Origin of the sequence: Vibrio paracholerae (genome assembly GCF_037672085.1) — a bacterium.
GTDB classification, from domain to species: domain Bacteria; phylum Pseudomonadota; class Gammaproteobacteria; order Enterobacterales; family Vibrionaceae; genus Vibrio; species Vibrio cholerae.
On record NZ_JBBHLM010000001.1, the window covers coordinates 682,037 to 739,707 of the forward strand.

The 57,671-nt window shown below is 46.9% G+C and carries 32 protein-coding genes (2 of these 32 running past the window's edge); 17 read left to right on the plus strand and 15 right to left on the minus strand.

Going from position 1 to position 57,671, the window contains the following annotated elements; translation table 11 throughout:
- On the plus strand, positions 1-978 hold the 3' portion of the coding sequence (locus tag R4537_RS03510; RefSeq protein WP_071178776.1) for a hydroxymethylglutaryl-CoA reductase. It extends 276 nt beyond the left edge of the window; the window shows 978 of its 1,254 coding nt (coding positions 277-1,254); its start codon lies beyond the left edge, outside the window; the stop codon is at positions 976-978.
- A 164-nt stretch (positions 979-1,142) separates the two neighbouring features.
- Here R4537_RS03510 and modC read toward each other — a convergent pair whose 3' ends face one another.
- The 6 genes from modC to R4537_RS03540 all read right to left on the minus strand — a co-directional run bounded on the left by modC (position 1,143) and on the right by R4537_RS03540 (position 10,554).
- Complete coding sequence (gene modC, locus R4537_RS03515) at positions 1,143-2,243, minus strand: molybdenum ABC transporter ATP-binding protein ModC (RefSeq protein ID WP_071178777.1); 1,101 nt, start codon at positions 2,241-2,243, stop codon at positions 1,143-1,145.
- A gap of 13 nt (positions 2,244-2,256) precedes the next feature.
- Positions 2,257-2,952 (minus strand): molybdate ABC transporter permease subunit, encoded by a 696-nt coding sequence (modB, locus tag R4537_RS03520; RefSeq protein WP_057644583.1) that lies wholly within the window; start codon positions 2,950-2,952, stop codon positions 2,257-2,259.
- 3 nt (positions 2,953-2,955) lie between these two features.
- On the minus strand, positions 2,956-3,714 hold the full coding sequence (gene modA / locus R4537_RS03525; RefSeq protein WP_071178778.1) for a molybdate ABC transporter substrate-binding protein: 759 nt from the start codon (positions 3,712-3,714) through the stop codon (positions 2,956-2,958).
- Positions 3,715-3,725: 11 nt separating this feature from the next.
- Positions 3,726-5,180, minus strand: coding sequence for a cobyric acid synthase (locus tag R4537_RS03530; protein ID WP_000759054.1), 1,455 nt, complete (start codon positions 5,178-5,180; stop codon positions 3,726-3,728).
- Positions 5,181-6,225: 1,045 nt separating this feature from the next.
- Positions 6,226-9,825 (minus strand): anti-phage defense-associated sirtuin Dsr2, encoded by a 3,600-nt coding sequence (gene dsr2, locus R4537_RS03535; RefSeq protein ID WP_217631773.1) that lies wholly within the window; start codon positions 9,823-9,825, stop codon positions 6,226-6,228.
- Between the two features lie 471 nt (positions 9,826-10,296).
- Positions 10,297-10,554 carry a hypothetical protein gene (locus R4537_RS03540; protein WP_175463850.1) on the minus strand — a complete coding sequence of 86 codons (258 nt, stop codon included), beginning with the start codon at positions 10,552-10,554 and terminating at the stop codon, positions 10,297-10,299.
- A gap of 256 nt (positions 10,555-10,810) precedes the next feature.
- On the opposite strand from R4537_RS03540, the gene R4537_RS03545 reads away from it, so the two are divergent.
- The 12 genes from R4537_RS03545 to R4537_RS03600 all read left to right on the plus strand — a co-directional run bounded on the left by R4537_RS03545 (position 10,811) and on the right by R4537_RS03600 (position 41,094).
- Positions 10,811-11,209, plus strand: coding sequence for a YgiW/YdeI family stress tolerance OB fold protein (locus R4537_RS03545; RefSeq protein WP_000831416.1), 399 nt, complete (start codon positions 10,811-10,813; stop codon positions 11,207-11,209).
- Between the two features lie 250 nt (positions 11,210-11,459).
- Positions 11,460-11,978: a hypothetical protein gene (locus tag R4537_RS03550; RefSeq protein ID WP_000914963.1), complete on the plus strand. Its 519-nt coding sequence runs from the start codon at positions 11,460-11,462 to the stop codon at positions 11,976-11,978.
- Between the two features lie 370 nt (positions 11,979-12,348).
- Positions 12,349-13,323, plus strand: coding sequence for a helix-turn-helix transcriptional regulator (locus R4537_RS03555; protein ID WP_001089506.1), 975 nt, complete (start codon positions 12,349-12,351; stop codon positions 13,321-13,323).
- Positions 13,324-13,479: 156 nt separating this feature from the next.
- Positions 13,480-14,451, plus strand: a complete 972-nt coding sequence (locus tag R4537_RS03560) for a helix-turn-helix transcriptional regulator (protein WP_001147209.1) — start codon at positions 13,480-13,482, stop codon at positions 14,449-14,451.
- Between the two features lie 141 nt (positions 14,452-14,592).
- Entirely contained in the window at positions 14,593-16,536 is a 1,944-nt protein-coding gene (locus R4537_RS03565; protein WP_033932125.1) for a TonB-dependent receptor, read from the plus strand.
- A gap of 4 nt (positions 16,537-16,540) precedes the next feature.
- Positions 16,541-17,806 (plus strand): MFS transporter, encoded by a 1,266-nt coding sequence (locus tag R4537_RS03570; RefSeq protein ID WP_000009951.1) that lies wholly within the window; start codon positions 16,541-16,543, stop codon positions 17,804-17,806.
- 120 nt (positions 17,807-17,926) lie between these two features.
- Entirely contained in the window at positions 17,927-24,115 is a 6,189-nt protein-coding gene (locus R4537_RS03575) for a non-ribosomal peptide synthetase (protein WP_071178781.1), read from the plus strand.
- A gap of 74 nt (positions 24,116-24,189) precedes the next feature.
- Positions 24,190-36,099: a hybrid non-ribosomal peptide synthetase/type I polyketide synthase gene (locus tag R4537_RS03580; protein WP_071178782.1), complete on the plus strand. Its 11,910-nt coding sequence runs from the start codon at positions 24,190-24,192 to the stop codon at positions 36,097-36,099.
- Entirely contained in the window at positions 36,086-37,186 is a 1,101-nt protein-coding gene (locus R4537_RS03585; RefSeq protein WP_033932011.1) for a Gfo/Idh/MocA family oxidoreductase, read from the plus strand. The genes R4537_RS03580 and R4537_RS03585 overlap by 14 nt, the downstream gene beginning before the upstream one ends.
- Complete coding sequence (locus R4537_RS03590; RefSeq protein ID WP_071178783.1) at positions 37,183-38,055, plus strand: thioesterase II family protein; 873 nt, start codon at positions 37,183-37,185, stop codon at positions 38,053-38,055. The genes R4537_RS03585 and R4537_RS03590 overlap by 4 nt, the downstream gene beginning before the upstream one ends.
- On the plus strand, positions 38,048-39,442 hold the full coding sequence (locus tag R4537_RS03595) for a salicylate synthase (protein ID WP_001273874.1): 1,395 nt from the start codon (positions 38,048-38,050) through the stop codon (positions 39,440-39,442). Before R4537_RS03590 ends, R4537_RS03595 begins: the two co-directional genes overlap by 8 nt.
- Positions 39,439-41,094 (plus strand): (2,3-dihydroxybenzoyl)adenylate synthase, encoded by a 1,656-nt coding sequence (locus R4537_RS03600; protein WP_071178784.1) that lies wholly within the window; start codon positions 39,439-39,441, stop codon positions 41,092-41,094. Before R4537_RS03595 ends, R4537_RS03600 begins: the two co-directional genes overlap by 4 nt.
- 84 nt (positions 41,095-41,178) lie before the next feature.
- On the opposite strand, the gene R4537_RS03605 is transcribed toward R4537_RS03600, so the two are convergent.
- Positions 41,179-42,843: a BCCT family transporter gene (locus tag R4537_RS03605; protein ID WP_231799497.1), complete on the minus strand. Its 1,665-nt coding sequence runs from the start codon at positions 42,841-42,843 to the stop codon at positions 41,179-41,181.
- Positions 42,844-43,103: 260 nt separating this feature from the next.
- On the opposite strand from R4537_RS03605, the gene betI reads away from it, so the two are divergent.
- From betI to betA, 3 genes are read left to right on the plus strand one after another with little or no spacing between them, the layout of a single operon-like run.
- Positions 43,104-43,715 (plus strand): transcriptional regulator BetI, encoded by a 612-nt coding sequence (gene betI / locus R4537_RS03610; RefSeq protein ID WP_001127140.1) that lies wholly within the window; start codon positions 43,104-43,106, stop codon positions 43,713-43,715.
- Between the two features lie 18 nt (positions 43,716-43,733).
- Positions 43,734-45,206, plus strand: coding sequence for a betaine-aldehyde dehydrogenase (betB, locus tag R4537_RS03615; protein WP_001173284.1), 1,473 nt, complete (start codon positions 43,734-43,736; stop codon positions 45,204-45,206).
- Positions 45,207-45,239: 33 nt separating this feature from the next.
- Positions 45,240-46,955 (plus strand): choline dehydrogenase, encoded by a 1,716-nt coding sequence (gene betA, locus R4537_RS03620; RefSeq protein WP_071178785.1) that lies wholly within the window; start codon positions 45,240-45,242, stop codon positions 46,953-46,955.
- 142 nt (positions 46,956-47,097) lie between these two features.
- Here the strand turns inward: betA and R4537_RS03625 are convergent, their stop codons facing one another.
- Entirely contained in the window at positions 47,098-48,786 is a 1,689-nt protein-coding gene (locus R4537_RS03625) for an ABC transporter ATP-binding protein (protein ID WP_071178786.1), read from the minus strand.
- Positions 48,779-50,431, minus strand: a complete 1,653-nt coding sequence (locus R4537_RS03630) for an ABC transporter ATP-binding protein (protein ID WP_071178787.1) — start codon at positions 50,429-50,431, stop codon at positions 48,779-48,781. Before R4537_RS03630 ends, R4537_RS03625 begins: the two co-directional genes overlap by 8 nt.
- Positions 50,432-50,700: 269 nt before the next feature.
- On the opposite strand from R4537_RS03630, the gene R4537_RS03635 reads away from it, so the two are divergent.
- A complete protein-coding gene (locus R4537_RS03635; RefSeq protein ID WP_000268197.1) occupies positions 50,701-51,366 on the plus strand; it encodes a PilZ domain-containing protein in 666 nt (221 codons plus the stop codon).
- Here the strand turns inward: R4537_RS03635 and luxQ are convergent.
- The 6 genes from luxQ to R4537_RS03665 all read right to left on the minus strand — a co-directional run.
- Complete coding sequence (luxQ, locus tag R4537_RS03640; protein WP_071178788.1) at positions 51,358-53,931, minus strand: quorum-sensing autoinducer 2 sensor kinase/phosphatase LuxQ; 2,574 nt, start codon at positions 53,929-53,931, stop codon at positions 51,358-51,360. The genes R4537_RS03635 and luxQ overlap by 9 nt on opposite strands.
- Positions 53,932-53,948: 17 nt before the next feature.
- Positions 53,949-55,043 (minus strand): autoinducer 2-binding periplasmic protein LuxP, encoded by a 1,095-nt coding sequence (locus R4537_RS03645; RefSeq protein ID WP_071178789.1) that lies wholly within the window; start codon positions 55,041-55,043, stop codon positions 53,949-53,951.
- 211 nt (positions 55,044-55,254) lie between these two features.
- Positions 55,255-56,415 (minus strand): conjugal transfer protein TraF, encoded by a 1,161-nt coding sequence (locus tag R4537_RS03650; RefSeq protein WP_071178790.1) that lies wholly within the window; start codon positions 56,413-56,415, stop codon positions 55,255-55,257.
- A 101-nt stretch (positions 56,416-56,516) separates the two neighbouring features.
- Positions 56,517-56,822: a GIY-YIG nuclease family protein gene (locus tag R4537_RS03655; RefSeq protein ID WP_000429063.1), complete on the minus strand. Its 306-nt coding sequence runs from the start codon at positions 56,820-56,822 to the stop codon at positions 56,517-56,519.
- Positions 56,823-56,838: 16 nt separating this feature from the next.
- The gene (locus R4537_RS03660) at positions 56,839-57,489 is read right to left on the minus strand and encodes a YceH family protein (RefSeq protein WP_071178791.1); all 651 of its coding nucleotides are present in this window, start codon (positions 57,487-57,489) and stop codon (positions 56,839-56,841) included.
- 41 nt (positions 57,490-57,530) lie between these two features.
- On the minus strand, positions 57,531-57,671 hold the 3' portion of the coding sequence (locus R4537_RS03665) for a hypothetical protein (RefSeq protein ID WP_001246073.1). The gene runs 57 nt beyond the window's last position; only the last 141 of its 198 coding nucleotides appear in the window; the start codon falls outside the window, past its right edge; it ends in the stop codon at positions 57,531-57,533.

Sequence of the window (57,671 nt, forward strand, 5' to 3'; positions counted from 1 at the left end):
ATTGCTGGGCCACTGCGTATTAACGGCTCCCATGCACAAGGGGACTATTTGGTTCCGCTGGCCACCACAGAAGCGGCGTTAGTGGCGTCATACCATCGTGGTAGCCAACTCATCACTGCAGCAGGCGGCGCAAGTGCGCTACTGCTCAATGAAGGGGTGACTCGCACACCCGTGTTTGCCTTTCTTTCGCTGGCGCAAGCCGGGCAATTTGTCGGTTGGGTGACCAGCCAATTTGAGCAGATGAAAGAAATAGCGCAGTCCACCACCGCGCACGGCAAACTGAAAGATATTCAGGTCAATATCGAAGGGAATCACGTCTATCTGGTGTTTGAATACACCACAGGCGATGCCAGCGGTCAAAATATGGTGACGATCGCCACTCACGCTGTTTTTGAGTTCATCATGCGCCACTCACCGGTTGCGCCAGTGCAAGCCTTTCTTGATGGCAATCTCTCCGGTGACAAAAAAGCCAATAGTTATACACTGCGCAGCGTGCGCGGCAAAAAAGTCAGCGCAGAGGTGCATCTCTCTGCCGAGTTAGTCAAAAAGTATCTCCACACCACGCCAGAGCAGATGGTGCAATTTGGGCAAATGACGACAGTGGGCGGCGCACTGAGCGGCGCGATTGGTGTGAATGCTCATTACGCCAATGCCCTTGCCGCGCTTTATATTGCGTGTGGGCAAGATGCCGCGTGTGTAGCCGAATCCGCAATAGGGATGACGCGCATGGAGATCCACCCTCACGGCGGTTTATACGCCTGTGTCACCCTGCCTAATTTGATGGTCGGAACCGTTGGCGGCGGCACCCATCTCCCTAGCCAACACGCCTGTTTATCGCTGATGGGATTGGCCGGGCAAGGCCACGCACGAGCCTTAGCCGAAGTGGCCGCAGCACTCTGTTTAGCCGGTGAATTATCGATCGTCGGGGCATTTTGCGCGGGACATTTTTCCCGTGCGCACCATAAGCTCGCACGCTGAGCATTGAGCACATTGAGCACATTGAGCACATTGAGCACATTGAGCACATTGAGCACATTGAGCACATTGAGCGTATACCGTTACCTCAATTTGTACTGCGACTGTCCCCTTTCTGCTTGGTGTTGTAAGTAGAAAGGGGCTCAAAGAAAGGGGATAACCATCAGTTAGTTCGTTAAAATCACATCACGCTGCGCCACACTCACCCCTTTAATTTGGGCAAAGACTGGCATACCGACCTCTAGCGCGAGTTCGGCGTGAGCCCACTCCGTCACCACTGCCCACAAGTAGCAGTGTGGCGCGAGCTCCAACTTGAGCGAGACACTTTTTTTACTCGGCTGTTGGTGCTCAATCGCGACAATACGAGCCGGCAAAATATTGCGAATCGAGCTTGCGGTCGGTTTATCCAGCGTTATCGACACATCATTGGCGCGCACCTGCATACGCACGCTGCTGCCTACGTCCGCCTCCACTTGCTGCACCCAAAGCCACACCTCCTCCGCCAAGCGAACTTGCGTCAAACCATAGACTTGGTGATGTTTGGCTACGGTGGCAGAAAACAGTGTGCTTTGTTCACTGAATGATTGCCAAGGCCGCATCGCTTTGGATGACCAAACTTGCTCAATCGGCCCTGCGCTCAGTACCTTGCCCTGCTCCAACACCACCAGATGATCCGCAAGGCGTAAAATTTCCTGCATGCTGTGCGAGACATAGAGGATCGGCAGCCGAAAATGCTGCGCGAGGTTTTCTAAAAACGGCATCACCTCTTTTTTGCGCGGCATATCGAGCGAGGCCAGCGGCTCATCCATCAGCAGTAAATCGGGTTTTGACAGTAGCGCTCGCCCAATCGCCACGCGCTGCTTTTCGCCGCCGGAAAGATCGCGAGGATAACGCGCAAGGAGCGGCTCTAACGCCAATAGGCGGGTCACACTGGCAAAGTATTCAGGATCAGCGTGAGTCACCCCGTAATTCAGATTGCCGCGCACCGTATAGTGCGGAAACAGTCGCGCATCTTGAAACACATAGCCAATTTTGCGCTGCTCAACCGGCAATTGAATACCTTGTGATGAACTAAAGAGCGTGCGCCCGGCGAGGTGAATTTCGCCCACATCGGGCGTGGTTAACCCACTGATAAGGTTAATCAGGGAGGTTTTACCCGCCCCAGAGCGCCCAAAGATCGCGCAAATCCCGACGGCGGGTAAACGCAAATCCACGTCAAGTTGGGTTTCACCCAACCGCTTTTGCAGTTGCAGAATCACTTCACTCATGATGTTAACCCACTCATGACGTTAAACCTAAGCGGCGCTGCATACGCCGACTTAACCATTCGGAGATAAATAACGAGCCGAGCGCGATGGCAATCGAGATCGCACACAAGCGTGCCACTTCCATTTCTGAACCCGGCGTTTCTAAAAAGGTGAACATGGCAAGCGGGATGGTTTGGGTTTCACCGGGAATGTTGGAGACAAAACTGATGGTGGCACCGAACTCGCCAAGGCTACGCGCAAACGCGAGCATGACGCCCGTGAGTATTCCCGGCAAGGTTAATGGCAGCGTGATGGTAAAAAAGACCCGCATTGGCGAAGCGCCTAAAGTACGCGCCGCTTGCTCAAGTTTTTGATCGACACTTTCAAGGCTGAGACGAATCGAGCGCACCATCAAGGGCAGCGCAATCACCATGCACGCGAGCACCGCACCGCGCCAACTGAAGCTAAAACTGAGCCCAAACACCTGATAAAGCCACTGACCAATAAACCCCTGCCGCCCCATGCTGATCAGCAGTAAATAACCGATCACCACCGGCGGTAGCACCAAGGGCAAATGCACCAAGCTATCAATCAGTCCTTTGCCGATAAAAGAGGTGCGCGCCAGCACCCACGCCAGCACAATGCCTATCGGCAACAACCACAAGGTCGCATAGCCTGCCACTTTTAAACTCAGCGCCAGCGCCGCCCATTCGTAATCGGTAAGCCCCATCAATTACTCACTCACCGACTCAAAACCAAAACGTTGCAAGATTTGCTGCGCGGCGTCTGAGCGCAAATACGCCACCCATTCGGCGCTCGCCGCTTTATCATTCAATTGCGCCAATGGATAGCGGATCGGCAGGTGAGACTGCGCTGAAAATGCCGTCACGATCGTTACTTTATCGCTGAGCATCGCATCGGTTTTGTACACGATGCCAAGCGGCGATTCACCACGCTCGACCAACGCCAGCGCCAAACGCACGTTATTGGTTTGCGCAAGGCGTGATTCCAGCTCAGGCCACACCCCCGCATGTTGCAGCGCTTGCTTGGCATACATGCCCGCAGGCACCGCATCCACTTGCGCTACCGCGAAGCGAGAATCGGCCAAGGCCGCTTGCCAAGCCGCGGCATCTTGCAGCTCAAAACTTGCCACCGGCTGCGCAGTCGGGCGAATCAGCACCAAACTATTCGCCGCCAACGTCACCACCTTGTTCGGTTTCACTAAGCCTTTCTCGACTAAGTAATCCGCCCACTCTTCATTGGCGGAAATAAACAGATCCGCAGGTGCGCCCGCTTCAATTTGACGCGCCAGCGAAGAAGAGCCGCCGTATACCGTCACCAGCTTCACATCATGCTGCTGCGAGTAGTCGGCCACTAACGCATTGACGGCATTGGTCATCGATGAGGCCGCGTAAATGTGCAGTGTCTCTTTCGCGCTCGCCAGCGGCGCGTTAAGCGCCAGACACAGCAGGAGCAGAATTCGTGTCAACATGGGCATGTTCCTTATAAGTCAGGCCACAAAAGCGTGAGGTTGAGGTGCTGTTCAATCGCATCCGCAATACGGTCAATCGCCCGCTCCTGCGCCGCTCGGTGATCATACGCTTCAATCTCTTTTGCGCCAGCCCATTGGCAAATGCGCAACGCCGTTTCAGGGCGGTCAAAAATACCATGTAAATAGGTGCCAAAGCCTTGATTACAGTCACTGACTAACCCATCCAAGCTGCCATCACTGAGTATAATCGGGCTTTTTTGATCGGCTGCCCAACTTGAGCGCCCCGCATGAATCTCATAACCTTGCGCGGCCACGGTTTGGCCATCTAAGGTCAAATGACCTTGCACGTTAGTGAGGCGCTTTTCGGCGGTCAGTTCGGTTTGCATCGCAAACAACCCCAGACCTTCGCTGCTGCCAGCCTCACCTTCAATACCAAGCGGATCATGTACCCATTCTCCAAGCATTTGAAAACCGCCACAAATGCCCATCACTTTGCCGCCCAAGCGCAAGTGACGGAGGATCTCTTTATCCCAACCTTGTGAGCGTAAATAAGCCAGATCAGCACGGGTGGATTTACTTCCGGGGAGGATGATTAAATCTGCGCCCGACAGTGACTCGCCCTGCCCAACATAACGAAAATCGATATTGGGATTGAGCCGCAGCGGATCAAAATCGGTGTGATTGCTGATGCGCGTAAACACGGGAACCGCCACACGCAATTGGCGATCCGCCGACAGGTTTTGCTGCGCGGCAATCGCATCCTCGGCTTCCAGATCAAAACCATGCAGATAAGGCAACACACCAATCACAGGTTTACCGGTTTTCTGCTCCAACCAATCAAGCCCCGATTGCAGCAAGCCAATGTCGCCGCGAAAGCGGTTAATCACAAAGCCTTTTACCCGCGCTTGCTCAGACTCAGAAAGCAGCGCCAAGGTGCCGTATAAATGGGCAAACACGCCGCCGCGATCTATATCCGCTACGATGATCACCGGTACATCGGCTTTTTCGGCAAAGCCCATATTGGCGATGTCATTCTCACGTAAGTTGATTTCCGCAGGGCTGCCCGCCCCCTCAATCATGATGGCTTCATACTCTTGTTGCAGGCGCTGGAAGGAATCCATCACTGTATCCATCGCGACTTTTTTGTAGTCGTGATAAGCGTTGGCTTCCATGTTGGATAAGGCGCGGCCTTGCAAAATCACTTGCGCGCCCGTATCTGAATTGGGTTTCAACAGCACCGGATTCATGTGTACGCTCGGCGCAATACCACAGGCTTGCGCTTGTACCGCTTGCGCGCGGCCTATCTCGCCCCCGTCAGGCGTTACCGCGCTGTTGAGCGCCATGTTCTGAGGTTTGAAAGGGCAAACTTGAATGCCGCGGCGCGCCAATACTCGGCACAAACCGGCAACCAATACGCTTTTTCCCGCATCTGAGGTGGTGCCTTGCACCATTAACCATTTTTTCATGCAATCACTTAATGATGGATTGGAGTGCGCCAGTGTCGCACACTCCGCAACCACGTTAACCAGAGGGGCAACCTCGCCCCTCGAAAACCAAGAGGCGTTAGCATACCTCAATACGGTCAGCGTCTGGTACTTTGCTGTTTTTAATGGGAAAGCGTTTTATACAGGTTTCGTTGCCCCTCCCCCTTCTAGGGGGAGGATGGGTGGGGGTATTTCGCACCAAATGAGTTAAATAGTGAAAAATAAATACTTCCGCGAAACTCAAATATTACTCGCCCCTCCCCCTTCTATGGGGAGGTTGGGTGGGGGTATTTCGCGCCAGATGAGTTAAATAGTTGAAAATAAACACTTCAACAAAACTCAAATATCGCTCGCCCCTCCCACTTATAGGGGGAAGTGGGGAGGGGGTATTTCACGCCAGATGAGTTAAACGTGGAAAATAAATACTTCAACAAAACTCAAATATCACTCGCCCCTCCCCCTTATAGGGGGAGGTTGGGTGGGGGTATTTCGCACCAGATGAGTTAAACGTGGAAAATAAATACTTCAACAAAACTCAAATATCACTCGCCCCTCCCCCTTATAGGGGGAGGTTGGGTGGGGGTATTTCGCACCAGATGAGTTAAACGTGGAAAATAAATACTTCAACAAAACTCAAATGTTTCACGCTCCTCCCCCTTCTAGGGGGAGGTTGGGAGGGGGTATTTCGAGCCAGAGGAGTTAAACGTGGAAAATACAAACTTCAGCGAAAACTAAAATACCCAACCCTAACCCTCCCCTAAAAGGGGAGGGAACTGGATTACTGGTCGCTTGGAGTTTATTGCTGATTTTGGGATAACACCTTTATGGACAAAAGCGTGTCAGTGATTTTGCTAAATTAGCTATTCACGAATTAGCACAAGCATGGTTAATCTAACATTCTCGAGTACAGAATGTTATTTAAAATACCCCTATAACAACGGCTATGACACACCAACATTACGACCATTAACTATTGTACTCGTTAATTTATCGGGACATTATAGAGACGCTACATTCGTAAAATGATCTAATAATCCTTCCATCGATTTCTAATTTCAGCAAATTCTTTTTGTGAATGACAATTCTCTTCCCACAAGCGAAGAACAGGTGGAACATCTTTTCCATTTGAAACATAATAAAGATTGAGGTCACTTGCTAGCTTTGCAGACCAACTCCTTAATGCCAAACGCTCTTCAAAATCTAGTAGGTCAAATCCAGATAAAACCTTGCCAAGAGCGCTCAAAACAGTATTTTCAAACTGAGAATAAAGATAAGTGCGTTTTTCATAAATAATGTTAATTACAACCTGAAATGCATTCGATAAATACTGTCCCCTTGAGTACTTTATAAATGTAGAAAGAACATCTATGCATTTAGAATCGAGCTTGTCATCTTTACATAACAATTGGTTTAAAGCACTCAATGCATCAATAACTTGTTGTTCTTCAAAACTTGATAGTGACTCTTCTACTTCATTTATAAATTGCACCCTATCAAATGGAAGATAATTCATCGCAACAGCCTTTAAACGTAAATAATCTAGTCCTTTCACCTTAAATTCACTAATCATTTGTTGAAGCGAGTGCTGATATTCAACAAGTTCATTTTGAATGATCACTACGTCTAAAGATTCAACAAACAATGAGAATCTTTTTCTCATTTCTATAATGATTTCGCTATCAGTAGAATATTTTTCAAAAATAGCTTTATCAGCTTTCCACCACTCTATTAACTTTTGAGCATACTGATGGAGTTCCTCATTGCTAAATTTTATGTTCTTGCTGCATATGATCAGCTCTTTTGTGAATAGATCAGCTCTTCCAGAAATACTAAATGAATTGGGATTATCAGTATTCGCTTGAACTAAAGGTGACAAATCAAGCAAGTACTTTCGGATATTTTTTTCTATTTCAATGTTACCTAAATAAATCCTGAGGTACGCAGATTTGTAGTAGTTCGTATTTTGAGGTAGCCCATATTGATCTTTATCTGAAAGCAGTTTCGATAAAAAGCTCCTAATCTGGTTTTTATTCAAAAGCCCTAAGTCATTCAAAGTAAACAATGTTCTACTAGCACCTCGTCTAGCTTCATTATTTCCAGAGTCAAGCGCTGACAATAAAGCTTTTACCATGTCATTAGAGACTGTCACGTCATGATTTTTTGATATTATATTTAAGGAGGACAATCCAAGAAAAAAGTCAAATGGATTAGGGTAATCAAAAGAGGACAACTCGCTTACATCGTCTGAAATAGCATGATATGCAATTTTAGTTATTTTACCTATTCGATTAAAAATCTCGTTATCACTGAACGATACAATTAGCCTCTGTACTAGCTTGTCTACGCTTTGTAGCTTATTACGAGGCTTCTTAATGCGATAGATTTGCAATAATAAATCTACTATCTCATCCTTAACAGCTAGTGTTGCTCTACAACAAAGTCGTGAAAGAACTTCAGGTAATATAAGCCCATATTCATATAGGCTATTTTCATCATTCAAGTATGCACTCAACAATTCAATATATCTTTTTGCAAGACTATCGATAAAACCAGATTCAAATTGAGATAAACTTTCTCGGGTAAATATTAACTCTGAGCTCTCTTTGTTACGAGTTCGAAGCATTGTTGTCATCGACCAATATGGAGCAATTCTAGATATTCTCTCTATCGCATTATTTGCTCCATTAACACCGATATTTATGTAGGGAAGGCTGAAAGGTAAAGATGTATCCTCAAAGAACCTCAACAGCCGAAATGCATTTAAAGCCTCTTTATTCTCATTAGAATAAAATCGTGTCGTTTTTCGGCTACCAATATCAAAGCCATGTGTAATAGCAACAGGTTTAAAAGGTGTAGGGTTGTGTTTTATTTCTAATTCTAAGAGTTGTATCTCTTGAAGAGGATTACATTGAAACTGTCTCAACTCTTCCAATCTTTCTAAATACTCAGGTTTCGGTTTTGGAGTCCAATTTCTCGCCCTAATGGATATTGCATGATTTACATTATTTAATAATACCAATATATACGATTCTAGAGATACATTTGCATAGTCAACTATAATTGTGCCTGCATTTATCTTACGTCTGGTTTTTATAAGGGCTTGCTCTAATGTATCTTGCGCATCAGTAAGCTTATTTATTTCAGCCAAAATGCTTGCTTTACGATACATCCATATTGCTGATGAATTTCCGGCTCCCCAAGTGGACAGCAGATCCGTCAGTTCAACACTTTTGTTATCTACCAGCAAAAATAAAGCTCTCTCATAAGTTAGGTAGTCTCTATCGCGTTGACCTGAATAATGAGCTTCAAGTTGGTTGAATAGTGAATGCCACTCATCACTTTTGCCTTCCTCTCTGTAGTACCTTAAAAGGGCCAGTGCAATGTAGAGAGCATCCCCATCAAAAGTACTATCGCCTGAAAACTCCGAACTTATAGCTTGCCAAATCGATTCCACTTCATTATCAAAAATTGGTAACAGCGATTTTTCTTTACGCCATAAAAACTCGTAGATAAAACTTTTGAGCAGAGGAATAGATATGGGTGGATTCTGAACAAGAACAGAAGACCAATCTCTAGTGTAGATCCATAATTTGCGTCTCAGTTCATTTGGTGCAACTAGCCAATTAGGATAAGAAAGCCTTTCATTTTCCCACAACGATAAGAGTTGCGAGATTTCTTCCTCAGCTTCATTTTCTTGAGGTGGATTGGTAGAGCTAAAACGAGAGTGGGTCAACTCGTTGCTAAGTTTCCAACCCTTCTGTGTTTCAGCTTCCTTCCTTTGTTCGCAGTAGTCAATGAACGCAGCAATTCCCGCTTGATGATCCTTTTCTCCAACACTTTCACAGACTGACATATCAACACACGTAATGTTGTACTGTGCTAGTGCTTTCTCCTGAGATGTTGATAAATTTAATACACCTATCAAATAGATTTTTGGAGCATTCTGAGTACCTAAATTATCTCGAATCCAACCGATCCATTTTAAGAAATTTGGGTCATCACCGGAGAAACCTATCAAACATAGAGTATTTTCTAGTAATGTTTGCTGTACAGTATTAACAAATGGAGCATATTTTTGAGGATAAGTCCTATAATCTTCTTCGCTAATGATTAGAGGCGTTGATGCAGAAAAACAGCCATGAAGCTTTACAATTCTTGGTGGTGTTGAATGAACCAAATTATCCTTATGGACTACTACTTTATAGTTGCGTTCATTTACGGATTCAGCAGCTCGCTCTAATAGGGTGTCATAATTCGTAGTAAACACATCCGTCCAAGGTAGGCTCAATAATGACTGGTGCAATTCTGACGGCTTATAATCACTGTCTGGTATATTGTTTCGCAAGATGTTGTCTAAAACTGGGCGGCCAAAATTTGATTCGACTTCATATGCTAACTTGAGTGGGTCAAAGAAATTATATTTTGAATGAGCTATCTTTTCCCCTCGTACTTTCTCGTAAAAAACATTCCCTAAATCTTGCCAACTTGGAAAGTGTTTTGCATTTTCAAACATCGCTTTCGCGTTCATGCTAAAGCCAGCACCTATCATTATCGATGCATTTTTGCTCCAAAGACATTGAGCTATCTCATCTAAATATGGCTGAATCGAGGTAGGGATATTTTTCATAAGCTCCATTTTGTTACCACTCAAACTGAGTTATTGCAGCATTCATTTAGCTACAGCATAGAAATCAGGGGGGATTAACCACTGAATCAGTAGATACATGCGTGCTACATTGATAGTCAACCAAACACATATAGATGCATTAGAGAAATTTGGTCAAATACAGATGAGGAGGTTCTGATTGCGTAATAAATCTGAATGGAAACGGGGCATTTCCGTTTTGCATACCCCTGCCACACCTTTCAAACCCCAACCCATCACCCTCAACAATGCCTCACCTGCAACTAATACATACCACAATTACATATGAATACAGTTGCTATTCACGTTTTATACACGACAGGGTTGAGCGCCGCAAGTATTCAGTCTAAGGTTTGTGCTGAACGACAGGTTCAACTTAACACCTTTGCTTGCACACTTTCAGCCGCCCTTCGGGGCGGCTTTTTCGTTTTGGCTTTGTTGGGCTGGTTGTGACTATTTTTTGAGGAGAGCAATGCACTCTTCATAGTGCGGAGTGGTGTGAATATCCCATAACTGTTTGGCGGCGTAGTGAGCAAAATCGTTATTGGCGGGTAAGATTTTTTGGCGGGCGTGTTTGGTTTTTAGATATATCGCTTGCAGTTCTTTCTGCTGCTCACCAGTGATATGGCGAGAATTGGCGCACATATCGGCCAATCCTTCGTAAGCGTAGGCATTCACTTCCGCCATGTTAATTTTGGCGAAGGCGATCATAGGAAAAAACAAGATAACACCTATCAGCACCTTATATTGAGTTCGCATCTCTTCCCCCCACGCACAATGACATTTCTATCTCTAGTATAGATGGCGACTGAGATTGAGAGCGAAGTGTTGGATAAATCCTGCCCTAAAAAATGAACCGAATATTAATCGTTGCCTCAGTATTGGTTCAAATCCGATAGCGTTTAATAGGCACATCAAGACAACAAACAGTCTCCTTCGAGATACATTGATGAAAAAAGGAAAAACCATGAAACGTACTATTATCGCTCTGACTTCTGCTCTGATTCTGGCACCCACTTTGGTTATCGCGGCGGATAACGCGCAACACATTAAATTTATTGGCGACAACCAAACTCAAGCAGGCGTTCAGTTCCAAGGCCCTGTAGAAGTGGTGAAGGTGCAATCGCTGCTGGATTCATCCAACCCATTTATGGAGAAGAAAGTCGTGGTGGAAGGCAATTTGGTTCGCCAACTGCGCAAAGACACCTTTATGTTCTCTGATGGCAGCAACGAAATTCAGGTGGAGCTGGATGATGATATTCACCTGAACGCAACGCTCACGCCAGAAACCAAAGTGCGCCTGTTTGGGGAATTTGAAAACGGCCGCACGCCTGAGATTGAAGTGGATCATATCGAGCTGCTGTAATCGCTGCGCAAGAGGCTGTAAATAATTCTGTAACACAGCGATGTTTTCGGACATCGCTGTACTTTTTTCTCCAAGGTTGACTTACCCGATTTCGCTCCGCTTTTTATATTTTGGCTGGTGCGCCTTTCTCTCCTTCAATTTTTTGACGAAAAAGCCTTCAAAAAGCAAGGTATTGAAATAAATGGCCTGTAATTTGCTTCTTGTTACGGTATCTTTGCCACCTATTTGATTGCTTGCGGACAACGTCATTATGCTGAAAAAAACGCACCTGAGCCTGCTGCTGGGTCTTACTCTTGCCACTCCTGCCCTTGCCAATAACTTTAACTACAATTTTCTTGAGTTCAGAACCGCAATGAACCCTGAATCTGGCGGTGTGGAATTGAGCACCTACTTTACCGATAACTCGCACTTTATTGCTCGTATTGACTCTCAATTGGATAGTGATTGGGATATCGCAGGCGGCATCGGTTTTAATGGCCCGATTAATCAATTTGCCGATGTGTATGGGCAGATGTTGGTACACAACATTCGTATGCCTAAAGAATTGGGCGGCGAGAAGGATACTCAACTGGAATTCAACCTTGGCGCTCGTGCGTGGCTCACCAATCAGGTGGAAGGACATTTAAGACTTGGCCGTTTAGATGACCATTCGGTATTTATCGCTGGAGTGCGTTTTCACTCAACCGATCAACTTTCGCTAAGCGCTGAAGCGCGTAATGCGGGTGTGTGGGGACCACAAGTCGGTATGGGCGTTCGCTTCCAGTTTTAAGCTTTCTGTTTGAGCTCCCAGCTTAACGTTCCCGTTTAAGCAAGGCTATACCAACCTTTAGAGGTGCCGCCTGCACCTCTTTATCCTATCTCTCTGGTGTTTTCGAAGTTTGCAGCCCTTTCGACTTCAATTTGCCGCCTAACTGCCTTTGGAGATACTCAATTCCGACCAAGAGTGATAAAAAATCACTTCCGAATTGAGCAGACGCCACTCACTAAAAATCACAGAATAAATTTCAGTTTTATAAAATCAATAATAACAATGCACACACCGAATAAAACTTACCATTTATTAACCTGGCACGCTTTTCATTACACAGACGCAATATTGAGAGTAGATCTGACTCATGCATTATTGAATGGAATTTAAAATGAATAGCGTTGACTTAAAACCTAAATCCATCCGATTAACCAGCCATTGTTCAAGCCATCAATCCAACCTACTGGCTGTGCATCAACCCGTTGTCTGTCAGTCTTTTGGTGGATGCCTTGGTTGTCATATTCATACCCTCTCTGGCTATGGTCGATGCGCTTCTTCTCAAATTCACGCCAATGTAGATCAGTTCTGTTTACGGTTGCTGACGGTAATTCAAGGCGATCAACTGACTTGGTATAGTCAAGAGTGCGACCCTATGAATTTGCATCAAGGTAAAAGCGTACTGATCTTTTCTGCGAATGTATTTGACGATGTGTTCATCAGTGAAACAGGCAGTTATGTCGAAATCGCCGATATTCGTTTTGAATGCCAATTTTTGGCCTCTATTTATCAACAAATGGGTGACAGCTTACGTGCCAATGGAATTAATCCTTTGACGGAAAAGCGTCGCTTTGTGTTTGATACTCGAGTTGAAATGCAAAAATTCATTAGCCAGCTGCAGGTTGGATTAAGCAAGCAGTGCGGTACTGAGAATCTGTATGCGGTATCTCAAGCTTATCAATGCTTGGCTAAGCTGCTCAGCAAACTCGATAGCATACAATGTGATAAAAAATGCCATGATTCGAGTTCGATTTCCAACCGAACGTTGAACCGTATACGCCAAGCACACGCCATGATGGCCTCAGAGCCTGAAAAAAATTGGAGTATCGGCGAGCTGTGTCGGCAGGTGGGCACTAATGAAACCAGTTTTAAACGTGGCTTTAAACTGCTTTTCAATACGACCTTTTCTAAGCTTCTTCAGCATACGCGCATGAAAATTGCGGCCGAAGTATTACGCCACAGCGATCAACCGATTATCGATATTGCTTACCAAGTGGGGTACACCAGTCCTTCGCATTTCAGTAAGCTGTTTAAACAACATTTTGGGGTCAATCCTCTGCAATACAGAAAAAATGGCCAGACCACATAATGCACAGGTTGCATTATGTATAAGCGGTAATGTGTATTGGTTTTGTTGAATATGTTTTTTTGTTGAGCAGTTGAATAGCGGGTATTAATAGCTTGATGGACACGCAATCATGATAATGATAACTTTTCTCACAAATCCAACAAATAGCTGTTACTTATGCCCTACTACCGCATTCCCTTTAATTTGGATTTATTGGAAGAATCGATACAGACCAATGGCAATATCATTTTCAAACATGAACAGTGCGAATTTTCGTTACGTTGCAGTTTGCTTAATGATGATATGGTGCTGAGTCAATTTAGAGGACGATTTGAAATCCCCACTCAGCTCGATACTGCCGATAAAACCGAATACGACAGTGTGACTATTATGCTGAATTTAGGGAATGCGGTGTATTACCAGATTAATGGCCTTAACTGCGCGAAAATTCTTCCGGCCAATAGCATGGCACTTTGTTATTCTGATACTCGGCATGGGCTTTGTCGCTACCAACCTCAGGTTACTCAGTTGTTCGCGCTACAAGTACCGCGTTCTCTGTTACTTGAATATATCAATATTATGCAAATGGGTGGTGAGCTGAAACCCGCTTTAGAACATAGAGAGCCCTTTTTTCTGCTCAAACCCACCCCCAGTACGCTGCAATTTGTTGCCCTCAAACTTGCCGAACCACAGGGTCATAGCAGCGCCATCCAGCGACAGCTTTGTTATTCATTCATTAGTGATGCCGTTCGTTATCTGCTCGGCGGTGACACGGCTCATCCACAGAATGATGGTAATACGCATCTTGAACGTGCGATTGAAATTCTTGATAGCGAATACACACTCCCCCCAACGATTACTGAGCTCGCACGCCGAGTAGGCACCAATGAAACCTCTCTTAAACAAGGTTTTCGCAAGGAGCTCAATACCACAATTCATCAATATATTACCCAACAAAGAATGGCCAGAGCGGCTGAACTGCTCAACGGAGAAAACTATACCATCTCGCACATTGCGCATGAGGTGGGGTACTCCAATCATGGCCATTTTTCCGCGGCTTTTAAAAAAGAGTTTGGTTGTACACCTTCTACATTTTTAAGCCTACAGAGCTCAGGTCAGCCTAACGCACTTATCAAAAAAACCTCATAAAACGTCGCTTCACGCGCTTTTTATGCCTTATTCAGTTAGCCGGTTAAAAGCCCGATCGGCACTATGCAGTTAAAATGATCACCAAAGGAAACAGACTTAATGTCCAGGAACAACCTTACACTTTCACCACTGACTTTAGCCATGGCATTAACCACGTTCACTTCCAGCACTTTCGCTCGCGAAACCAGCTACGATGTGATGGTTATCGAATCAAGCAAGCAGTCGACTCTGTTGAACCGTATTGATAGTTCGGTGTTGGTCAAAACGGCGGAAGAGCTTGAGCGTGCAGGAGTCGATCAAGTCCAAGATTTGGAGAAAGTGTTCCCCGGGCTTTTGATCCAAACTCGCGGTAATCGTACTTATGCCAACACAACGATTCGCGGCATCAGTTCACCTGATTATTATTCCCCCACCGTTAGCGTCTATGTCGATGGTGTATTGCAAGATAGCGCCTTTTTAACTCAGCCACTGGTCAATGTTGAGCGCGTTGAACTGCTAAGAGGCCCACAAGGCACCTTATACGGTGGTAATGCTCAAGGTGGTATCATCAATATCATCACCAACAAGGCCATCGGACAAACTTCGGCGCTGGCCAGTGCGAGCTACAGTAATCTTAATGAACAACTGAATGGTTCGGCAGCTCTGTCACTGAATGACTCACTTTCTGCGGATATTGCGCTGCGCGCCATCAAAGACAACGGTAATATTAACCATCTCCCCACTCAGCGCAAAGATGCTAACGATAGCGAACAATTCAGTGGTTTAGCTCGCCTACACTATTTACCACACCACTCACCGTTCACGGCAACGTTGTCCATCGCTAATAGTCACTTGGATAGCCATGAAGAGTGGTATCTCACCCAAGCTGAATTTGACCAAAAAATGACGAGCCAAGCGATCCCTCAGCTCAAACGTATCGTTAATAGCTACGCGCTGCAAATGGGTTACGATTTAGGTGAGACTCAATTGACCAGTGTTACGGCTTATCAAAACCGTAACATCTACCGTCAGTTTATTGGTGGAACTTGGCAAGAAGACCAAAATACTCTTAGCCAAGAGCTACGCGCCAATACGCAAGTCAGCGATGCTTTATCTACCCTAATTGGCGCTTATTTTGAACAGCGCGACTTCGATGCAAAACTTGGCGTAGGCTCTCAAGCAACCAATCAGGTTGAAGCAACTCAATACGCTCTGTTTGGTCAAGCCATTTATGCGCTCAATGAACAGATTGATCTCACTTTAGGGCTGCGTGCCACTCACCTTTCGACTCGTGCGGATTACAGTGGTAATCCGTCTTGGATGATTGATGCTTACGCACAAAATAAATCAGAAAACACCCTATCCCCCAAAGCCGCTTTAGGTTGGCAAATCACACCGAACTCTAGAGTATTTACTTCTATATCAAGTGGTTATCGCCCAGGAGGCTTCAGTTTACAGCCACGCAGTAGCGGTGATAAAAATGGCTACAGCGCTGAGAAATCCCTCAATGGAGAGTTGGGCTGGCGTACTCGCTTAGCTAACAATATGGTTGACCTGAGTGGGGCTCTGTATTGGATAAAAACGGATGATATTCAACTCTATACTGGGAATCCTGGTAGCCAAGTGCTGCGCAATTTAGGGGAAGCGCAAAGCCAAGGCTTAGAGCTGCAGCTCGCTTTCTATCCCACAGATGATTTAACCCTGAATCTAGGCGGCACTTTCGGTGAGTCAAGCTTCAAATCGGGGAATCACGATATTGAGGGGAACACACTACCGTACGCACCTAAAACCACACTGGTGGCGGGGATAGACTACGTATTACCACAAGCTTGGTTTAATGGTGCAGTATCCCTTTCCTCGAATGCTCGCTATACCTCAAGCGTCTTTTTCAATGAAACAAATACCTTGTCGCAAGCGGGTTATACCTTAGTCGACTTAGCCATTCAGTACCAAGTAAACCCACACCTCTCGATGCGCCTGTTTAGCAATAATGTGACCGACCAAGATTACAAAACCTATTCGTACCCAATTCCAAACTCCAGCGTCGCCTTGAGTAACTATGGGGTCGGCCGTGAAGTCGGACTCAATATCAAACTTGAGTGGTAATAGGATGAGTTTTCAAACAGCCAAACATTCTACGCTGAGCAAAGCTTCTTTACTCAGTCTGTTAGCGGGGGTTTATACCACCCAAAGCCTGATTGGTATGTTTACACTGCAGGGTCTCCCTGCAGTGCTACGTTCAGAAGGCGTCTCTACCTCTCAAATTGGTCTTTTTTACTTAGCCATGCTGCCGTGGGCGCTGAAATTTCTTTGGGCACCGTATGTGGAGAGCATTCGACAACAGGGCATTACTTTGACTCGTCACGCTTACCTGATTGGCTTGGCGCAAACAGGTATGCTGCTGGTTTTGGGAGCCTTCTCATTTAACGCCGTGATCAGTGACCAAACGCTGTTATTTGTTGGTGTACTCACGTTGGCTTTACTTTCAACCTTTGCTGATATCACCACGGATGGCTTAGCGGTTGATGTGTTACCTGCCGATCAAAGACGCTTTGGCAATGTGATGCAAGTGGGTGGGGCTTATCTGGGCGCCGTGTTTGGTGGCGGCTTATTCATTTACCTGACTGCCAGTGTCAGTTGGCAAAATGCCATTCTGCTACTGATGGCATTGCTCCTTTTCATGTCGCTACCGACCGCCCGCCTATTTGGCAAGTCCAAGACATCACAACCACTTCATCCTACGCATCGTCCTTCACTCAAATCGGCACTGACCAATCCTAAGGTGACGCTAGGTTTAGGATTGGTGGCACTCTGCCAATTAGGTACTCGCGGTGTGCAATCGATGATGATGCCTTTTTTGTACGATCACGGCGTTGAGCTTGAAGCGCTTGGTTTATTGGTGGCTGGTGGCGGCATTATCACTGCATTTATCGGGATTGGGCTAAGTGGTTGGTTGATGAAAAAAGTGAGCGCCATCAGCATGGTACTCGTTTGCCTTGCGTTAGAAGCCTTACTGTATGCCGGATTTACTTTCTATTCCTATTCAGCACAGATTACGCCACTCACCTACGGCCTAGAGGGGCTGTATGTATTAAACACAGTGTTGGTTGCCGCCAAATTTGTTGCACTCTACACCCTAATGATGGACTGGTCCTATGGTGATCAAGCGGGGGTTGATTTCTCTCTGTTCCAATCCATGGATATGCTGATCGCAATGCTAATGGCGATGCTGTGTGGCTGGATCATTGCTCAGTTTGGTTACCAAGTTCATTACCTGCTGACATTCAGCGTTACTCTCTGTGCCCTACTCACACTCTATCAATTTCACGCCTACCAGCTAAGGCTAGGCAATAAGGATATTTGCCATGTCTCTTAACACGCTTAATTTCTAAACTTCGCTCGCGGTAACGCGGGCTATTCCATCCACTTTCTGCATGATGGCACGGTTCATCAGGCGGGAGCGTTTTGCCTAAAATTTGCCGGGGTATGATGTCTTATGTCAGAACAACACCTGATTTTATCCACTTTTCGAGAGGCCATTTGCCAATCATTAGGCCTCTCCATTGACACGATCAGTACAACAGACAATCTGTTTGAGTTGGGGGTCGATTCGATGTTGATGATGCGCATGGTAAATCAATGTCGCAGAGCCGGATGTAAACTCACTCTAAAAGAGATATACCAGAATCCAACATTGGCACAAATTGGTGAGCTTATTCAAAGCAAGCTTGCTGGTAATCTCACAGGTAATGCTGACGCGGTCAGTGAACAACGCCAACCTGACTTGCTACCCACCATGAAAGAGGGCATACCCTTTGCCATGACCCCGGTACAACTGGCTTATTATGTCGGCCGTGATCCACAGCAAGCCTTAGGTGGCAATGGTTGTCATCTGTATCAGGAGTTTAATGGTCTCGGCCTTGAAATCTCCGCGCTTGAACAGGCACTGAATCAATTACGTCTGCGCCATCCCATGCTCTGTGTGCATTTCCACAATGATGGAACTCAATGCTGGAAAGCGCCTAACGCTCCATACCATATTACGGTGCACGACTTACGCCATTTAACCGATGATGACGCTGAACAAGCCATGCTCACACTTCGTGAACAATTGAGCCATCAAGTGTTGGATGTAGAACATGGGCAAACCTTCGATTTTCAAATTGCCTTACTCACTCATGAGCGGCAGCGTCTGTATGTCAGCATTGATCTGCTGGTAATGGATGCTTCCAGCTTTAGCTTGTTCTTCAATGAACTCTCGCTACTCTTGCAAAACCAAACCTTGCCTACTCATACTTCCGATTATGACTTTTGCAGTTATTTGCAGCAGGAACAACAAGAGTTTGCGGCGCAAAAGAAGGCGGCTAATGATTTTTGGCAAACGCAATCGCCTCTGCTGCCGCCTGCGCCCAACTTACCCTTAGTGCAGGACCCATCCTTAGTTAAAAAACCAACTTTCCATCGGCGTAAACATTGGTTAAATCCAACTCAGTGGCAACAACTGCAAACGCTCTGTGCCGCCAATCAAGTCACACCGACCATGACTCTTGCCACTTTGTTTGCCGCAGTATTGTCACGTTGGAGTGGGCAAAGCCAGTTGTTGCTCAATCTAACCTTATTTGACTGTCACCCATTTAACCAGCATGTCCAGCAGATGCTCGCGGACTTTACTAACATTCTGCTCTTACCGACCGAGATTAACCAAGCCAGTCTGGCTGAGCTTTGCCAAACCCAGCAACAACGTTTTGCTGAGATTTATGAACACCGTTTTGTGTCTGGCGTTGAGGTGTTGCGTGAGTTAAAACGCCATGGTAGCAATCCTTACGGAGCTCCTATCGTATTCACCAGTAATCTTAACCATTCACTATTTGGTGATGATACCCATAGCCCACTAGGTGAACTCGGTTGGGGAATTTCACAAACTCCACAAGTGTGGCTCGATTTTGTCGCGTTTAAGCAAGGTGACGGTGTTGCACTGCAATGGGATGGGGTGGATGAACTGTTTGCACAAGGTCTACTGGATACGCTGTTTAGCGCCTTTATTCAGTTGGTTGAGCATACACTACAAGGACAAGCAGCATGGCGGTCACCCCTACCAGACTTGCTTCCGACCAGCCAACGCCAAATCCGGGCTGAACGTAATCAGACCTCTAGTGAGCCGCCTCAGGGTTTACTGCATCAGCGAATTTTTGAGCAAGCGCAAGCCAACCCAAGCAACACCGCCCTTATCACTGCGGAACAAATCCTAAGTTATAACGATCTGGTAAGCCAAGCCAAACGGCTAGCCCAGACACTGCTCAACGCTGGAATGCAAAGTGGTGAGCATGTCGCCATCAGTATGGAAAAAGGGGTTGGACAAATCGTTGCCGTTTTGGCTATTTTGCACGCCGGTGGTGTTTATGTCCCTATTGCCCCTAATCAGCCTCTTAGCCGTCGTCAAGCGATTGAAGAGAGTGCTAATGTACGCATTGTGCTGCGCTGTGAGACCTGCGCGCAAAAGTTTGCATGGAGCTCTGCCACTCACATTGATTGGCAAACCCATGGCGATATTGCTCTTGAGACATCGCCATACTCACGTCAACCCGAGCAAGCGGCTTATATTATCTACACTTCCGGCTCAACCGGGACACCGAAAGGGGTGGTAGTCTCCCACCAATCTGCGCTCAATACTTGTCTTGATATCAACCAACGTCATCGTGTTTGCCATACCGATCGAATATTCGCCGTTGCTGCACTGCATTTTGACCTCTCGGTTTATGACATTTTCGGCGTGTTATCGGCCGGCGGAGCCTTAGTGCTACCTAAAGAGCAGCAAACTCGTGATCCTATGGCTTGGAATTCACTGGTCACGCAGCATAGTGTCACGCTTTGGAATAGTGTGCCTGCGCTGTTCGACATGTTCCTCACTTTTTGCGAGGGGATGAAATTCAACACACCGCAACAACTGAGAACAGTGATGCTCTCTGGTGATTGGATTGATCTCTCGCTACCCGGCCGCTACCGCTCTTTCCGTCCGCTCGGTACCTTCAGTGCCATGGGCGGCGCAACGGAGGCGGCGATTTGGTCAAACGAATATCTGGTTAATCACGTTGAACCGCACTGGCGATCCATCCCTTATGGCTACCCATTGACCAATCAAGCTTATCGAGTGGTGGATGAGGCTGGCCGAGACTGCCCAGATTGGGTGCAAGGTGAACTTTGGATTGGGGGTCTTGGGGTTGCTCAAGGTTACTGGAATGATGAACCGCGAACAGCAACACAATTTGTTCATGCTGTTTGTCCAGATAGCCATCAAATCCAACGTTGGTATCGTACAGGAGATATGGGCTGTTATTGGCCTGACGGTACTCTTGAGTTCCTTGGCCGCAAGGATAACCAAGTCAAAGTGGGGGGGCATCGCATTGAGCTAGGAGAGATTGATGCAGCCTTGAATCGTATTCAAGGTGTGCGTCATGGCATCACTCTGGCCACTGAGCTCGCCGGCAGCCGAGATAAACAACTGGAATGTGTGGTGGTGCTCGAAGGAACCACGCTCTGCTCGCAATTAAAATCCGACCCACGGCTGCCACAAGATTATGCAACGCTTTTCGAAATGCAGCCTAATACCGACATTGAGGACACCGGTTCTCAGGTTGCGGATTTCTTATCTTGGCATTTACTACAGACGCTGCCTAATAGCCTGCAAGCTCAACCTTTAGCCAAACTCGCCCAATCTTATGGTGTCTGTGCACCCTATTTAGAACTCTTTAAGCAGTGGTGGCAACTGCTGTGCTCTAGAGGTTACGCCACCACCGAGCAACAAGGCGCTGAACACTACTATCAACTCGTTTCTCAATCTAGTGCACAACCAAAGACCAGCGCACTTTGCACAAATTTTTCTCAAGTCAGCCCACTGCTGCAACAAATCATCACCGGCCAAGCAGACCCTTCTGTGATACTGGAGACAGATCTTGCGCCTGAGGTGATGCTCTTCAAAACGCCAGCGTTTCAAGCCTTGCTGTCAAACACAATCAAGGCGATATCGAGCTTGGCAGAGCAACTGTGCAGACCAATCGTCTTGATTGAAACCGAAGCGCGCAGTGGCTTGTTGGCACAGCATATCTGCTCTGCGCTCGGTCCTGAAAAGGTGCATTACTATGCCTTAGACTCTTCATTAAGCTTCACCCAACGTGCCGCACAACGTTTACAACGTTTTAGCCATGTCACAATCCAACATGGTTCACTGACTCATCTGGATACACTGGCTGGTCAAGCTGACGTAGTGCTACTGAATAATGTGTTGCACCGCCAAACCAACCCTATTGACTATTTGCAACACATCACCAGATTACTTAAGCCGGAAGGCATGCTGTTGGTCAATGAGATGGCAAGCTTACCTGAGGCCAGTTTGATCAGTGCTCAGGTTTTACAGCAGGCCCCGACTCTTTTATCGGCCCAACAGCTCGCTACCCACTTTGCGCTCGCCAAACTGCATGTACAACACAGTCTGTTGGCGGCAGAGCAACGCCTTTATGTGCTCAGAAATCAGCATGTCTTGCTCAGCCCGGATAGTAGCCAATTATCTGCCAAACTCAGTTCACTCATACCAGCTTATATGGTGCCTAAACGCTTTACCTTTGTTGAATCTCTGCCACTCACTACAAATGGCAAAGTCGATAGAAAAGCGTTAATGGAATCCACTCGTGATACCCACCGTCAGGAAGAACAATCTCAACCCATTCGGACCACCAAAGAGCAAATCGTCGCCCAAGTCTGGCAGGCGTTATTTCATCGATCGGACTTACAAGCCGACAGTGATTTCTTCCTGATCGGAGGGGATAGTTTACTGGCAACGCGTTGTATGGGGGAATTACGCAAACAGGGTTATCAAGCGGATTTAACCGCTCTGTTTAGCCATTCCACTTTGTCACAATTCGCCGCCAGCCTAATTGAAATGACGGCTGATGAATCAAGTCCACTTGCTCCTTTAATCGCACAGCCCAGCCGGCGCTTTCTGCCTTTCCCAATGACGGAAGTGCAGCAAGCCTATTGGGTTGGCCGTCAGTCTGGTTTTGCTCTTGGAGAAATAAGCTCTCAATTCTTTATTGAGTTTCGAGTTGAACAACTGGATGTTGAGCGCTTTAACCAAGCGATGAATCGCTTAATCCAGCGCCACGATATGCTCCGTGCCGTAGTGCGTGATCATCAACAGCAAGTTTTGATTCAGGTTCCTGCTTTTACGCTGACTTGTCATTTATTGGATGATATTGATGGTTTTCAAGCCAATGCCCTGCGTGATGCATTAGCCCATCAGGTAAAAAATAGTGCGCTATGGCCGCTGTTTACGGTTGAGGCGGTTAGCGCTTCCCACGGCGAGGCGCGGATTTTTGTCAATCTCGATAATATGATGCTCGATGGCTTGAGCATGCAGATCTTCTTTTCTGAGCTGCAAGCGCTCTACCACAATCCCGACCTTGCTTTACCAGAGCTTGCGATCACCTTTAGAGATTATGTTGAATGGCAGCAACAAGCGGTCACCGAGCAAACACGTGCAGCGGCGAAAAAATATTGGCTGCAGCGCTTGGCCGATCTACCTGCGCCCCCGGCTTTGCCTCTTCAAAGTGATCCAAACCAGATTCACAAGCCTAAGTTTATTCGTGCCGCAGGCTCACTGTCTCCACAAGAGTGGCAAGCTTTGAAAAAGCTGGCCGCCAGACACCAAGTCACACCATCGGCTCTCTTGATCAATGCATACGCCAGTGTCCTCTCCGCTTGGAGCGACCAGCAAGCACTCACCCTCAACCTCACTTTATTTGATAGACCTGATGTCCATCCAAATATTGGGCAGATCATGGGCGATTTCACCACCCTACTGCTGCTCGCATGGCATCCTGATCAGCATTGGCTCGCGAGCCTCCAGCGTCTACAACACCAGCTGGTCAACGATCTCAAACACAGCCAAGTTTCTGCGGTATGGGTGATGCGTGAATTGGCTCGTCAGCAGCAGCGTACCAGCGCCACTATGCCTGTGGTGTTTACCAGTGCCTTGGGCACTTCTGAGCGCGATTTCCTCTCTGATTCGGGTTGGCTTAAACCGGTAGGAGGTCTATCACAAACCCCTCAGGTATGGTTGGATCACCAAGTCTATGAGTCTTCAGGACAACTCTGCCTCAACTGGGATGCCGTCGGGGAATTATTGCCTCAGCCCTTACTGGAAAAGATGTTCAACCAGTACCTCACTCTGTTGCAAACGCTGGCGACTCAACCAGAGGCTTGGTCACGGCCATTAAACTTGCTGGTGCCCGCACCGCAAGGGGTAAGTCGATTGATTCCCAGCCCAAGCAAGCTTGACAACTACGCAGCGATCTTGCCCCCAGTCGGCGGCGACCCGGTAACCATTTTGACCATTCGCGAACAGTTTCAGCAGATTGTGAATGTACCGATCAGCGAAAGAGAAAACTTCTTTGATGCGGGGGCTAACTCTTTGCAACTGGTTCAACTACACGCCGCCTTACATTCACTGGCGATGCCGCTATCGGTTACCGACCTTTTTGCCTACCCCTCTCCAGCTTTACTCGCTGCTTGGTTATCGAAGGCGGAAAAGGTCGATAGCTCAAACGAAACATTGAAAAGTAGGCAACAAAGAATGAGCGATCGAAAAGCCAACCGTCGTCAACGAGCCACGTCATCCCCCCATATCGCTTGACGTGAACAGAATCTATCAAATGCACAACAGGGTGGCGAAACTGACCACCCTGCAACTGAATTACGAGGATAACCATGAACACTCTCGACCCTTGCTTTGGCAACAGTGATCCCATCGCCGTCATCGGACTGGCTTGCCGCTTTCCGAAAGCACCGAATGCGGAGCAATTTTGGCACAACTTAGTGAATGGTATTTCTGGGCAAAGCTATTTTTCGGAACAAGAGCTACAAGCGGCTGGAATAACCACTTCGCTTTCCGCGCAAGAGAACTTCGTGCCAAGCGGTGCCATTATTGATAATCCAGACTACTTTGATGCAAGCTTGTTTGGTTATTCGCCCACTGAAGCCCTCTCTATTGATCCCCAACAGCGGCTATTTTTACAGATAGTTTGGCATGCGCTTGAAGATGCAGGGTATGCACCAAACGCCATTCAATCGAAAACGGGTGTCTTCGGCTCGATTCGTACCAGTACCTACCCTTCTTTTGCCGACTTTGATGTCACTCAAGTTGGCCAAGTCAAGGGGCTGCAAGCCTTATTGGGTAACGATAAAGATTATCTTGCCACGCGAGTCGCCCATAAATTTAACTTAACGGGTCCTGCGTTTACTGTTCAAACGGCTTGTTCTAGCTCTTTGGTCGCCTGCCACCTCGCCTGCGAAAGTCTGCGTTCGGGGGAATGCGATATGGCGATTGCGGGTGGTGTCGCTGTGTCATTTCCTCAAAGCTCAGGCTACTTGTACCAACCCGGTATGATCTTTTCTCCAGATGGGTTGTGTCGCCCGTTTGATATTGATGCTAGTGGTACTTTTGGTGGTCACGGACTAGGCTGTGTGGTGCTCAAACGCTGGGAGGATGCGCGACGCGATGGTGATACTATTCTGGCGTTGTTACGTGGTAGTGCTATCAACAACGATGGTCAGGATAAAGTGGGGTTTACCGCTCCCTCGGTAAAAGGCCAAGCACAAGTGCTATCCGATGCCCTGCATTTGGCTGATGTATTACCCGATGAAGTGGAGATGATCGAGGCTCATGGTACAGGCACTAAACTCGGTGACCCTATCGAAGTTCGAGCCATCAAACAAGCTTATCAACGCAGCATTGAAGCCAAACCCTGCTTTTTGGGTTCAGTAAAAAGCGGATTCGGGCATCTGGACACAGCGGCAGGTATCGCCTCTTTAATCAAGACTGTTTTATCGGTATCGCGCCGCAAAATCCCGGCCTCACTCAACGTTTCTCAAGCTAACCCGGCTCTAGAGCTTACAGGTTCTGGTTTCCAGCTTGCGACCACTACCATTGATTGGCTGAGCGAAACTCGCACTGCGGCGGTCTCTTCCTTTGGTATCGGTGGTACCAACTGCCATATGATTGTGCAATCGGCCCCTGAGCTGGCGGATCCTACGCCCCTCAATCCTCGATCCGAAAATGCAAAACTACTGATCTCCGCCAATAGTGAAACCTCGCTACGTAAACTGGCCGGTGAATATGCCACACGCTTAGAACAGCCAACACACCACAGTGATATTGCTTACTCCGCCATGTTAAAGCGAGCATTAGATCTCCCCTATCGACTGGCAATTGATTGCAATTCTGCGGCAATTCAGGCCCTACGTGATTTCGCGCTAACAGGGCAAGCTGGCCGTGATTTACATGTTGGCCAGCCTTCAGCAACAGGCAAGGTGGTGTGGTGCTTTACTGGCCAAGGCAGCCAATGGGCCAATATGGGACAAGAGTTATATCACCGCAGCGCCGCATTTCGTGACAGCATCGAACTGAGTCAACAATATGCGCTCGGCAGCTTAGAAATACGGCTTACTGATGCGTTATTCGGTCACCGCACAGAATTACTCCAACGTACCGACTACGCACAATTAGCGATTGTCGCTTTTGAAATCGCGATGGCCGCTCACTGGCAAAGTAAAGGGTTTAGGCCAGATATGGTGATGGGCCATTCGGTAGGTGAATTTTCTGCTTGTGTGGTGTCAGGATACCTCACTCACCAACAAGCGATTGCGCTTGTCAGCGAACGAGGACGGCTGATGCACTTATGTGCGCAACGCCAAGCGGGCTCTATGTTAGCGATTTTCGCTAAGCCAAACACATTAGAGACGATACCGGCTTTACGCGAACTCGATCTGGCCGCGCATAATGGCGCGCAGCATTGGGTATATTCTGGCCATCAACGGGATGTCGACAACGCGATTCTGGAACTTGATAAGCATGCCATTCGTTATAAAAAGTTAGACGTATCCTGCGCCGCACATTCACGCCTATTGGATGAAATGCTAGCGTCGTTTCATGAGTTTGCGGCTCCCATAACCGCAAAGCAAGGTACTATACCTCTGATTTCTAGTGTCACAGGACAGGTCGCCGATAATGCGACATCGTTCAACGCTGAGTATTGGACCCGTCATGTCCGTGATTCTGTACAATTCCAGCGTGCAATAGAGTCGGCCTTAGCCAAGCAGGCTAAGCTGTTGGTCGAAATGGGGCCAAGTGCACACCTCACAGCCATGGGGCAACGTGAAACATGGTCAACAGATTGTGTATGGCTAGGTACTTCTCACCCTAGCATCCCTACACATCGTTTAGAAACTGAACTCTTAGCCGCTCTTTTTGTCGCGGGCTGCAACAATCAGTGGTCCGCGCTATTCGCGCTGCAGGGTCGACCTTGTCGATTGCCTCTGTATGTGTTCGATGAACAGAGATATTGGTATCCAACCTCCGATGTCAAAACAATCGAAACTGCACTGCCTAAGCAAACCTTGAGCGTACCGCCACCCACCACAATCGCGGCTCTCTATCCGATGCTGCGCTGTTGTGTGATCCGCGATTTGATTCACTCTTGTACGGCTCAGCCTCGTTTTACCCTGCGCGATCTGATCCGAGGGGGACGTTTGCTACCAAAACATCGCGATCTGATCACAACACTTTTAAACTCTTTACTTGAACACGGCTACTTGCAACAAAGGCATCAGTGTTATCAATTCACCGCCGTGTCTTTGCCAACCACAGACGTGGTTGCACAATGGCTGCGTGATGCTTTGGCCACCAATCAAGAGCCAGCGACAGTGCCATTGAGCGATATCCGAGCCTTGTGCGAGACTCCGGCGCGCCTTATGCAAGTATTACGTTGTTATCACACTTCGCCACTGCAACTAAAAAAACAAGTGGCAGAAATAAAACAGCGTTTGCTCAGTCCACTGACTCCTTCGATTCAGCCAAACCTAGCAATACCATTACCATTCAGCAATCAAACGCAGTTGCTCTATGTAGATTGGGTAATGACACCAACAGAAACAGACTGGCATCAACTCATCACCCTGCATATGCCGAGTTTCGTACAAGAAGAGCGTAGCGACTGGTTGATTGTTGCAGCGCCATCTCTTGACCCTAAAACAATAACGCAACTGGTTGTACACAGAACGACTCAACTCTGGGGACAAGTCCAATACCAATTAAGAGGATGCTTAACTTCAGGAGAATGGGCTTGGATAGGTCAGATTCAAACCCCAAACTTTGATGATTCTCAACCACACGCGCTGTTACCAAGCCCCCATCAGCGCTATGAGTGGCAGTGGCTGCCAGTCGCCGCGAGCCAAGCTAGGCTCAACGTTAGTGAGTCTGATCTCCAACAAGCCCTACAGCGTCAAGGGGAGATTTACCGTGTCAATGAGACGGTCAGCCTGTTCGTATTGCCTGATGGTGAGCTTGTCGAGTGCGCTGAAAAAGTCATCCAATCACTAAGCGCTGATTTTACAACGCTGTATGTTTTGACCTCACAAGCCATGGCGACAGATGCAACGCAAAGTGTTGCTGCCGAGAAAGTGGCACTGATGTCTCTGCTGCGAGTTGCTCGCGCGGAACACAAACAGCAAGGTATCTATCTACTTGATATTGAGCCGTCTTTTGAGAATCATCACCATCAAGCCCTGATTCTGAGTCAGGCTTTAAACTCTGCTCCTTTCCATCTAGCGACTGAGATAGCTTATCGCAACCACAGCTACTGGATACCTCAATTGGTGCACGCCAAAACCGTGCCTGACCTCATCCCTTCCTCTTGGTTTACGACTTCAGGTTGGCATCTTGTCACTGGAGGTATGGGGGGCATAGGCCGACACATCATTAAATGGCTAGCACAATCCGGTGCCCGCCATATTGCGGTGATTGGGCGACGAGAACCCAGCGATTGGCCTGAGTTTTGCCAAACCATAGCCAGATTCGGCTGTCAGGTGATGACCTTGCTTTGCGATGTGAGCCAAGAAGGGGAGCTGCAACGAATGCTTAATGATTGGCCGCGGACTTTACCTATCATAGGTGCGTTTCATGCTGCGGGAACATCGCTAGCAGGCCTTATCAATCAATGGGATCCTCAGCAATCTGCCCTACTTATTCAAACCAAATGCCACGCTTTTGTCGCACTACACCAGTGGCTTGAAGCACAAGAAGCCCAATATTTACTGGGTTTATCCTCCGCAGCGTCACTAGGTGCGGTTGGACAAGGTGCTTATGCGTTAGCCAATGCCTTCTTAGATGGCTATGCTCTCGCCCAACAGGGCAGCAGCCGTTGCCGTGTGATGAGTATTGGATGGGGAGCTTGGGATAGCATAGGAATGACCGCCGATTCAGCGCTTCTCGATACACTGGCCAAAGAAGGTATGCATACCTTAAAGGTACAAGAAGGTTTGTGGCAGATCAGTCAGAGTCTGCTCAGTGGCGCTCCTTTCGTACTGGCAATGAATATCGAACCTCAGCATGCTAATTTCCAGCCTTATCTTGACCCATTGAACACAGCAATAGATACGACAGATACCATAGATTGCTTGGTATCACCCAAGCCGCTAACGCATTCCACAGTGAGTGATGTAGGCCAATGGTTAACCGAACGACTTCGTTACCAATTGGGTATGAGTGACGATACACCAATCCGAGTCGATCAAGATTTACTGCAATTAGGTTTAGACTCTCTGCAATTTCTTGAGCTTAGTGCGGTTATTCAAAAACAGTTCGCAGTCAAGATCGATGCCGAACAAGCCTACCAAAACTTAACCATTTCAGGTTTGGTGGAAGCGATCGCCCGTGTCCCTGCTGCACCAGAATCAGATTCAATGCTCACACACTTTGTGAGCGATCCTCACAACCGCTATACCCCCTTCCCACTCACGCCTATTCAACACGCGTATTGGATTGGTCGTGAACCCTGGGTTCAATATGGCGGTATTGCCTGTCACGTCGTCTTTGAGTGGGATAAGGATCTTACCGAGTTTAGCCCACAACAATTTGCAGCCGCTTGGAATGCCTTAATCAAGCGTCACGACATGCTGCGCATGACAGTCAATCATGCAGGAGAACAAGTTGTTCACGCTGAGGTTGACTATTTTCCGATTGTAGAGAGAGACTTACGTTCACTCTCAGAAGAAGCACAACACGTTGAGCTTGAGCAAATACGCCAACAAATGCGTCATCAGGTACGGGCTGCAGATGTTTGGCCACTCTTTGATGTCCAACTCAGCCGTTTATCAGAGCACAAAGTGCGTTTGCACCTAAACCTCGACTTACTGCAGTTTGATGTACAAAGCTTCAAAATCATGATGGATGATTTAGCCACCGCCTATCAAGGCAAAGACTTGGAGCCTCTGCCGATCACTTTCCGTGACTACGTGATGCATGAGCAAACGTTACGCCATTCCGCCGAGTGGCAAAACTCATGGCACTACTGGCAACAAACGATCCCAACTCTGCCTAAAGCGCCTCAGTTGCCACTGAACCCGGATTATCAACACCATGCTCCGGAATTTATTACCTTAGAAGGCCGCCTTAGCGACTCTGAATGGCAAACGCTAAAATCGGTTTGGCAACAATGGGGGGTAACCCCTTCAGCAGGCCTGCTGACCCTATTTGCACATACCTTGGCCAATTGGACTGCAAGCCCTGATTTTACGTTGAACATGACGTTCTTTAACCGTCAACCTTTTCATGAGGCCGTCCAAGATCTGATTGGTGACTTCACCTCAGTCCTTCTAATGGATTTCCAACACGACTCAAGTACCGATTTGAAACAGCGTATCTTGCAAACCCAAAGCAAACTTTGGCAACGCTTAGGCCATAGTCAAGTCAATGGGGTTGAGGTGATCCGCGAACTAGCCAAACACTGGAAATCCTCCGGTCAGCTCAGTGAGCAAGAAGCGGCACTGCCGTTAACTCCGGTGGTATTTACTAGCATGCTGGGAATGTCGATGGATGGCATGGATATCGAACAAGCCATGACCCATTTACTGGGGGATCCGGTTTATGTTCTGAGTCAAACCCCACAAGTCTGGCTTGATCATCAAATCATGGAAATTGAAGGTGATTTGGCGTTCAACTGGTATTGCATGGCCGGCGTACTGGCGCCAGATCTGTTGGAAAACTTATTCAACCAATATCTAAGCTTGCTGCAGCAGTGTGCGGCAGACCCGCAGTTTTTCGAGCGATCATTGACTCAACCAGAGCCTCTGCCCCCCCTTCTGCCGCCTGATCACGTCATCGCCGAATCCACCCTTGATTGGCACAACATATCTCTCCCCGAAATTTCACCGCAGATTGTACAAGAGGTGACGCAAGCGTGGGCGCAGCTCGAGCATCGGGCACTGTGTGGGATCTGGGCAACCTTACGCAATCACCAATTATTTACCTCGCCAGAGCAAACCCATCGCGCACCACAAATTATTCAACAACTTAAAGTAACCGATAAACATCATAAGCTTATCCAACTTTGGTTAGATCAGTTATGCCGAGAGGGCGTGCTGACGGAGAAGGATGGAGAGTATCGCTTCCAAGACGATTTCCCCAAAGCACCGGGGTTACCTTTGCCTCAACAAGCTTGGTGTCAGCGTTTGGATACTTATCTTGAGGATTGCCTCAAGCAACACCCGGCTTTGTTGAATGGTCGCCACTCTGCACTCGAGTTACTATTTTCTGACCCGGCGATCACCGATAGCCTCTACCGTTGCAATCCATCACTGCAAATATTGAATTTAAGTGCCGCGCGTGCCATTTATGCCCTTGGCCAACAGCAGGCGCAAGGTTTGAATATACTTGAAGTCGGTGCTGGCACTGCAGCGACCACTCGAGAGGTATTAAGCCTCGCCTCTTCAACGATTCGCCACTATCAGTTTACCGATGTGTCTCGTCTGTTCCTTCATGAAGCACGCGAACTATTGTCTGAGTACCCACAGGTAAGCTATGGGCTATTTGATATTAATCAGCCCATTGATGAAGCACTAAAAATGGATGGTGGATATCAGGTTATTTTGGCCGTCAATGTTCTGCACGATGCCATCGATCTCGCAAAATGTTTACAAGGTCTCCGCGCTCTTCTGGCCGATGATGGCTATTTGATTTTGATTGAGGCGACCGATCAACACAGCCCAATGCAGTTGGCGACGGTTGGATTTATTGAAGGAATCAACGCATTCAATGATTTTCGTCAATCCAGTGGAAGTGGCATGCTCACACAACCTGCTTGGCTTGCCCTGCTGGCGGAACAAGGTTTAGAGCCACAGTTGAGCTATCCCAACAGTGAGGTATCGGCATTACGTCAGCATCTGATAGTAACCCAAAAACGTCCACAACATCGTCCGCAGACCTTAGGTCAGTCTGAGTCCTATCAGCAACAAATAAAACAGATAAAAAGTATATGGCAAACGTTTTTACATGGTGAGATTAACCACGACACCGATTTTTTCCTTGCCGGTGGTGATAGTTTAATGGCAACAAAGATGATCGTGGCACTACAACATGCGGGAATCAAACAAGCGAGCTTACAGTCCTTGTTTGAGCATCCGAAATTCCAAGACTTCTGTTGCCAATTTGAGAGTGCTCCGTCGACTGCAACGACAACCGTTGAAACGGACAGTATTGAGCCAAACACCATCCTTGGCTCCCAAGATAATACACCACAACAGAAAAATGGCGTTTGCGTTCGACATTACCCACTCACGCCGCTACAAAATGCCTACTGGCTTGGTGAAAATGCCCTGTTTTCCTTGGGAAATGGGGTTGCCCATTTCTATGCAGAACTTGAAATTAAGCATCTTGATCGTCTGAGACTCACCCAAGCATGGAATCGACTGGTGCAATTACACGACCAGTTACGCGGTGAAATCAATGCTGGTCAATATCATATTCATCGCCAAGTGCCAGAGTATCAACCACAGTTTCTCGACTTAAGCTCATGGGATGAGCCACAAAAAACGCACTGGATTGATGAGGCAAGGACACAGATCGCCGCCCACGGTGTAGCAACAGATCAATGGCCTCTGTTTGATATCAGCATCCTGCAAGTAGACGCCGAGACCTCTTTGGTACATTTGATACTCGATTTGGTCGTAGCTGATGGCAAAAGCCTCAATACTCTTTTTCAACAATGGTTTGCACTGTATGACGATCTGAGTATCGAATTGGCAGTGCCAACGATGAGTATCGACAACTATCTCCTTGAGCTTGAACAGCTCAAACACTCTGAGCCTTACCAACAAGCTCAAGCTTACTGGCTTAACCGAATACCGACGCTACCAGAAGCTCCAGCACTGCCGTTAGCGGATAAACGCTCAGAGCATTTAGCACAAAGTGTACTTACTTACCACCTCAGTGCCGAACAGTGGAGTCAGATCCAAGCCGTCTCATTTGCCCATAATTTATTGCCGTCAATGAGTATGCTGTCCACATTTTGCCTTGTGATCAGTCATTGGAGTGCCCAGAAGCATTTTGCGATCAATATACTGCACAGTAACCGTCCAGCTATGCTGCCTCAATCCGCCGACGTCATTGGCAACCTTTCAACCACATCCATGCTTGAAGTAAGAATCCAACCCGGTTCATTGCTCGCATTTGTTCAGCAAATTCAACAGCAGATGGCCGATGATATGGCACATTCCTTATTTGATGGTCAATCGGTGTTAACTGAAAAAAACCGCCATAATCATAATATCAATGCGGGCATGCCAGTGGTGTTTAACGACACCTTATCGGTTGGGCAACATAGACCATTACCTTATTGCAAGCTCAATGCCTTTGGTGCACAAACCCCCCATGTTTACCTTGACAGTATGTTGATTCCGTCACCATGCGGCGGCGTTATCATCAAATGGACGATTCAAGAAAACTACTTAAAAAGCGGTGTCTTTGAAGCCATGTTTGCCGCTTATACCCACACGTTAGAAACGCTTACAAACCGAGACTGGCAACTGCCTCTCGCCCTAGAACTCCCCTCTGCACAGCAGCAGAAGCGTGATCAAGTCAATGCAACACAAGGTGAACTCAAATTGGTTTTAGACAACCAAACTACGGCTTGCGTGGCGACATTGTGCGATTTAGTAAGGTTCGGTGTGGAACAGCACCCACAGCGAATTGCGATTGAGCAAGGCGAACTAGAACTGACTTATCAAACACTTTGGTTTTCCGCTCAGCACTTAGCTGCGCAGCTTATCGAACAACAAGATGATGCATCATTAGTGGCGGTTGTGATGAACAAAGGATGGCAACAGGTAGTCGCTGTTCTCGCCATTCTGTTGGCAGGGAAAGCTTATATGCCCATTGATGGCGCTTATCCTGAACCTCGTATCCAAGCTCTGCTTAAACAAGGAGCAGTCTCAACCATTATCAGCGATAGCTCTGAGCCTTGCCGCACCGATGACTATCGAGTTCTAATCCCTGCGTTAATGACAGAAGCCCAAGCGCATTTTATCCCTGTGGCAAACCAACCGACCGATCTGGCTTACGTCATTTTCACCTCTGGATCCACTGGCCAACCTAAAGGGGTAATGATGGAGCATGGTGCCGTAGTCAATACCCTGCTCGATATAAACCAGCGTATTGCACTCGATCATCGTGACCGAGTATTGGCGATTTCCTCTCTCAATTTTGATCTCTCTGTGTTTGATATTTTCTCCACCCTAAGCTGTGGGGCAAGATTGGTAATACCACAGACATCGCCAAGTCAAGATCCTGAAGCACTGCTGCATTTAGCTCAGCAGTCAGCGATTACGGTGTGGAATAGTGTGCCAGCCTTCGCACAGTTATTGGTAGATTTACTAGAAAATCGATCAAATCCGCTGCCCCATTTACGTCAAATCATGATGAGTGGCGACTGGATACCCGTCAACTTACCAGACCGACTGAATACCCTTATGCCTCAGGCTAAATTGCTCAGCTTAGGTGGTGCTACCGAGGCCGCCATTTGGTCTATCTGCTATCCGATTGAGAAAAGCTATGCCACACACACCAGTATTCCCTATGGAAAACCGCTCACTCATCAACAATTTTATGTGCTCGATGAACAACTCAATCCTTGTGCAGATTGGGTTACGGGAGAGCTTTACATTGGTGGACGTGGTCTCGCTCGCGGCTATTGGCATGATCAAGAAAAGACCGACTTCGCTTTTATCGAGCATCCAACTCTTGGCCAACGCTTGTATAAAACGGGGGATTTAGGCCGCTATTTACCGGATGGTAACATTGAGTTTCTGGGCAGAAACGATCACCAAGTCAAAATTAACGGTTATCGTATTGAGCTTGGTGAAGTGGAAAATGCTCTACGTCAATGTGCACTCAACGCGAGCGGAATAGACATCCTAGATGCCATCGTTCAGCCAGACAGAACGGCACAAAATGGTGCACGTTTAGTGGCTTATATTCAGTACGCCCCCCACAGTCGACGTGATAATCAGGCTTTACTGGATCATGCTCGCCGACTGTTGCCCCAGTACTTATGTCCAAGCCAGATCATAACCTTAGAGCACCTTCCATTGACGGCTAACGGTAAGGTGGATCGTTCTGCACTACCGCGCCCAGATGCCCATCTTGCCGCAGAACAATTACGCATACCGCACTCACAGCAGGAACAACTTCTGGCTCAGATATGGTCTGAATGCCTTAATTTTGCACCGATTCCGGCCAATCAGAGCTTTTTCGACCTAGGCGGAAATTCATTGATCGCCGTGCGCTTACTTAACCAAATCAATCACCGTTTAAACCTTGCTCTCACTGCAGGGCAGTTACAAACCCATGATACGGTTGAGCGCCTCGCCACCTTGCTGACAGAGCAAACTCAACTGCTCCATCATGCACCAGTAAAACTCTCATCAAATGGCAGTAACCGAAACCGTACACTCTTTATTGTGCATCCGATTGGCGGACACTTATTGAGCTATCAGGCATTAGCTAAAGAGCTCAACCAGATCACTTTGTATGGACTTGCCTACCCAGATCGGCACGATAAATCTGCGCCAAAAACCGACATTGTGGCTTTAGCCGCACACTATCTATCTATGATTCGCCACGTACAGCCAACTGGCCCTTACCAGCTGGCAGGTTGGTCATTTGGGGGAGTAGTGGCTTTTGAAATGGCTCGACAACTCATGGAACAGGGCGAAGAGGTCAGCCACTGCATCTTGATTGATAGTTATAAACCAAGCCAAAACCCAAATCAGCGATTAACCGAGGCGTCGATCCGCCAATACTTCTACGCGGATTGTATTGGCCGATTCCCGGCGCTGAAAGAGCATGTGATTTCGAACTTCGAATCAGAGACGCAATTTTGCGCAGAGCTTGCCAAGGCATTTTTAGAGACAGGATCAGGCTTATTAGACAGTGCAAGTTTTGCTGATTTGCTAGCAATCTATCAGCAAAACTTGCGTGCCATGCTCGACTATCAGCCACCTTATTTGGAGACGCTCCCCGTCACACTTTATAGCGCACAAAACCATTCACAGCTTGATTTTATGCGCTACCAACATCCTGAGATGGCAAAACGCCGCTGCCATGGTTGGAGTGATTGCTGTCATCCCATCATTCATCGCATGCAGGGAGATCACTACACCCTACTACAACAACCTCATGTAAAAACACTGGCGCACGAGATCTCTACTCTGCTCGGCCACCCTTCACATTCAATAAATTCGTTCCACCAACAAAACGTAAAAGAGCTAGAAAATGAAGAGTCGTAAGAAAGTCATTATCGTTGGGGCTAAATTTGGCGAACTGTACCTAAATGCCTTTATCGAATCTCATCCAGATCTCGAACTGGCAGGGATTCTGTCCCAAGGTAGCCTGCGTTCAAAGAATCTGGCCACTGCCTTTGGTATACCACTGTATGAAAAGGTGTCACAGTTGCCTCAGGATATTGCTATTGCCTGCGTGGTTGTTCGCGCCTCCGTTATCGGTGGGGGCGGTAACGTATTGGTCGAAGAGCTGCTCAAACGTCATATTCATGTTTTGCAAGAGCATCCCGTGTCGGCGAAAGAATTACAACGGCATCATGCGCTTGCAGAGCAATGTGGAGTCCAATACCGAGTCAATAGTTTCTATAGTTCGTCTCAAGCAGGGCAAACCATGATTTCAAGCGCACAGCAAGTCGCATTGCAAATGCGCCAGCCCGCCAGCTACGGCAATATTACGACAAGTCGGCAGTTGCTTTACTCAACATTGGATTTACTGCTGTTGGCATTAGGCCGCGATGGCAAAATTCAACCTATAAAATTAGGCAAACAACACCGTTTTGATCTGATTAGTCTTCAATCTCCTCACGGTGATTATCTGTTGCAGTTACAAAACTATCTGGACCCACAAGATCCAGATATGCACAGCCTCGCCATGCATCGTCTTATGTTAGGGTGGGAATCTGGCTATCTTTCGATGGTTGATAGCTATGGCCCGATACATTGGACACCAGCGCTTCATGCCGAAAAGCACCAGAATAACCAGCAAAGCCTGTATCAGGTCGTCAGCCTCGCTGAAGGAGACTATCTCAATCAACCGACTACGCAGACACTTTACGACCAACCTTGTCTCGTTAAAGACCTGTTTGAAGAATTCGGACCTGAAGGGGTATGCAACACTTTAGAGCAGTTTTGCCGTTTAATTGATGGGCAAGACACCGCGCCATTATTGCTGATCTGTCACCAACTCAAGGTTGCTCAACTGTGGGAAGACATTCTCACATTATGTGGACAACCCCAAGAAAGGACCATGACTCCACCACCACGAATTTCATTTCGATTCAATCGCGCAGTGACCAAAGAGGTGGAGATATGAATCAGGTGTTCAAAACACTTTATCAGAGTGGTGCCCAACCTCGTGAAATATGGATTATTTGTCCTTTTGCTGGAGGCAGTTTAAGTGCATTTAAAACATGGATGTCACTTGACTGCAATGCACTAGCAAAAGAAACGCTGGTACTGCTGGCCACTTACCCCGGCAGAGATCATCGAATGCGAGAGCCCACCCTTACGAGTATCGAAGCAATAGCAGAGGATGTTGCTGAGGGATTGAGGACTTGGATAGCGGATCAAACCTTCACTAAAGAGACTCGAATAATACTCTGTGGACATAGCATGGGGGCACAAGTGGCCTATGAAGTATGTCATCGATTTGAGAGCAGTTTTGGAGCCCTATCACCGATCAAAAATCTGATCCTTTCTGCCTGCCATGCCCCGCATTTAAGCAGTCGAAGACGATTGAGCCAACTCAATGATGATGACTTTATTGACCAACTGATCGAGATTGGCAGCGGCAGTCCGATACTCAAGCAGCACCCTGAACTACTCCCGCTGTTTCTACCCATGTTGAGAGCGGATTTTTTAGCCACAGAGTGCTACCACCAACAAGTTAACTACCACCAAAAAGTTACAGCATCGAAATGTCTACAGTACACCCCATGCACACTCGTGTTTGGCGAACATGACCCTGAAGCTTGGGAGTCCGAAGTCGCTGCATGGCAACCATGGTTGATGCCAATCGATGACAAACCAACACTGATAGCCATATCAGGCGACCACTTTTACATCACAGCAACCCCTGAACACTTTCTCAGCAAGATTAGCGAACCAACAGTAACAAGGTCGGAGCATCGACCAACAACCTTAATAAATTACTCTCACGTTTCTGGAGAACAACATGGCTAACATTCATACGGCATATTTACATTCTTTGGTATTGCAACATCAATGTCATCCACTCCAACTCGTTGCCGAACTGACCTCGGCCTCTTTCTGTCATGAATATCTGGTCTATGAGCATGAGAATGAATGGGCGATCGGCATCAATAAACGACTGCAATTAACCGTCAACCATAGAAGCGAAGTTTGTGACTTTGAAGGAAAGGTCGCACAGGTAAACCCTCATCATCTGTGTCAATATATTCATCGTGCAACCCAAACTCTGAGTGGAGAGGACTGGCGACTCTTCGGCCGCGCTGATTTTGAATTCAGTCGCTTCGCTCACGATTTACCACAACAAGAGTGTGAACATCCACTGCTGGAATTGTTTGTAGCCGAAACCGAATTACGCGTTACGACCACTCACGTTATCGTTCGTACCTTTGAAAGCTCACTACTTGCGCAAATTCAAGCCATCATTACTCGAGTATCACACTTACCGTCGCCATTGCCTCTGCAAAGTAAATCCTGCTCTCAACAGGATATTGTTGGTGGCCTTGAAGTGAAACATCACTATCAGCAGGCGGTCGATTTAGCGGTCAATGAAATCAAGACCAACCAATACAAGAAAGTGATTTTGTCCCGGCCAGCAATACTGCCCTTCAATATCGACATAACCAAAAGCTTTATTAACGGTAGAATGAACAACACACCTGCTCGCTCTTTCATGCTCAAGCTCAATAACGTGCAAGCATTTGGTTTTTCACCAGAAACTGTCTTAGAAGTCGATGAGCGAGGGACCTTGAGCACCCAACCGTTGGCCGGAACACGCTTATTGCCACAAGATAAAACCGATGCAGCAAGGCTAAAGAACGAACTGCTTAACGATCCTAAAGAAATTGCCGAACATGCCGCTTCCGTCAAGCTAGCTATCGAAGAGCTCGAACAGGTTTGTGATCCCTCAAGCGTCCATGTGTCCGAATTTATGACCGTATCAGAAAGAGGTAGCGTGCAACATTTAGCATCACGAGTAAAAGGTCAGCTCGCCACAGACAAATCCGCATGGGATGCATTCCGAGTCCTCTTTCCTTCCATCACTGCCTCTGGCATTCCTAAACGTGAGGCGATTGCCGCGATTGCTCGTTTTGAGAAACAACCCAGAAAACTGTACAGCGGTAGCGTATTCATTACAGACCGCAATGGATTTTTCGATGCGGCTTTGGTGTTAAGGGCGGGATACAAAACGGGTTCTGTTTCTCGGCTTCAAGCCGGAGCTGGCATTATCAGTTTGTCTAATCCTCAGCGAGAATGGGAAGAAACTTGTGAAAAAATGGCCTGTGTACTCAATCATTTAGTCCTTGAAACCAGCGATGCACAGAACCCATCTTCCTTAATCAGTGAGGCAGTCGCATGAAAAACCGGCCAATGACAGCAGATTTACTCCAAGGCTTTATCGGCTACCAAACCGCACAAGCGATGCGTTATCAGCAAGCAGGACTTTGGGAAGACGCACCGCTTTGGTGCCTATTAACTCAAGGTGTTGAACAATACGGTGAGCAGATTGCCGTGCTAGATGAGCATCATCAGCTAACTTATCAAGCACTGTTAAACGCTGCGGATGGTATCGCGCATCGTTTGATAACCGATGGAATGCAAGTGGGTGAGCGCGTGGTGATCCAACTCTCAAATACTTGCCGTTTGCCAATCGCTCTTTTTGCCACTCTACGAGCTGGTTTAGTACCTATTTTGGCGCTGCCTGCTCATGGGCTTTCTGAAATCAAACATTTGGCTCAGCTCGGCGATGCCAAAGCGTATATTAGTGAAGAAATTCAAGGTGCGACGTTAGCAAATAACTTAATAGCCAACTGCCAAGGCTTACAGCAGGTTTATCTGTTTGGTGAGCACGGTAACCACCATTCTCTTAATAATATTCAGCTTCACTCACCACTGATAGCTCCTACCATAAATCCAGACCACCCTGCTCTATTTCTGGTATCTGGTGGCACGACAGGACTACCCAAGCTTATCCCTCGCACCCACAACGATTACCTGTTCAATATTCGTTGTTGCTGTCAGGCAAGTGAGATAAATGAGCGGGATGTTTATCTTGCCGTGCTGCCAGCTGCACACAATTTCACACTCGGCTGCCCGGGCTTTTTAGGGGTGCTCGCCAAAGGTGGAAAGGTCGTGTTTACCCAACACGCGGGGCCAGACCACTGTTTTGAGTTAATTGAACAGCACCAAATCAGCGCCACCGCTTTGGTGCCATCCTTAGCTCAATTATGGACAGAAGCCACACAATGGGAAGAAAGCGATCTTTCAAGCCTACGCTTGATACAAGTTGGAGGCTCGAAGCTGGCCTACACTGATGCTTTAGCCATTCAAAAAGCCTTCCCCAATACCCTACAACAAGTGTTTGGTATGGCAGAAGGCCTTATCTGTTGCACTCGCTTGGGTGATCATCCTGAAATTATTGCGTCTCGACAAGGTCGTCCAGTCTGTGCACTCGATGAAATTCGAGTGGTCGACCCTCAAGGTTATCCTGTTGGTGAGGGAGAAGAAGGCGAATTGCTGACGCGAGGTCCCTACACTTTACGTGGTTACTACCGAGCGGATGAACACAATCAGAGAGCTTTCACTCTGGACGGTTTTTACTGTAGTGGTGATAAAGTGCGCATGGATAGTGACCAATATCTAACCGTGACCGGACGGATCAAAGATGTGGTCAATCGAGCTGGGGAATGCATTGCTACGGATGAAATTGAAGAGCATTTATTAGCTCACCCTCAGGTAGCCCAGGTCGCAGTGGTTGCAGTACCCGACTCTTATTTAGGCGAGCGGATCGGTGTCGCACTCATCTCCAAAGACTCAACATTGACATTACAAGCACTTCGTCAGTTCTTAAAAGAGCGTAATCTCGCCTCATTTAAGTTTCCTGATGAACTACATATAGTCAGCCATCTGCCCAAAACCGCCGTCGGAAAAATAGATAAAAAAGCGATTTTAGGCCCCAATGGGACACCTTGGATGTTGGATATTCAGACTGATTATAGCCTTGCTACTTGAAGCCCTAGTCATGGGGTAAAGAGCCATCTCCCATTCAAGAATCCGAAACCGAGACCACGGTTTCGGATTTTGATTCACATGCGATCAAATAGCATTTTGCTGTGGATTAACTTGAGCCTCTTCATAACTCAGATGACTCTCAATCCAGGCCGGAGAGCGCGTTGGTTCACGCTCTTCTGCCTTCATGGTTTTATAAAGACCAATCATATATAGGATAAGAATCACAGAGAATGGGAGCCCTGCAAGTACTACCACCGTCTGCATTGCAGCAAAATTGCCGGCAAAGAGTAAACCGATAGTTACAACGGTGATCGCAGACGACCAAAAGATACGCAGCCAATGTGGAGCATCTTGATCTAAATCTCCCCCACGACGAGAAAGATTCGCAAGCATCACTGTACCTGAATCTGCAGGTGTCAAGAAAAGTACGAATCCGACAAAAACCGACATCCCAATAACGATTTTCGCCCATGGATAAAATTCTAACAGTAGATAAATCGACATAGAGGGTTGCTCGATGGCTGCTTGAGCAAGCGCTGTTGCATTGTGATTGAGCACCAAATCCATTGCGCTATTACCAAATACAGAGAGCCACATCAGAGTAAAGGCAAGTGGTATGAACAAGACACCAAACACTAGCTCACGTATCGTTCGACCCCGAGAGATTCGCGCAATAAACATACCAACAAATGGTGCCCACGATATCCACCATCCCCAATAAAAAAGCGTCCATAAGCCAAGCCATTCTGCATTGTTGCCTGAAGCTGAATCTGTATAGACGTAGAGATCAAATGTCTTCAAAATTAAGCCATTCGCATAATCTCCAAGATTTTGCACAAAACGATTGAGGAGTTCGAGGGTCGGCCCACAAAATAAAACGAATAAAAGTAGTGCACTGAATAGCAAGATATTAAGGTTTGAAAGACGTCGGATCCCCTTCTCGACTCCTGAAATAGCGGCCAGCGTGGCCACTAAACTCATCACCAATAAGACAATCAGCAATGTACTTCGTGAGTGAGGAATATCCAGAAGATACTCTAATCCAGAGGTGACTTGTAACGCCCCGATTCCTAGATTGGTTACTAGACCGACCAAGGTAACAAAAATCCCAAAACAATCGACGGCATGACCAGCCATTCCTTGTATACGCCTTTTCCCCAAAAGCGGTAGTAATGCCGAACGAAGAGCCAAAGGCTGCTGATGACGATAAGCAAAATACCCCACGGCCAAACCAACTAAAGCATAAATCGCCCAGCCATGAATCCCCCAATGGAGGAAGATTAATTGTATGGCTTGCCGGGCAGCCTGCGCAGAACCTGCGACGCCTTCAGGCGGATGATAAAGATGATTTATCGGTTCAGACGCTGCAAAATACAGTAATGAAATGCCAATTCCTGATGAAAACAGCATGCCAGCCCATGCCGCGTAACTAAAATCTGGCTGTTCATGATCTGCACCCAGTTTTAATTGGCCAAATCGAGAAAAGGCAATCCAGCAAACAAAGAAAAGATAAGCGCCGATGGCCAGCATGTAGTACCAACCAAAAGTATGAGATAGCCAGGTTTGGACTTGACCGAGCCATTTGCCTGCCTCATCCGGGAAGCTAACCAATATAGCCGTTAACAATAAAATAAGAGATGTGGAACCATAAAAGACGATCGGATTTACCCTCGATCCAACGGGTTTAGCTATTTTCAACGGTGCTGTTGTCATGCACATGTTGTCCCTATGCAATAAATTCTTATTCATCCCGCACACCACTCTATAACGGCATCGTGAATGCGCTTTACAGTGGGGCCAAGTAGCCCCTTCCCTTGGCTCAGACTAATTTTACCAATTTCAGCAATGCATATTTTCCACCCCTAATCCACCTCAAATGTTAACTTTGTTTATTTTTTGTTATAGCATATTACACTTATGTTAATTGAACGTTCAATTAAAAAAGAGTATTGATTTCATATACTGTATTCGGTGCTCGTTCGAAGAATGAGCTTGTTATCGGAGGGAAAATGCCAAAAGTCGGAATGCAACCCGTTCGTCGAGCGCAATTGATTCACGCCACGTTAATAGCCATTGATCAGGTGGGTATAAATGAAGCAAGCATCGCACTTATCGCCCGCTTAGCTGGGGTTTCTACTGGCATCATCAGCCATTATTTCCAAGATAAAAATGGTCTATTAGAAGCCACTATGCGCCACTTAATGTCAGCACTCAGATCGGCAGTTAAGCAGCGACAGCAAGCATTAAATAATGATTCGGCCCATGAACACATAAAAGCCATTATTGAAGGAAACTTCGATACTACACAGGTTAACGAGGCCGCAATGAAGACATGGTTGGCTTTCTGGGCATGCAGCATGCATCACCCCGCGTTACGGCGACTACAAATCATTAATGATCGCCGCCTCTATTCGAACTTGTGTTACCAATTTCGCAGAGTTTTACCTGCTGCTAGTGCAAAAACCTCAGCCCGTGGTCTTGCTGCTCTGATTGATGGTTTATGGCTTCGCGGTGCCCTCAGTGGAACTCAATTCGATACCAAACAAGCACTATTAATCGCTAACAACTATTTACAACAACAATTCGCTAATCCAACGATTAGCCCATTAAATCACCACTAGTAAAAAAGGATTTACACCATGGCTTTATTTCCTGAACAACCACTTTATATTGGTGGTCGTTATGTACAGGCAAGCAACACAAACCTGTTCGACACCGTCAATCCAGCCAATGGCGAGGTCTTAGCTAAGGTACAACAAGCCTCTCAGGAGGACGTTGAGCGAGCAGTACAAAGTGCAGCGCAAGGCCAGAAAATTTGGGCCGCAATGAGCCCAATGGAACGCTCTCGTATTTTACGTCGAGCTGTTGACCTACTTCGTGAAAGAAATGAGCCACTGGCAAACCTAGAAACACTGGATACGGGCAAACCACTGTCTGAAACTCTTACCGTTGATATCGTCACTGGTGCCGATGTCTTGGAATATTATGCAGGCTTGATTCCTGCCATCGAAGGTGAGCAAATCCCATTACGCAACAGCAGTTTTGTCTATACCCGTAGAGAGCCATTAGGCATCGTAGCGGGTATCGGCGCATGGAATTATCCCATCCAAATTGCTTTGTGGAAATCAGCCCCCGCTTTAGCGGCTGGTAATGCCATGATCTTCAAACCAAGTGAAGTCACCCCACTGAGTGTTTTTAAATTAGCAGAAATATATACAGAAGCGGGTTTACCTGACGGCGTGTTTAACGTGTTAACCGGTTATGGTCATGAGGTTGGCCATTGGCTTACTGAACATCCCGCTATAGAAAAAATATCATTCACTGGTGGTACGACGACAGGGAAGAAGGTGATGGCTACGGCTTGCAGCTCCTCGCTGAAGGACGTCACGATGGAACTAGGAGGAAAATCGCCGCTGATCATCTGCGATGATGCAGACCTTGATCGGGCCGCTGACATTGCCATGATGGCGAATTTCTTCAGTTCAGGACAGGTCTGTACCAACGGCACGCGAGTGTTTATCCCTCACCATTTACAAGCTCAATTTGAGGGAAAAATCCTTGAACGGATAGCACGTATTCGCTTAGGTAACCCCCAAGACATACAGACCAATTTTGGCCCATTAGTTAGCTTTACTCACCTTGAGCGAGTACTTGAATACATTAAATCCGGTCAAGAGCAGAATGCTCGCTTGTTAACCGGTGGCTATCGAGTTACCGAAGGAGAATTCCGTCAAGGCGCTTACATTGCCCCTACCGTATTTACTGATTGCCATGATGACATGAAGATTGTGCAAGAAGAAATCTTCGGTCCTGTTATGAGCATTTTGACTTATCAGAATGAACAAGAAGTTATCCAGCGAGCCAACAAAACGCTCTACGGTTTGGCAGCAGGAGTGGTCACACAGGATTTAGCTCGTGCCCATCGAATAATTCATCAACTTGAAGCGGGTATTTGCTGGATAAACACTTGGGGTGAATCTCCTGCTCAAATGCCAGTAGGCGGCTATAAGCAATCCGGCATCGGTAGGGAAAATGGTCTGAGTACACTTGCGCATTATACCCGAATTAAATCAATACAAGTTGAGCTGGATAACTTTAACTCTATTTTCTAACTCAGCGCCTATCCCTCTATATAAGGAGATCACATGTCTAAGGAATACGATTACATTATTATTGGCGCTGGCTCTGCTGGTAACGTGTTAGCGACACGCCTAACCGAGGAGAGTGACGTTAGTGTGCTACTACTGGAAGCTGGTGGACCAGACTACCGCCTTGATTTTCGCACCCAAATGCCAGCAGCATTAGCGTACCCATTACAGGGAAGACGCTACAACTGGGCCTATTTAACCGATCCAGAACCACATATGAATTATCGAAGAATGGAGTGTGGTCGAGGTAAAGGGCTTGGTGGTTCATCACTTATCAATGGTATGTGTTACATTCGTGGTAATGCGATGGATTTTGATGGTTGGGCTAAACTTAAAGGCCTAGCCGATTGGAGCTATCTTGACTGCCTACCATACTTTCGTAAAGCTGAATGCCGTGATATCGGAGCTAATGACTATCATGGCGATCAGGGACCTGTTCACGTCACTACTCCCAAAGCCAATAATAATCCTCTTTTCCAAGCGATGGTCATGGCAGGCTCTCAAGCCGGGTTCCCTATCACTGATGATTTGAATGGTTATCAGCAAGAAGGTTTTGGCCCCATGGACCGCTCAGTTACACCGCAAGGTCGTCGTTCTAGTACAGCGAGAGGCTATCTCGACCAAGCTAAGCATCGCCCTAATTTAACGATCGTCACTCATGCTTTAGCTGACAAAATCTTATTCAGTGGCACACAAGCCACAGGTATCCGCTATTTAGTTAGAAATAACCCGAATGGTCTTGAGGCTCGAGCTAAACGTGAAGTCTTAGTTTGTTCTGGCGCTATTGCTTCGCCCCAATTGTTACAGCGCTCAGGTGTAGGTCCAGCCGCTTTACTCAAAAATCTAAATATTCCTCTCGTGCATGATTTACCCGGTGTTGGTCAAAATCTACAAGATCATTTAGAAATGTACCTGCAATATTCATGTAAACAACCCATTTCCCTCTATCCTTCACTGCAGTGGTGGAATCAACCCAAAATTGGAGCAAAATGGTTATTGAATGGAACCGGAATTGGTGCCAGCAACCACTTTGAAGCAGGGGGATTTATTCGTACTAGGGATTCATTTGCATGGCCCAATATCCAGTTTCATTTTTTACCGGTGGCCATCAATTATAATGGCAGTAACGCTGTTCAAGAACATGGTTTCCAAGCGCATGTCGGATCAATGCGCTCTCCAAGCCGTGGCCGAGTAGAATTACTCTCTCGGGATCCCCGCAAGCATCCCAGTATCTTGTTTAACTATATGTCGACAGAACAAGATTGGCAGGAATTTCGTGATGCCATTCGTATTACTCGCGAGATCATCCATCAACCAGCTCTTGACCCCTACCGAGGCCGAGAATTGAGCCCTGGGCTCAATAAGCAGAGTGATGCTGAGTTGGATGCATTTATTCGCCAACATGCTGAAACCGCCTTTCATCCTTCATGCTCCTGTAAAATGGGCGAAGATGATATGTCAGTCGTCGATGGAGAAGGAAGGGTCCATGGAGTTCAAAAACTGCGCGTGGTAGATGCTTCAATAATGCCCATTATTATCACTGGAAATCTGAATGCTACCACTATTATGATGGCCGAAAAAATAGCTGATAAAATTCGTGGGCGCACCCCATTACCACGCAGTACAGCAGCCTACTACCAAGCGAATGGAGTCCCAACTAGAACCGAACCTGTTCGTGCTGTGGTTGATTTCTCCTCGGCGATAATGGCCTAACTCATCATCCCTCGCGACTTGAAATCACAGATAGGCGGCGAGTCATCACCCCATTTGTACAGTCGCAAACTAGCGTTTGGTGAGAGCCAAAGATAGGCTCTCACTGTCCTCGGCTCAATTTAACAACCATTAACCTTAACCATTAGGCTATTTGGCTGTGTTTGTAATCATGTTGATTTCCTTGTTGTATCCTAGCCAGATATTGATTCTGCCCAACCCTGCGTAATTGTCCTGCTTCCATCTCATAAATCTTATCCGCTTGCTCGATGGTCTCTAGGCGATGCGCCACAGAAATCACTGTTTTCCCTTGGCTAAAAGTCTTGATCGCTTGCAATACTTGGGCTTGAGTTTGGCTATCCAGTGCTGAGGTAAACTCATCAAGTAGTAAAATAGGCGCATCATGTAAAAGCGCTCTGGCAATCGACAAACGCTGTCGTTCTCCGCCAGAAATTTGGTTACCATTTTCACCGATCAGCGAATCTAGCCCGTGCGGCAACTTAGCCACCAAATCGTTCAACCCTGCGGCTTGTATGACTTCGAATAAAACTTGTTCACTCGCTTCAGGCCTAGCAAGTAATAAATTATCGCGTAAGCTCCCACCTAGCAGCTGAACCTCTTGTGTTACATAGGCGATATGGCGATACCACTGCTCTGTGCCTATCTCATCCAAGGTTTTTCCACCCATAGTTAAGCGGCCCTGTGTTGGTATGTGAAATACAGCCAACACATCGAGTAAGCTGCTTTTCCCTGAGCCACTTTTTCCGACTAGAGCAATATGTTCACCCGCAGCTACCTCAAGGTTAATCCCATTGAGTACCGACTGACCATCTAAGCAAAGATGAATATCTTTGAGTGATAAATCAAAAGCATTTGGTTTTACGCCTTGGGTAATTTGCTGCGGATTCTGGGAAAACTTATACAAACGAGATGCAGCTTTTAACATGTATCGGAGTAAGGCTGCATAAACAGTCATCCGCGTTAATGGCCGAATAGCAACGACAGTTGCAACTACGACCGCTAAAAACTGAGATCGATTGAGCCAGTCGATCTCCACCAACCAGGCTGCTAAAGCTAAATTGGTCACAAGGCCAAGCTCTAAAATCAGCGTTGCCAGCAACACACCACTTCCGCCGAGCCACTCTAATCCTAATCCTTGATCTTTTTGCTCTTCAATCTGCTGACAGAGTGGTTCTGCCAATCGCTTACTCTGTCCAAAACTACGCAGCATAGGTAAACAGTCAAGATACTCGAGTAACAAGCTACTGCTTTGCACATTGGACTGGTGAGTATGATCAGCTTGATGGCTAAATCGGCCTTCTACTCGGACTAATACGCTAAAGGCTAACCCAAAAATCAGTACTAGAGTTATGGCTAACCAAGGCTGAATGATAGCAAGCACAGCGATCATCACCATCGGCGTCACCCAAGTTGCGACAAACTCCGTCAATAAATGACTGAAGATATCTTCAAACTGCTTGAGATCAGAGGTAAGTAATTTCACTTTTTCACCCAAGCGCTTACCTCGTAAAGCAGCCAAAGGTTGAAGTCGGATATCATTTAATAACTGCTGACGTAATTGATGGGTAATTTGATAGGCACCAAGAAAACTGAGCTTAGTGCTCTGCCCTACTATCCACTGTGCTAAAACCAACGACAGCGCTATCAATAACATAACGGTGAAGGATAGTGACTCGAAAGAGAGTAGAAAACGAAAGAGCAGTAGCCAAATCAGTAGCCCAATCAGTTCAGTCACCACTTTCCCCAGTAAACCAAACCAAAAATGTTGTGTCTTTGCGCCACTGTGTTGAATTAATCGCTGTAAACTATTCATCATTCAGCTCCCGCAATTGACCATTTTGTAATACCAAACGACGATCAACCTGCTTAATTTGGTTGGCTCGATGGCTGATTATTAGTTGAATCTGCTCTGGGGCATAAAGTCGCAATGTTTCAAAAACATTCTGCTCAGTAAAAATATCCAAATGAGCTGTCGCCTCATCCAAAATTAAGATCGGTGCTTTTGTTACCGCCGCTCGGATGATCGCTAAACGCTGCATTTCACCCCCACTGAATGAACGGCAAGCTTCTCCAATCTGGCAATCCAGCTGCTCAGGTAAACGCTGAACTAATTGTGCAAGCCCAAAGCCTGTGAGTAACTGCCAAACTTCATATTCTTCAACATGACGTTTGGTTAAACATAAGTTGTCACGTAAGGATCCGGAAAAAAAGACGACATGTTGATCAACCGAGGCTAAATAATCGCTACGGCTCTCATCGTTAATGTCAGTTATTGGTTGGTCATTGATGTACCAAGCACCAGACGTAGGCATTAATTCACCACGTAAAGAGGCAATTAGAGTACTTTTCCCAACCCCAGATTCTCCCTCAATGGTTATTCGTTGTCCGGGATACACTCTTAAATTCACCTGCTGCAGGATCGTGTGGTGAAGATCACGCTTCACGACAAGCTCACGGCATTCAAGAAGCGTTAAACATGAAGGATGAAGAGCATGAGACTCTGTCTCTGCGCATAATGGGAGGATTCGGTCTATCGCAATCAAAGATTGCTGAATTTGTGCAAACACTTGTGTCAAATCTAACCAAGGCTTAAGTAATCCGACGCATACGCACACGACCATGACCAGATCAATCAGAGTTAATTGGCCTGCATTGGTAAACAGGATGGCGACAGGCAAAATCAAGATCAGCGAAATTTGAGCCAGCGTGACAAAGGTTACCCAAGCGCCAATCATAATTTGGGTGTATCTTGTCACCATCTTATGGTGAGTTTGTAAAGTTCGACTGAGCTCAAGATAGGAATCCGCATCAACCGCGAATAGCTTCATTACCCCGATGGTACGTAGAAACTCCATTTGTGCTTGATGTAAATGCGCAACGATTTGGTTGTATTTTTGCTGTCTTTCCGCAAACCCGCGCATCATCCAAATTTGTGCGCCCATCGCCAAAGGCAATGGTATTAACGCAATCAGCGCAAGTCGCCAATCAATAGAGAACAACAATCCCACCATAAAAATGGGCATTAGCAAACCATTGATAATATCCGTACCATGGTGCGCAATCAGTGGCTCAAGACTCTGACATTCATCGGTGATGCGCTTTTCGATATCGCCCCGACTCAAACTGCGCAATTTGTCGATTCTCATCTTGGCAAGTGCAAGTACTAAGTGCTGCCTTACTTTCTGAATAATATGGTAAGCCGCCAAATGAGCCTGCCACACAGCTAATCCATAAAGGGCATAGCGCATAATGACTGCCATACACATCAACAGTAAGTAAACCGCCACAGTTTGCCCATGGTAGATCGCCGAGACCACTAAGTAGAGATAAACCCAAAATATAAGCTCAAACACGCTACACAAAATGGCACTAATTACCGATAACGCAACGCGGTTTCGCTCACTTAGCAACATACTCTTCAGTGCCGCCATTCGGCTCATGTTGTCTGAGAGCAACATAAAAACTCCATAAATGGAGGTTATTCTCGTGACAATTTCTTAATACTGCTAACGCAATCGGACATAAAAACAGCGCACATAGATAATCCGATACTCCACCTAGGCTTTTCATTTTTGCGCTAAACCATAGTCAAATCACTTAAATACTAAATCCTGCTAGGGGCGGTTTTCGTCAACTTAGTGCAAGAATCTTTCTATCCAAGTAGTCAATACCCCGCGTTACGGTGTATAACTTTGTCAATAATAAAAACAAGTTAAGAGTTTTTTGCATGGCTGTCGGTTCTGAAGATCTGAATAAACTGGCGTTGCTTTTAAAACCGGGGATGAAGGTATCGGCTGAAATTCATTTCGGCCCTGAAGATACTTATGCGTTCCACACCACCCTGATTGGCCACAAAATTGAGCAATATATTGTGCTGGATCTGCCGCTCAAGGCGCATCAAGCCTTGGTGATGCGTAAACTCAAGAATGTCGCGATCGTCTTACGCGGTATGTGCGACACTGAATTGGGGCATATTTTGGCGTTTCAAAGTTCCATTTTGCAGCCCAGCACTAAGCCTTTCTGTGTTTTGTTTATTCGCCCACCCAAACATTTTGCGACCAAAGCGATTCGTAGCCATGAACGTTATAAAGTGGCGATCCCGGCTGAAGTGAGTGAAGACAACAAAAACTATGCGGGCACGTTAGTCGACTTTTCCATTTCAGGTTGCGGGGTGTTTATTGGTGGTGAAAATGAGCTCCATATGGGCTCTAAAGTGCGGATTAATAGTGAACTCGACCCCTTTCTGCCGAAGCGGCTCAAAAGCCATATCGTCAATATTCGGCGTAAATCGAATGGGCATTTGATCGGCATTCAGTTTGAACAACCGATCACTTTGACGGAAACGCTAAAAAAACAGGTTCTTGAACACGCTTTTCTCGCTGGCTCAATTTAAGCCAGCGTTTTTTTGGCCATGATGATATTTGAAATGCTCCAGCGCTTTATGCAAAGTCTGCTCTTTCAGCGGCTTCACTAATACATATTCCGCACCCGCATGGAAAAATGCTTGCCGTGTTTCTTCTAAGCCATCCGCAGTACAGGCATACACCACCACCGGAAGATGCAGCACCTTTTTGATGGTGCGCGTGGTCTCAACGCCATCCAGATAGGGTAACTGGTTATCCATCAGCACTAAGTCATAATCATGTATTTTGAGCTCTTCAATCGCCTGTAGTCCATCGGTTACCCAACTCACATCTAAGCCATACTTACGACAGAATGCTTGAGCAATAAAGGCGTTGGTGTGGTTATCCTCCACTAACAGTACACGCAGAGTTTTATCAAATAACGGTTGAGGATCAGGAGCCGGTAACAACTGCTGCGGAGCATCCGGTCTTTCTACCAGCTCAATCGGTAACTGAATTTCAAAACGTGTACCGATGCCATACTCGGAGCTGACGTGCAGTTGGCCACTGAGCATTTCCACTAAACTGTGCACAATCGTTAAGCCTAAACCACTTCCGCCGTACTCTCGAGTGGTGGTCGATTCAGCCTGCATGAAGGGTTCAAAAATCACCGTTAAATCTTGTTCGCGTATACCAATCCCCGTATCGACGACTTGAATCACCAACTGAGCTAACGGATCGCCTTCAATTAATTGTAATTCGACACGTATCGAACCTTGGTGAGTAAACTTGATCGCGTTATTGAGCAAATTGAACAAGATTTGGTTAATCCGGATCTGATCGCTGCGCACAATGGTAGCGGTGGTGATATTGGAATTCACCACCAGTTCCAAACCTTTTTCATTACATAAAGGTCGATAAATGCGGTCAATCGCGCACACCAACTCTTTAAGGCGAAACTCATTCTTTTGAATACGGAATTTGCCCTGCTCTAAGCGTGAGAAATCCAAGATGTCATTCAACACAGCGAGCAAATGTTCACCACTGCTGCATAACACAGCCACGTGTTCACGCTGTTCGTCATTGAGTGGGGTCCGTTTTAGCAGTTGGGAAACGCCGAGCACACCATTGAGCGGCGTGCGCAATTCGTGGCTCATTTTGGCCAAAAACTCGGCTCTGACCCGTGCCGACTCTTCCGCTTCGCGTCTTGCGGCTTGGCTTTGTTTCTCCGCCTCCGCGATGGTGGTGATATCTTGCCCTTGAGTAATGATGGAAATGATCTGCCCTTCCACCATGATCGGCGAAAGGTTCCAGCGGTACACACGACCATCTACTTCGGTTGTGACGTCACTCGGATTATTGCCCTGTGCCGCCTTAGTGATGGTCGGTAATAGTTGGCGTTCAAGAATCTCAAATAAGAAATGGTTTTGCGCATCTTCGCGCAAAAACTGGATTTGCGCTGAGGGATTCATGCGGATCAGCCGACCAGAGGTATTCCAAAGCATGGTCGGTGAGAGCGCAAAGTTAAACAGATCTTCAAACTGCTTTTCTTTATTGGCGAGACGACGGAATGATTGTTCCAACGTTCGCCCAAAATAGTCGAACTCATAAATTTTAGAACCAGCAAACTGGCTCTTGGTGTCCAGCTCCATCAATTTATGGGTGTAATTCATTAGGGTTTCGATTTCTCGCTGAATACGTTTTTGTAACCACCAGCGTGATGCTATGGAAACACCAATCATACTGATCAGCGCAAACGCCATCCAAAAATAGAAATTATCCCGCAGGGTGAGCACATTTTGGTTGGTCTGAATCGAGTAGACGCACAGATAGGTTGGTACACTTTCCACTTCTAAGAAGGTTTGCCCAACAATAAAGCTGTCTCGCATGGCATCTTTGGGGCTATGCACCACGTAGTCTAACGAATAAGGTTCATTGCCTTTCAAGGTAGAAACCAGCGGTGTGGTGTCTACGGTCAGAACTAGGTTTTCTGAGTTACTGCCACTGCGAATATTTTCCAACAGCGCAAAGTTATCATTAAGCACAATCCCCACATAAAGATGCCCAACAACCTGCCCCGTTCCCGCCTGAATCAGTGATGAGCGACGCATCAACAAATGCACGGGTTTACCATCGCCAGACGTTTGAACCAAGTGCCAATTGCCACTGATCGCCACTCTGCGCATAAGTTTATTCAGTTCTTGCAATGCAATCCCATAGAAAGAAGCGTTGCCATCGTCCCACACGATTTGATCGCTGCTGGAAATAAAACGCAGATCCGGCGCATTAGAGAGTTCAAGTTCATCGACACTGGAAAAGAATTCATCCAGCCGACTCGCATTTCGGCTGACAAGTGCGTTGATTAAACTGGCGTTCTTAGCTGTGCTGTCTTGATGAATTCTTAGTGCAGCAAGACGAAAATCAAACAAACTTTGAATTAAGCTAGAGGTTTGAACTGAAGTGCGTTGCCCTTCTTGAGCCATCAAGCGGCTACTGATCTGGTAACTTTGGAATAATACACTGACGATCAGAACGCCCATCACCACCACGACAGCATGGGTGATAAATGAAGCGATGCGCTGTTTATGCTTGATTTGGCTAGGTCGAATGTCCAAACACGTAATCCTCTGCCCTAACGATCTGAATAACGGAAAGCCCGGGCTTTCAGCTCTGTAACACGTGCAGCGGAATCTTGCTTGGTAACAATTTCAAAATCGCCCGAATACACCAAAGGTACGGTTTTTCCTTCTAAATCCCATTTTATCGCTTCAGCCATGGCAACGCCGGTATCGTCATTCATGCGCATCACAGTGACATCTAACTCGCCTTTAGCAAGCGCTTCCAATTCAGCCGAGCCGCCGCCCCAACCATTGACCATAATATCTTGTCGATTCAGCTCTTTCAGTGCCTGCGCAGCTCCCAAAGCCACGTCCGTCGCACAGGCGTAAATAAAGCCAATTTCTGGATTATCTTTGACTATGTTTAGGGTCGCTTCATAGCCACTTTGCTCAGTGGCCTTAGTGTAATAAGAAGAGGCCAGCGGAAAATGGTGTACCGCATTCATATCTTGGATGAAGGTATCTCCTCGCGCTTCACTGATATACCCCTCTGAAAAATAAAGTACTGAGTAAGGCTTTTTCGGGGCATGTGCTTGGTAATATTGCGCTAATAATTGCGCGCCGGACTCATGATCAAAACCGATGTACATCATAGGCTGCTTACCTTGCCAATCTTTCACTGGCGTCGTGATGTTTTGCAAAATCAGTTTCGTTTCGGAGGAGTGCAGCACATGCTCAATGAATTTGCGGTGACGGGTAGTATCTAAGGTAAAAATCAGATAATCGCTCTTATTTTTCAGCGCTTCCATCAAGGAAACACTCTGCTGGCGAGTATCAAGCTTTGGGCGAGTAAACACCTGATTGATTTGATAGCGAATCCCTAAAGCGTCCATTCGCTTTTCAAACGCTTTGATATTGCGAACCCAATAGTCGGAAATTTGCTGTCCGGGATAGACCACTGAAATAATAACGGGTTGTTTTTGCGCCACCGTCAACGCACTCGGTTTATCACGAACTGTTTGAGCAAAAAGCTCGGAAATTGGCCGCTGTTCAGGGAACTCAGCAAGAAATTCATCATAATGCCAATAGCCTTTTAATGAATCGGCTTGACCAGTTGAGCTGAAGAGTGCTGCCATCAGAAACAGCGGGAATATTAGCTTTCTTTTCATAGCTTCCTCATGAGCTTTTCTTCCTAATGTTCAATTTGAATGATATTCGCTGGCAAACGCCGACATCTCATTGAATAAAGAAGAACTCTTTTGCCCAGATCGGGAAATCGTTGTCACTGATTATTAAGCATGATTAAGGTAATTCATAGTGCAGGTGTGGGAAAAATAGTTTCTCACACCTGCAACTGCTCACTTATTCAGCAAGTTTGTCTTAGAAAGTAAAAGCAAGATTCGCCGAAAGCCCGAATTGGTTATCGCCAGCGTAAGAGCCTGCCAGATCAAAGCTGACGACATCCCACGGACTGACACCAAGACCGACAGAAACCGAGTTATCCAACGAGTTTTGTAAGTCGATTTCATAACCGGCTCTGAGCTGCGCCCAACCCCATACATTCCCTTCCACCCCGAAACGCATAAACTGGGTATCATCGTTGTCACCGTTGAAGCGGCGCTGTTTGGTGAGGTCAAGATCCACCGCGGCAATAAAGAAATCACTCACATAACTGCCTGACACCGCTATCTGGGTATCTAGCTTGTAAGTGTTGTTTCGATTCTGGGTTTGAATATCCTTCGCAAACAGATCTTTGGCTACGATACCGACGCGATATTGATCAATAAGCCACACTGCGCCCATATCTAAGTTGAACGCGTTATCCTTGACTTCGCTTTTATCGTAGTCATCGAGGTCAAAAGATTTGACCGACGCATTATCTTGGTACGTCCGCAGTTGCTGCACTTTCGGTGTCACGCCTAGCGCAACCGTCTGCCCACCCAATACCACTTGTTTGCCCATTGCAAGGCCCACTTCGGTATAGCTAAACGCGGTTAAATCGACATCGGAGCTTTCATAGCGAGTTTGCACATCATTAGCACTGTTGCCAGATTTGGCCGCCACATTGGCTTTGGCAATCACTTCTGCATAGCCACGGGTGAAAAAGTTAAGAGAGACAGAGTCTAGAGGTAAGGCGACCGCAATACCAATCCCAGCCGTGACGGCCAACGGTTTATCATCCGCCAGTTGATCAAGATAGCGATTGAGCTGATCTACGTTTTCCTGTGTTGCCGCCCCGACTCCTGCGCGCTCAAACTGTTTAATGGAATCTTGTAAATCATCAATCGTTTTGAGTGATTCATCCTTATCTTCCGCTCGCAGTCCAATACTGGGTAGCAAAATACCGAAAGAGTCATTTTTACGATACACCGCAGTAAGTGCGGGGTTGTAATAGGGAGCCAGCAGATAATCCGCCGTAGAAACACCCGTGTTACCCATACCGGCACCACGCGCATCCATCAACAAATTAGAAGCCAATGCCGAAGAAGAGAAAGCCATAGAAATGACCACTGCTAAAGAACTTTTTATTTGAATATTCATTCCGTTACCAACCTCATATTGGGTTATCCCATACACAAGATTAATACATGAATGATTTTTTCCCAGAAAATAGAGTGATATAGGTCACCAATCGAGCACAATCACTGAAAAATAATATCCAATTGCTCAATACGAGCGATTCCCGTTACTAACGCTTCTTTCTGAGCTTTCGAGAGTGCCTTAATTCGGTATTCAAGCTTCAATGCCGCACTTTTACCCTCGGCAATCGGCAATGACCACACCAGTTCCAGTGGGCCTTTGCCACGCAGCGCTTTCGCGCCATTGCCCTTTTGATGTTGGGCAAAGCGGCGCGCCACATCGGTAGTGATGCCACAATAGAGTGCGTTATTTGCACAACGCACCAAATAAACAAACCAAGGTGAAGGCAACTCAGCCAAGTTTTCCATTAGCCATTATTTTCTATTAGCTAAGGTGCTGTTCAATCAGTGCGCGCAACTCGGCCACTTCTTCACGCAGGGCTGCCACTTCTTGTTCTAGTTCAGCGTATTGAGAAGAGGCGATCGCGTCATTGTCTGAGCTCGCGGCAAAAGCCGTCATATCGACTTCACCACAAAACAGATGGTGGTAGCGAGACTCACGCTTACCCGGCTCACGCGGCAATTTCACCACCAGCGCACCTGAGTCACGATTCGCTAAGCGTTCAAGTACCGCTTCAGTCTCTTTCACATCGGTGAATGTACAGAGTCGATTGGTTCGCGTGCGCAGCTCTCCGGGGGTTTGCGCACCACGCAGCAATAAGCAGCAGATGAGTCCGAGTTCTTGTTGATTGAGTTTGAGATCGCCAAACTCTGTATTGCAGAAGCGGTGTTGGTATTTGCTGGTACGGCTATTAAAGCTGCTTTCATCGCTCACAAGGCGACGAGCGATTAACCCTTCCACCGTGTCTTGCACTTCCGCTTCACTCAAGTTGAGTACCGGTTCGCGGTTGCTTTTTTGGTTACAGGCGGTGGTCAAGCTATTGAGTGTCAGCGGATAGTGATCGGGCGTGGTGACTTCTTTTTCAATTAAACAGCCAATTACACGGGCTTCGAGTGGGGAGAGTTGAATATTCATCGTGCTGTCCTTCTGCTGGCGGGCGAACCCGCAGTCGGTATTTAATGCTCAGTTAACAGAGGTAACCGAATCATTTTGCCATTCTCATCAATCATAATGATTCTGGCGCGGTTTAATTCAATTTCGGTCAACTCAAGCTGCTGACGCTCTTTCATGTAAGCCTCTCGCAGTTTGATTGCGAC

Bases quoted from the DNA above. Each gene is read 5' to 3' on its own strand.
- modC (WP_071178777.1), bottom strand. From the start codon at position 2,243: ATGAGTGAAGTGATTCTGCAACTGCAAAAGCGGTTGGGTGAAACCCAA.
- modB (WP_057644583.1), bottom strand. From the start codon at position 2,952: ATGGGGCTTACCGATTACGAATGGGCGGCGCTGGCGCTGAGTTTAAAA.
- modA (WP_071178778.1), bottom strand. From the start codon at position 3,714: ATGTTGACACGAATTCTGCTCCTGCTGTGTCTGGCGCTTAACGCGCCG.
- R4537_RS03530 (WP_000759054.1), bottom strand. From the start codon at position 5,180: ATGAAAAAATGGTTAATGGTGCAAGGCACCACCTCAGATGCGGGAAAA.
- dsr2 (WP_217631773.1), bottom strand. From the start codon at position 9,825: ATGAAAAATATCCCTACCTCGATTCAGCCATATTTAGATGAGATAGCT.
- R4537_RS03540 (WP_175463850.1), bottom strand. From the start codon at position 10,554: ATGATCGCCTTCGCCAAAATTAACATGGCGGAAGTGAATGCCTACGCT.
- R4537_RS03545 (WP_000831416.1), top strand. From the start codon at position 10,811: ATGAAACGTACTATTATCGCTCTGACTTCTGCTCTGATTCTGGCACCC.
- R4537_RS03550 (WP_000914963.1), top strand. From the start codon at position 11,460: ATGCTGAAAAAAACGCACCTGAGCCTGCTGCTGGGTCTTACTCTTGCC.
- R4537_RS03555 (WP_001089506.1), top strand. From the start codon at position 12,349: ATGAATAGCGTTGACTTAAAACCTAAATCCATCCGATTAACCAGCCAT.
- R4537_RS03560 (WP_001147209.1), top strand. From the start codon at position 13,480: ATGCCCTACTACCGCATTCCCTTTAATTTGGATTTATTGGAAGAATCG.
- R4537_RS03565 (WP_033932125.1), top strand. From the start codon at position 14,593: ATGGCATTAACCACGTTCACTTCCAGCACTTTCGCTCGCGAAACCAGC.
- R4537_RS03570 (WP_000009951.1), top strand. From the start codon at position 16,541: ATGAGTTTTCAAACAGCCAAACATTCTACGCTGAGCAAAGCTTCTTTA.
- R4537_RS03575 (WP_071178781.1), top strand. From the start codon at position 17,927: ATGTCAGAACAACACCTGATTTTATCCACTTTTCGAGAGGCCATTTGC.
- R4537_RS03580 (WP_071178782.1), top strand. From the start codon at position 24,190: ATGAACACTCTCGACCCTTGCTTTGGCAACAGTGATCCCATCGCCGTC.
- R4537_RS03585 (WP_033932011.1), top strand. From the start codon at position 36,086: ATGAAGAGTCGTAAGAAAGTCATTATCGTTGGGGCTAAATTTGGCGAA.
- R4537_RS03590 (WP_071178783.1), top strand. From the start codon at position 37,183: ATGAATCAGGTGTTCAAAACACTTTATCAGAGTGGTGCCCAACCTCGT.
- R4537_RS03595 (WP_001273874.1), top strand. From the start codon at position 38,048: ATGGCTAACATTCATACGGCATATTTACATTCTTTGGTATTGCAACAT.
- R4537_RS03600 (WP_071178784.1), top strand. From the start codon at position 39,439: ATGAAAAACCGGCCAATGACAGCAGATTTACTCCAAGGCTTTATCGGC.
- R4537_RS03605 (WP_231799497.1), bottom strand. From the start codon at position 42,843: ATGAATAAGAATTTATTGCATAGGGACAACATGTGCATGACAACAGCA.
- betI (WP_001127140.1), top strand. From the start codon at position 43,104: ATGCCAAAAGTCGGAATGCAACCCGTTCGTCGAGCGCAATTGATTCAC.
- betB (WP_001173284.1), top strand. From the start codon at position 43,734: ATGGCTTTATTTCCTGAACAACCACTTTATATTGGTGGTCGTTATGTA.
- betA (WP_071178785.1), top strand. From the start codon at position 45,240: ATGTCTAAGGAATACGATTACATTATTATTGGCGCTGGCTCTGCTGGT.
- R4537_RS03625 (WP_071178786.1), bottom strand. From the start codon at position 48,786: ATGAATAGTTTACAGCGATTAATTCAACACAGTGGCGCAAAGACACAA.
- R4537_RS03630 (WP_071178787.1), bottom strand. From the start codon at position 50,431: ATGTTGCTCTCAGACAACATGAGCCGAATGGCGGCACTGAAGAGTATG.
- R4537_RS03635 (WP_000268197.1), top strand. From the start codon at position 50,701: ATGGCTGTCGGTTCTGAAGATCTGAATAAACTGGCGTTGCTTTTAAAA.
- R4537_RS03645 (WP_071178789.1), bottom strand. From the start codon at position 55,043: ATGAAAAGAAAGCTAATATTCCCGCTGTTTCTGATGGCAGCACTCTTC.
- R4537_RS03650 (WP_071178790.1), bottom strand. From the start codon at position 56,415: ATGAATATTCAAATAAAAAGTTCTTTAGCAGTGGTCATTTCTATGGCT.
- R4537_RS03655 (WP_000429063.1), bottom strand. From the start codon at position 56,822: ATGGAAAACTTGGCTGAGTTGCCTTCACCTTGGTTTGTTTATTTGGTG.
- R4537_RS03660 (WP_071178791.1), bottom strand. From the start codon at position 57,489: ATGAATATTCAACTCTCCCCACTCGAAGCCCGTGTAATTGGCTGTTTA.